Origin of the sequence: Novosphingobium clariflavum (genome assembly GCF_026420865.1) — a bacterium.
GTDB lineage: Bacteria > Pseudomonadota > Alphaproteobacteria > Sphingomonadales > Sphingomonadaceae > Novosphingobium > Novosphingobium clariflavum.
This window is the reverse complement of record NZ_JAPCWC010000023.1, coordinates 1-56,654: the sequence shown is the minus strand read 5'-3', so window position 1 is coordinate 56,654 and position 56,654 is coordinate 1. Positions and strand designations below refer to the sequence as shown.

Sequence of the window (56,654 nt, the reverse complement as noted above, 5' to 3'; positions counted from 1 at the left end):
GCGGGGTGCGCACCGGGGCCGAGATGCCGCCCTTGAACACGATGTCCGAGAACGCCTTGATCCGCTCCGGCGTCGAGCATTCGTACTGCGCGCCGGGCCAGGGGTTGAACGGGATCAGGTTGACCTTCGCGGGCAGGTTGAACTGCTTGAGCAGGCGCACCAGTTCGCGCGCGTCCTCGTCGCTGTCGTTCTTGTCCTTGAGCATCACGTATTCGAAGGTGATGCGGCGCGCGTTCGAGGCGCCCGGGTAGTCGGCGCAGGCCTGCAGCAGGTCCTCGATGCCGTACTTCTTGTTGATCGGCACGATCTCGTCGCGCACGTCCTTGGTCACCGCGTGGAGCGAGACGGCCAGGTTCACGCCGATTTCCTCGCCGCAGCGGGCCATCTGCGGGATCACGCCCGAGGTCGAGAGGGTGATGCGGCGCTTCGACAGGGCGAGGCCGTCACCGTCCATGACCAGCTTCAGCGCATCGCGCACATTGTCGAAATTGTAGAGCGGTTCGCCCATGCCCATCATCACGATGTTGGTGAGCAGGCGGCCGTCGGCGGAGTAGCCGCCGTCCTCGTCATCGCTCTCGGCTTCCGCACCGTCGACGCCGTCCCCGAAAGCGAAGTCCATGCGGCCCTTGGGCCATTCGCCCAGCGCGTCGCGCGCCAGCATGACCTGGCCGACGATCTCGCCGACGGTCAGGTTGCGCACGAGACGCATGGTGCCGGTGTGGCAGAACCGGCAATTGAGCGTGCAGCCAACCTGCGAGGAGACGCAAAGCGTGCCGCGGTCGGCGTCGGGGATGAACACCATCTCGAAATCGTGCGCGTCCGCGGTGCGCAGCAGCCACTTGCGGGTGCCGTCGCTGGAGTGCTGGGCCTCGACGATTTCGGGGCGGCCGATCACGAACCGCTCGGCCAGCCAGGGGCGCATGGTCTTGGCGATGTCGGTCATCGCCTCGAACTCGATCACGCCGCGGTGGTAGATCCAGTGGTAGACCTGCTTGGCGCGCAGCTTGGCGGCCTTGAGGTCCAGCCCGGCGCTTTCGAACAGGTCGGCAATGCGCTTTCTGGGCAGGCCCATGAGGTCGACGCGGCCGTCCTCGCGCGGGGTTACGCCTTCGACGATGCCGGGGCGCGGCACCGGAACGGGGTCGATGTGCCCGGGGATCGGCATGGGGCCGGCCCCGGCGGAGCTGGAAATGGTGTCTGTCATGATTGCGGCGCCATATAGGGCAATTTGCCCGAAAGCGGAAGATACAGCGCAACACGATTGGCGGCAGGGGCGGCGCAGGCTAGGCGCGGGACGGTCGCGCGAACGCGCATGGCGCCCGGCAGGTTCCGCCCGCCGGGCGCGCCGCAGGCTCCGTCTGTCGCACCAGTGTTGCTGAAAAACATCAATGATTTCGTTGTGTTATGTTCAGGAAACCGGTCCTGCCCGACAGGCATTTGACCAGTCCAGGCAGGCGAGACCTGCTCAAGAACAAGGACTGGAGTGACAACATGAAGAAGGCTCTTCTCTGCCTTACCTCGGGCGCAGCGATGATTTCGGTTCCGGCGATGGCGCAGGATGTCGCCCCCGTGCAGCCGTTCGAACAGTTCCACGTCGAGGCGCTGGCCGGTTACGATGTGACCCGGGCCGGCAGCAGCATCGACGACGATTCCAATATCGACAACGACCAGTCGATCGACGGCCTGTCCTACGGCGTCGGCGCGGGCTACGATTTCCGCATGAACAACTTCGTCTTCGGCCCCGAGGCAGAAGTGACCTGGTCGACCGCCAAGACCAAGTTTGACAACGGCGATTTCGAAGGCTTCGGCATCGGCAACGTCAAGGCCAACCGCGACCTCTATGTCGGCGCGCGCCTCGGTTATGTCGTCGCGCCCAAGACCATGGTCTACGTCAAGGGCGGTTATACCAACGCCAAGTTCGACGTGCGCAATGCGGTCGGCACCGTCGATACCAAGCGTGACATCGACGCCGACGGCTGGCGGATCGGCGCCGGTGTCGAGCAGGCGATCAGCCACAACACCTTCGTCAAGCTCGAATACCGCTACTCGAACTACGGCAAGGGCGAGATCGACTATACCGGCGACATTCCCGACAGCCAGCGTTTCAACCTCGACCTTGACCGCCATCAGGTCATGGCCGGCGTCGGCGTACGCTTCTGATCGTCGCCTGATGCAGGGAAGGGCGGTGGCTCCGGCCGCCGCCCTGTCTGCCTATTGCGCCTTCGCGCAGCCGATCAGGGCGGCGTCCATCGCCGAAGCCGCGCCGGCCAGCGGCCAGGCGTTGACGAAGCGGTTGCCCTTCAGGTCGGTGGCGGTGACGGTCATGCGCGGGGCGGAGCGCATGGCCGCAACGATCGCGGCGTTGTCACCCTCGTTGCGGGGCCATGCATCGCCGCCGCCGGCGATGAGCGGCCAGCGCTGCCCGCCGACAGTGAGCGTGACGGTCGAGGGCTGCATGATCCGGCGCGAGAGGCGCACGTGCAACTGCCCGCGCGCGCCCCGGCGCGGCCAGCTGCCGATGGCGGCAAACGGCTGATATTCGCGCGCGGCCTGGCTGGGCTCGGCCATGGCGATGGCATAGCAGCGCGGCACCAGCGGATCGCGGAACGCGCCCCAGGTCGCGTAGAGCCCCAGGCTCTCGCGGGCGAGCGCCGGCACGGCACCGGCTACACCGATAGCGAGCAGGGTGACGAGGCGGAACGTGCGACCGGATAGGCGTTTCATCGAGGCGCGCTCATGGCACGGTTTCGCGCGGATGCGAAGCGGTCAGTGGATCGGACCGGAGATTGCGGCGACGCCTTTCTCAATTCCCGCCTCAAAATTCCCGGCCCAAAATCTCCGGCCCAGAAGCCGGGCAGCATGTCCCGGTCGATGATGGCCTGGCTGCGTTCAGGATCATCCATGCCGAGGCGGTTGATCCTCTTTGCCGCATCGTCCGGCACGGCATCGCCCTCGGCTTCCTCGTGATGGTCCGGCGCGGCCGCCATCCATGGGGCGAAGTGCAGCCCTGTCAGTCAGCCGGGTAGGTGATCTCCATCACTTCCCATTCCTTCTCGCCGGACGGCAGGCGCACCATGCGCAGGTCCCCCACCGCGGCGCCGCGCAGGGCGCGCGACATCGGCGCGCTCCAGCCGATCAGGCCCTTTGCCGCATCCTGCTCGTCGTCGCCGACGATGGTCACGGTCTTGTGGGTGTCGTCCTCGTCCGCGATCGTGACGGTGGCGCCGAAAAACACCTTGCCGCGTTCGCCCTGTTCGCGCGGGTCGACCACGCGCAGGGCCTTCATGCGGCGGGCGAGGAAGGCCAGTTCGCGGTCGATCTCGCGCATGCGCTTGCGGCCGTAGAGGTAGTCGCCGTTTTCGGAGCGGTCGCCGTTGCCCGCCGCCCACGAGACGATCTCGACGATTTCCGGCCGCTCCTTGCCGAGCAGATGATCGTAGCGGGCGCGCAATTTCGCCATTCCGGCGGGCGTGATCGGAGGACCTGCGGGTTTCATCGCCAGAGCCTTATCGGGCCCGCTTCCGGCGGGAAAGGGGGCGAGGCGCTTCTCCACGACCTTGCGCTGTAGGAATTAGTCCGACAAAAGGAGCGCAAGGTCATTTGGGCCATCAGGGATCGAGGAAATCATGGAACTTTCACGCCGCTCCGCGCTCATCGCCGCCGCTGCCGCGCCGCTTGCCGGGATGGCAGCGCGTGCCGTTGCGGCTGAAGCCGCGGGCGCGCTTCCGGCGGCTCCCGGCGCGACGCTGGCGCCGCGTCCGCCGATGGGCTGGAATTCGTGGAACAGCTTTGCCGGCACCATCACCGAGGCGCAGGCGCTCGAAACCGCCGCGATCATGCGCGACAGGCTGCTGCCGCTGGGCTACGACGTCTTCACCGTCGACATCCAATGGTACGAGCCGGAGGCGAGCAGCTACACCTACAACGCCCATCCGGTACCCGCGCTCGACGCCAACGGACGGCTGATCCCGGCGCCGAACCGCTTTCCCTCGTCGAAGGGCGGCAAGGGTTTCGCGCCTTTGGCGGCCAAGGTCCACGCGATGGGCATGAAGTTCGGCATCCACGTCATGCGCGGCATCGCGCGGCTGGCGGTGGAGCAGAACCTGCCGATCCTCGGCACCCCCTACCGCGCGCGGGACATCGCCGACACGCAGAGCATCTGCCCATGGAACCCGGACATGTACGGCGTCGACATGCGCAAGCCCGGTGCCCAGGAATACTACGACAGCCTGTTCCGCCTCTATGCCTCGTGGGGCGTGGACTTCGTGAAGATGGACGACATGAGCCGCCCCTACGACGCCCATGCGCCCGAGATCGAGGCGGCCGCCAGGGCCATTGCGCGCTGCGGCCGGCCGATCGTGCTCAGCCTCTCGCCCGGCGAGACTCCGGTGCCGCGCGGCAGCGACGTGCGCAGGCACGCGCAGATGTGGCGCATTTCCGACGATTTCTGGGACGAATGGCCGCAACTCCTGGCCCAGTTCACCCGGCTGGAGAACTGGTCGCCGTTTGCCGGACCCGGCTCCTGGCCCGATGCCGACATGCTGCCGCTGGGCCGCATCGCGCTGGGCGAGCGCACCAGCCGCTTCACCCCGGACGAGCAGCAGACGCTGATGACGCTGTGGTCGATCGCCCGCTCGCCGCTGATCATGGGCGGGGACCTGCGCGGCATCGACGATGCGACCCTGGCGCTGCTCACCAACCGCGAGGTCCTGGCGGTGAACCAGCACAGCACTGCCAATCGCCCGCATTTCCTGGCCGACAACACCCGCGTCTGGTCGGCCCGCGCAGAGGGCAGCGAGGACCGCTATCTGGCGCTGTTCAACACCGGCGAGGCGCCGCTGGAGGTTGCCGTGCCCTTGCGCGAACTCGGCCTCAGCCGCGCGGCAGTGCGCGATCTGTGGCAGGGCAGGGAGCTTGGCGTCAGCGAGGGCAGGGTGAGTGCAAACCTGCGCCCGCACGCCTGCGCGCTCTACCGGCTGAAAGCGGGTTGAACGGCACCTACGCGTACCAGAACGGCCCTAAACCGACGCCGGGCTGTACTTAGCCCGGCGTATTCTTGCCCATCAGCTGGCTGAGGGGACGGCTGCTCTGCGCGCCCGATTTGTCCGGGTAGATCGAGCGGTAGACCACCGCGTTCTCGAGCACGCGCTGGATGTAGTTCTTGGTCTCATAGATGGGGATCTGTTCGATCCACGTCACCCAGTCGACCGAGCCCATGCGCGGGTCGCCATTGGCGGCGAGCCACTTGTTCACATTGCCCGCGCCCGCATTGTAGGCGCCGATCGCCAGCGGGTAGGAGCCGCCGAAGTAATTGCGCATCCGCGCGAAGTAGGCATCGCCGAGCTGGATGTTGTAGCTGGCGTCGCTGACGAGGCGGTCGCCGTCGTAGGAGAGGCCGAGCTTGCCCGCCTGCTCGCGCGCGGTGGCGGGCATCAGCTGCATCAGCCCGCGCGCGCCGGCATGGCTGAGCGCGTTCTGCGCGAACTGGCTTTCCTGCCGGGTCAGGGCATGGACCATCGTCCAGTCCGCGCCCGGCGGCGTCGGGATCAGCGGATAGGCGATCTTGCCGAAATCGCCGTAGCCATCGGCATGGGCGCTCTGGCCGAGGATCACCGCGAGGTCACGCCGACCGATCTCGCGCGCGAGGTCGGCGACGAGCACGTGATCCGCCTCGCTCTGCGCCTGGTCGGAGATCTCCTTGTAGAACTGCACCCCGGTGCGCCAGTCGGCATCGCGGGCGACATCGCGCACGGCCCGGGTGATCGGCTTTGCCATGAAGGCGCTGCGTTCGGCCGGCGTGGGCATGGCGCGCGGCTTGCTGTCCATGTCGGGCAGCGGACGGCCCAGCCGTTCGAGCGAGAGCTGGCCGTAGAAGTACTGCGGATAGGCGGCTGCCATCTCGAAATAGCGGCTGGCTCCGGCGCTGTCGCCTGCCTGGGCCAGTGCGCGTCCGGCCCAGTAGAAGCCCTTGGAACGCGTGCCGGGGGTCTGCGCGGCAGCGCCGTAGCGATAGAACAGCGGCGCCGCGCGGCGGGCATCGCCCAGCGACCACAGCGCCTTGGTGCCGCCCAGCCAGACCAGCGTCGTGTAATCGTCGCGCAGGCGGTAGGAGAGCTTGGAGATGTCGGTCCCCGGCGCGAAGGCATCGTCGATCGACCCGGCGATGCGCACGGCCGAATCCGCACCCGCTCCGCGCGCGGCGGTGAGCAGTTCGCGCACCCACTTTTCCGGTTCCGGCACCGGCTTCGCCAGCGGCGGGCGGTTCGCCAGCAGGGCGATTTCGGCGGGCAGGTTGCCCGACTTGCGCGCTTGCACCGCGCGGGCATAGACATAGCCCGGGTCCGCATTCATCTGCGGCGTCAGCGTCAGCCCCATCGAGCCCGGGGCCGAGCCTTGCAGGATCGACAGCCGCTCCATGAACAGCGGGCGACTGGCGGGGGAGACGAAGGAAATCTGCCGCTCGGCCTGCGCGGTCTGGCCCTGCCACAGCAGTTCGTCCATGCGGGCGTCGTGATCGGCGGCCGAGAACCGCGCGCCGTAGAGCGAGAGCAGCCGCGCCTCGTCGTCGGCTGCAAGGCTGCCGCCGCGCCATGCCGCCACGGCCTTCTGCGCGGCATCGGGCCGCTGCAGGGTCGACAGCGCCACGGCATAGCGCCCGGCGGCTTCGTTCGAGAGCGGCGGGAACCGGGTGAAGAAGGCGACGGTGGAATTGGCGTCCGCCGGATAGCGCTGCAGCGCCTGTTCGGCATATCCGCGAATGCGCTCTTCCAGCGGATAGCCGGGGTAGGTCATCAGGAAGCCGGAATAAGTGCCGAAATCGAGCTGGCTGCTGGCCGAGAGCTGGCGCCAGCGGTCGATCGACTGGTGCACGCTCATGTCGTGCGACTGCATCTGCTGCGCCTTGGCGACATCCCATTCGCGGCCGTCCTGCGCGAGGGCGGGGCTTGAGAACAGGGCCGTGGAAGCAAGCAGGATGAGGGGGGCGGCACGCTGCATGCTGGACATTTGGGGGAAAGGCTCCTTATCAGGCGCTGAACGTCGGGACCGGTTACCCGATGCCAGTCCGTCCTTGATGACGATCAGCAGAGGTAAAGTCCATGTTCTCGGGGTCCATTCCTGCTCTTGTTACACCGTTTCGCGACGGAGCGTTCGATGAACAGGCTTTTCGGCGGCTGGTGGACTGGCAGATCGATTCGGGTTCCTCCGCGCTCGTGCCCTGCGGCACCACGGGTGAAAACTCGACGCTGTCGAACGCCGAACACCACCGCGTGATCGAGGTCTGCGTCGAGCAGGCGGCGGGGCGCGTGCCGGTGATCGCGGGCTGCGGCAGCAACGACACGATGAACGCGCTGCTGCACATGAACTTCTCCAAGAAGTGCGGCGCCTCGGCCGCGCTGCTGGTCGCGCCGTACTACAACCGTCCCAGCCAGGACGGGTTGCTGGCCCACTTCAGCTATCTTGCCGAGCACAACGACCTGCCGATCGTGCTCTACAACGTGCCCGGCCGCACGGTGACCGACCTGCTGCCCGAAACCGTGATCGAACTGGCGCGCCGCTTCCCCGATCGCATCATCGCCATCAAGGACGCCAGCGGCGACCTCAGCCGCGTGACCGACCACCGCATGGGGCTGGGCAAGGACTTCTGCCAGCTTTCGGGCGACGACGAACTGGCGCTGCCGTTCAACGCGGCGGGCGGCGTCGGCTGCATCTCGGTGACCGCGAACGTCGCGCCCAGGCTCTGCGCCGAATTCCAGGCCGCCTGCGCCGCCAACGACCTCGAGGAAGCGCGCCGCCTCAACGACCTGCTCTACCCGCTGCACTACGCCATGTTCGAGGACAGCTCGCCGGGGCCGTGCAAGTACGCGCTGGCGCAGGTCCACGACTGGATCGAGAACGAACTGCGCCTGCCGCTGGTGCCCTGCGGCGAGAAGGCCCGCGTGGCCGTGGACGAGGCCCTGGTCCACGCCGGCCTGGTCTGATCGCTTCGGCTTTACGGATAAAGGAAGGGCGCCGGTGCGAACCGGCGCCCTTTTTTTGTTTGTAATCCCAGCGAAAGCCGGGATCGCCGTGCACGGGCGCGGAGCGGTTCAGAGGGGGGGGGAAGTCCCGGGGCCCTTCGATAAACTCAGGAGATCCCCCGGATCCTCGGAGCGTTTACCTTGTGTGCGGCCTGCGCGTTGCGCGCCCATGGCGGGGTATGGGGGAAGGACCTTCGGTCGTTAAAAAACGCGACCGGCCTGGGGCTGCCTGTTTGTATGACGGAGTGGCCGCAGGTTGGGGATTGCGGCCATTGCTCCACCCACTCCGCTCATGCTGAGCTTGTCGAAGCATGGAAGCCACAGCGCCCAGCCTCGGGGCCTTCGACAGGCTCAGGCTGAGCGGGATGGAGATGTCTGATTTGGGTGGAAAGCAGTCATTGAGTGATGGGCAGCATCCGACTACCCTTAGTCGTTATGACGACCGCAGAACTATCATCGACCGTCCATGACGCGATCCAGCATTTTTGCGCCGATGGTGATGCACTCGCCTCTGCTGGAAGATATGAAGAAGCCATCGCCGAATATAATCGAGCATGGGAGATCGTGCCCGAACCAAAGAGCCAATGGAATGCGTCCACTTGGATTTTGGCGGCAATCGGTGACTCGGCGTTTCTCGCAAACTATAATACCTCAGCGAAAGAGGCGCTGGAATACGCGATGGTTTGTCCCGACGCGGTAGGCAATCCATTCCTTCATCTTAGGCTGGGTCAGGTGCTATTCGATATGGGTGAGCATGATCGCGCTGCCGACGAGTTGATGCGGGCTTATATGGGTGCTGGAGTGGAATTGTTTGCCACCGAAGATCAACGATACCTTGCCTTTCTTCGCACTAGAGCGGCGCTAGACTGAACGACCGACTTCGGGCGTGCCCGGAAAGTCCGCCTTTCAGTCGGCCATCGCCGAAAGCGGACTTCCCGCAAGACACCTTCAATCCGCCGGGTTGTACTTCTGCACGAAACGCATCGTTTCCGAGAGCATGCGCTTGCGCGTCTCCTCGCGCGATAGCCAGTGGTCCTCGCTGGCCAGCGTCACCATCTCATAGGGCTTGCCCGCGTCCTTCAGCGCGTCGGCCATGATCGTGCTCTGGCGATAGGCGACGACGGTATCGTCCTTGCCGTGGATCAGCAGGACCGGCGCGTCGGCCTTGGCGGCGAAGCGGCGGGGCGAGATCGCGTCGTAGCCGGCGGGATCGCCAAGCTGCTGGCGCAGGGCCTCGCGGGTCATCTGCGAATCGCCGTTTTCGCGGACGTCGGTATCGTACATCAGCCGGACGTCGGCGACGCCCGCCACCGCCACCGCGCACTTGTAGAGCCCCTGTTGCAGCGTCACCCCCGCCAGCGCCGCATAGCCGCCGTAGCTGGCGCCGACGATGCAGGCGCGCCTTGGGTCGGCGATGCCGCGCTTCACCAGTTCGGCAAGGCCGTCCGAGATGTCGGTCTGCATCTTGCGGCCCCACTGGCCGTCTCCGGCGTGGCGGAAGGCATCGGTGCGGCCGGTCGAGCCGCGGAAATTGGGCTGGAACACCGCGTAGCCGCGCGAGGCGAAGGCCTGTGCCCACCAGTCGAAGCCCGGCTTGTCCTCGGCCGCCGGGCCGCCGTGGGGCAGGACGACGACCGGCAGGTTCTTCGCCTCGCGCCCCGGTGGCAGGGTCAGCACGCCGTCCATCTTGAGGCCGTCGGCGGCGGTATAGGCGACCATCGATATCCGCCCGACCTGTTCAGGGGTGATCTGCGGGCGTTCGTAGCCGAACGGACCGGCGCGGCTAGTCCGTACGTCGACGAAATACCAGGTGCCGCTGTCCTTGTTGCCGCTGGTTCTGAGCAGTACTTGCGAGAAGTCCGGCGTCCAGTCCACAAGGCGGGGGTTGCGTCCGGCGAAGGCCCTGAAGATCTTGTCGAGCGCGGTCTGCTTGTGGAGATCGTACATCACCGTCTTCGGCACTTCGGCATCGATCTGGTAGCCGAGCAGGCGCCCGTTTGCGCTGTCGACAAAGATGCGTGCGATCTTGGTGTCAGCAAAGATCTCGTGCGCCTCGCCGCCTGCCAGCGGCACTTCGTACCAGTGCGAGGCGCCTTTGCTGTCGTCGATGGCGTAGATCGCGGTGGTGCCGTCCTTGCCGAAGCAGAACAGGCTGACGTGGCCGGAGGGATCGACCCCGCGCGCCAGTTCCGCGCCCTGGGGGGCGGTGACTTTCCAGGTGCCGTCTTTCTGGTCGATGTCGAGCGCGACGGCGACCTGGCCGCTGGCGTCCACCAGCCAGTCGCGCCGGTGATCTTCGCTAGGCGGGGCGGCAACCGTGCGCGGCCGGTTGGTCTTGAGGTCGACCGCGTAGAGCGTGGTGCGGCCATGTCTGGCGAAAGTGTCACCTTCCATCGACTTGGAAAGCGCAATGCCGCCGAAGAAGCCCACCGTCCTGCCACCGATCGTGCGGATGCCGTAGCGCCCGCGCGTGGTGTCGGCGATTTCGGGATTCTTGGCGAACACCATCCCCGGCTGACCGCCTTTGAGCGGTACCACAAATGTGCCGGTCAGTTCGTACTTGTAGGCTGCGAACCCGGACATTGCCACGGTGGAACTGGTCGTGAGCAGCATCGTCTCGTTGTCCGCCCACTCGATGGCGCGTACCTTGCCGGAGCCGGTCGAGGCATTGACGAGCAACTTGCCCGCCTCGTCGACCACGAGCAGCCGGCTCTGTCCGTCGACCTGGTTGATGCTGGCGATGTTGGTCCCGTCGGGCGACAGCGCGGCATCCTCGACCCGCGGCAGCTCCCCGTAGGCGTCGAGCGGCGGCGGCCCGGAAACGGCGGGCGCGGCGGCAGGCTGGCCCGCAGGCGGGATCGCCGCGCTGCCGTCCGCGGCGAGCGCGGGCTGCGCGGCCAGAATCGGCGGGATGATCGTGGTGAGCGCCGCCAGCGCCCATCTGCCCGGTGTCGTCATGTAGAAAGAAGTCCCCCTGGCCGGACCGTGCGTCCGGATTGCCGTATTGTTTCCCCATGGCGCGGCGCACGGCAAGGCCCCGCGCTCACGGCTCTGCGATTAAATGCCTGTTACGGGGCGACTTTTAGCGTTTCGGCGAGACCTAACAGTGATTTTCATCACGCCCCGGGCGGGATTTGCGGCGTCATCCATGCGCTTTACCTCCCGCACGGTCGCAAATCGCGCAAACGGGCGTTTCCTTTTGCCGCGTGAATCCCTAAATGCCGCTTCGATATGGCACGTCCGCAGCACCCCACATTCGACAAGAAGAAGTCCGTCGCCGAGAACCGCCGCGCGCGCTTCGAATACCACATCGACGAGGTCTTCGAGGCCGGCATCGTCCTGACCGGTACCGAGGTGAAGTCGCTGCGCTTCGGCGAGGGCTCGATTGCCGAGGCCTATGCCGAGATCAGGGGCGGCGAGTGCTGGCTGGTCAATTCCAACGTGCCCGAATTCAGCCACGGCAACCGCTTCAACCACACGCCCAAGCGGCCCCGCAAGCTGCTGCTCAAGGAGCGCGAGATCGCCCGCCTGCAAGGCTCGGTGGAGCGCAAGGGCATGACCCTGGTGCCGCTCTCGGTCTATTTCAACGGACGCGGGCGCGCCAAGGTCGAACTGGCGCTCGCCAAGGGCAAGAACGCGGCCGACAAGCGCAATACGATCAAGGAGCGCGACTGGAAGCGGGAACAGGGCCGCATCCTGCGCGAGCACGGGTGAGCGCGCTGCTCCACCGCCTCGGCGCCTGGCTGCACCGCCAGATGCCGACGCACGCGCAGCTTGAGGCGAACCGCTTCACCGCGCCGTTCACGCGGCGCCCGGAGCTGTTCCGCTTCACCCGCCGCTCGGTGCCGCGCGGCATGGCGGTGGGCATGTTCATCGGCATCTTTGCGCTGATTCCGGGCGTCCAGATCGTCGGCGCAGCGCTGCTCTGCGTGCCGTTTCGCGGGAATATCCCGCTCGCCGCCGCTGTCACTTTCGTCTCCAATCCGGTGACGACCCTGCTGATCATCCTGCCGCTGGCCGTGGCGATCGGCAACAGCTTCGGGTACCATGCCGACATCGCGACAGTGGAGGCCATGGTGCGGGAAGGGGCAAGTCTGGCGCAGTGGCGCAGCTGGATGCTGTCGGACACCGCGCCGGCCGTGGTGATCGGCCTGTTCATCCAGTCGGTGGTCGCCGCGCTGGTCAGCTATTTCCTCACCGTGTGGTTCTGGCGCTACTGGATCGGCCACAAGCACCGTGCCCGCCGCCACCGCTCGCTGTTCCGCCATGCCTCGCCGGAGGATGCGGCGGGCGCGGGTGACCGGGAAGGCATCGTATGACCGCAGGCCGGCAGCGCATCGGCGCAGGTTCCGGCATGCCGCGCAGCCCGCTCGGCGACGTGGGCGTGGTCGGCGCGGCGCTTGCGATCAGCGTCCTGCTGGTCTGGCTGGTGAGCGGGGACGGGCTGCTGGCGGCGGTGCTGGGCGGTGCGCTGCTGGTCTTTGCCGGGCTCGCCTGGTCGCTGGCGCGGCGCCGGGTGACCGAGGCCGAGGTCGAGTTCGCGCTGCCCGACTGGTCGGTGACGGTCGCCGCGATCGACCGCGAGGACATGGCCATCGCCCTCACTGACCGGGCCGGGCGGCTCACTTGTGCCAATTCCACTTATGAAAGCTGGTTCGGCGTTGGCCACGATCCCTCGCGCCTGCCGATCGGCGAGGCGGCGAAGGAGCCGATCGCCGAACTCGTCCGCACCGTCTGGCGCGACGGACAGGCCAGCACCCTGGTGCGCGGCGCGATGCCGGGCGCGGGCTCGGGGCCGGGCTCGGGAGCGGGCGGGGCCGAAGCGGACTGGCGCATCGAGGTGCGCCGTGCGGGGCGCGGCGAGGATTTCCTGGTCTGGCGCATCCAGTCGGTGAACGCGGTCGATCTGGTCGGCGACGTGGCCCGCCAGATCGGCGGCAAGCTGGGCGAGGGGCTGGCCCGCTCGGGCATCTGCGCGGTGCTGGTCGATCCCGATGGCACGATCCGCGCCGCCAGCACCGGCTTCGCGCAGCGCGCGGCGGGCGACCCGCAGGCCGACGTGACCGGACAGGACTTCGTGGCGATGCTCAGCCAGGAAGAGGGCGAGCGGATCGGCTGGGCCCGCGATGGCGGTCGCGGCGGGCCGCTGGTGCTCTACCACGTGCCGGTCGCCGATCCCGATCTTCCCGGCGAACCCGATCCCGATACGACGCCCTCGCTGATGCTGGTGGTCGACGCTGCGCAGGGCATCGGCACCGGCAGCAGCAGCGCGGCGGCCTCGCCCCATCTCGAAGCGCTGATGAGCCAGTTGCCGCTCGGCCTCGCCATGGCCGACCGTGACGGCCGGCTGCTGTTCGCCAACCCCGCCTTCATGCGGGCGGCGGGGCGTGAGGGGCAGCATCCGCCGACTTATCCGATCGACCTCGTCACCCGCGAGGACAAGCGCGCGCTGTCCGAGGCGATCCGTCGTTATGCGCAGGGGCCTGCCGCTGCGGGCGACATCGCCGTGCGACTGGCCGCGCTGCCCGAGGATCCGGTCTCGCTCAGCCTTGCCGGGGTGCGGGGGCTTGGCGAGGCGGCGGTGCTGCTGGGCCTGACCGACACCTCGGAGGAGACCCGCCTCAAGCGGCAGGTGGCGCAGGCCACCAAGATGCAGGCGGTGGGCCAGCTCGCCGGCGGCGTCGCGCATGACTTCAACAATGTGCTGACCGCGATCCTGGGCACCTGCGATCTCATGCTGATGCGCCATACGCCGGGCGATTCCGACTATGACGACATCCAGCAGATCCGCGCCAACTCCAACCGCGCCGCCTCGCTGACCCGCCAGCTTCTGGCCTTCTCGCGCCAGCAGACGCTGCGCCCCGAAGTGCTCCAGCTGCCCGACGTGGTGGCCGACGTCTCGCAGATGCTGCGCCGCCTGATCGGCGAGAAGATCCAGCTGGTGGTCACCCATGACCGCGATCTCGGGCCGGTGCGGGCCGACCCGACGCAGCTGGAACAGGTGATCGTCAACCTTGCCGTCAACGCGCGCGACGCCATGCAGATGAAGAAGGGCAGCGACGGCTCGGGCACCCTGACGCTGGCCACCCACCGGGTGACCACCACCGACGTCCGGGCGATGCGCAGCGAGATCATCCCGGCGGGCGACTATACCGCGCTGATCGTCGAGGATACCGGCGGCGGCATCCCGCCCGAGCATCTCGGCAAGATCTTCGAGCCGTTCTTCACCACCAAGGAGCAGGGCAAGGGCACTGGCCTCGGCCTCTCGACCGTCTACGGCATCGTCAAGCAGTCGGGCGGCTTCATCTTCGCGGAAAGCGAAGTGGGGCAGGGCACGCGTTTCGTGGTCTACCTGCCGGTCCACCACATGGCCCCGGGGGAGACCGCCTTGCCCGCCGCCAAGGACGAACCGCCGCCCAGCAAGTGGGCAGGCGGCGGCTCGATCCTGCTGGTCGAGGACGAGGACCCGGTGCGGGTGGTCGCCGAACGCGCGCTGACCCGGCAGGGCTATCAGGTGACCTCGGCGCGCGACGGCGAGGAGGGTCTCGAACGCGTGCAGCAGGGCGGGCGCTTCGACCTGGTGGTCTCCGACGTGGTCATGCCGACGATGGACGGCCCGGCGATGGCGCGCGAAATCCGCAGAATCGCGCCCGGGCTGCCGGTGCTGTTCATGTCGGGCTATGCCGAGGAGCAATTGCGCAAGGAAATCGGCATCGCCAACGCCTGGTTCATGCCCAAGCCCTTCTCGGTGCAGCAGCTCTCCGAAAAAGTCGGGGATGTTCTGGCGCGAACGGCCTCTCATTAAAAAACGGAAAACTGCCAAAGTTCCCCTCTTGTTCTACGTGAACAAAAGCGATACATCCCCTCGCGTGACGTTGACCTTTCCGGTGATGCCGGTAGCAAAGGGGAAGTGAAATGGCTGCTCAGCTCAAGCTGATCCAGGAAGGCAAGGAAAAGGAAGCGATGGACCGTCAGAAGGCGCTCGAAGCCGCCCTCGCGCAGATCGACAAGGCATTCGGCAAGGGTTCGGCGATGAAGCTGGGCTCCAAGGAAGCGATGCAGGTCGAGGCGATCTCCACCGGTTCGCTCGGCCTCGACATCGCGCTTGGCGTCGGCGGCCTGCCGCGTGGCCGCGTGATCGAGATCTATGGCCCGGAAAGCTCGGGCAAGACCACGCTGGCGCTGCACTGCATCGCCGAAGCGCAGAAGATGGGCGGCACCGCTGCCTTCATCGACGCCGAACACGCGCTCGATCCGGTCTATGCCAAGAAGCTGGGCGTCAATATCGACGAACTGATCGTCTCGCAGCCCGATACCGGCGAACAGGCGCTGGAAATCACCGATACGCTGGTGCGTTCGAACGCGATCGACGTGCTGGTGGTGGACTCGGTCGCCGCGCTGGTTCCCCGCGCCGAAATCGAAGGCGAGATGGGTGACAGCCACGTTGGCCTCCAGGCCCGTTTGATGAGCCAGTCGCTGCGCAAGCTGACCGGTTCGATCAGCCGCTCGCGCTGCCTGGTGATCTTCATCAACCAGCTGCGCATGAAGATCGGCGTGATGTACGGCAACCCGGAAACCACCACGGGCGGCAACGCGCTGAAGTTCTACGCCTCGGTCCGTCTCGACATCCGCCGCACCGGCGCGATCAAGGACCGCGACGAAGTCGTCGGCAACGCCACCCGCGTGAAGATCGTCAAGAACAAGGTCGCCCCGCCGTTCAAGCAGGTCGAATTCGACATCATGTACGGCGAAGGCGTCTCGAAGATCGGCGAGATCCTCGACCTTGGCGTCAAGGCCGGCATCGTCGAGAAGTCGGGTGCGTGGTTCAGCTACGATTCGATCCGCATCGGTCAGGGCCGCGAGAACGCCAAGACCTACCTCAAGGAAAACAAGGAAGTGTGCGAACGCCTCGAAAAGGCGATCCGTGCCCGCACCGAAGGCCTTGCCGAGGAAATGATGGTCGGCCCCTCGGCGGAAGACGACGCCGAATAAGCCCGGCGATCTGCCGCGATCGTGACCGATCCCGGCCTGAAAAAACCCCGGTCCCGCAAGGGCCGGGGTTTTTTTGTGGTCTGGCCGGGCGCGCGGATCGCGCCGCCCCCCGCCGGCCCCCCACCGGCCTCCGGGCGAGGGCGGTGAGGGCGGTGCGGGCCGCGCGTCAGGCGTAGCGCGAACGCACCAGTTTCTCGAGCACGGCGAGCGGCAGGGCGCCCTTCAGCAGGACCGAATGGAATGCCCTGGGGTCCCACTTGTCGCCCGCCCTGGCGCGGGCCTCGTCGCGCAGCTTCACCCACATGGTATGGCCGATCTTGTAGCTGCAGGCCTGGCCCGGCCAGACCGTGTAGCGATCGATCTCGCCCTGGCTGCGGCCACGGGCAATGCCGGTGGTGGCGATCAGGAAGTCGGTCGCCTTCTCGCGGCTCCAGCGCTTGGCGTGCATGCCTGAATCGACGACGAGGCGGGTCGCGCGGAACAGCAGCGATTGCAGGTAGCCGACCTGGCCCAGCGGATCGCCGTCGAACATGCCCATCTCGTCGGCGAGCTGCTCCGAATAGAGCGCCCAGCCTTCGCTGTAGCCGCTGAAGCCGCCGCGGCGGCGGATCATCGGGATGTCCTGCGATTCGAGCGCGAGCATGACCTGCAGGTGGTGCCCCGGCACCGCTTCGTGGTGCGTCAGCGTGGCGAGGCCGAACTTCGGCCGGTCGAAGGTATCGCGCAAGTTGATGTAGTAGATCGCCGGGCACGAGCCGTCGAGCGAGGCGTTCTGGTAATAGCCGCCCGGTGCCCCCGCCTGGATCGCGGGCGGCACGCGGCGCACTTCCACCGGCGCCTTGGGCAGTGTCGCGAACTGTTCCGGCAGCCGGGGCTGCATCTTGAGGATCTGCGCGTTGAGTTCGGCCAGCAGGGCGGCCCGGCCCTCGTCGGTATTGGGGAAGAGCTGGTCCGGCCGCTGGTTGAGCGCGACCAGCCGCTCGCCCACGGTGCCCTGGGTCATGCCCTGCGCCTTGAGGATGCCGTCGATCCGTCCGCTGATCTCGGCCACCTGATCGAGGCCCATGCGGTGGATCTCGTCGCCGCTGAGCCGCACCGTCGTCGCCGCTTCGGCGGCCGAGGCATAATAGGCATCGCCATCGGGCAGGCGCCACACACCGGCTTCATGGGTAGCCTTCCCGCGCAATTCGGTAACCAGTGCGCGCTGGCGGTCGAGCGCCGGGAACACCTTCCCGGCGACGATCTTGGCGGCCTCGGCGGCGCGGTCCGCAGGCAGGCCCGCCTTGGCCAGCTTGGCGGCAAAGCCGGTGACAAGGCCGGTTTCCGCCGCCGGCTTGTCGCGCAGCGCGGCGAACTGCTTGAGCGTCGTGTCGAGGATATAGTCCGGCGCGAAGACGCCGCGCGCGGCATCGGCGCTCTGGCGTTCGGTTTCCTGATCCAGAACTTCGGCAAAAGCGCCAAGGCGCGTCACATAGGCATCGGCGTCGGCAGCGTCGTTCACCCGGTGCTGGGTGTCGAGGAAGTCCGGCACGTCCTGATAGGCGCCGCTCAGCTGGCTGATCAGGTACGGCGCAAAGCGGCCACCGCTGGAGCCGTAGGTGAACGTCTGCTGCCCGGCGATCGAGCGTTCGAGCTGGTAGGTGACGACATCGTAGTCGAGCGCAGCATCCTCACCCAGGCCCGTGCGGCCGATCTCTTTGATCGAGGCCAGTTCCTGCCGCGAACGGGCAAGGTCCTTCGCCGCATCGGCGGCGCTGCGACCGGAAAGCTGCGATTTCAGCGCCGCGTTCTTGCCGGTGTCGAGGCCGAGGCGGGTGGCGCCTTCGGGGCTTTGCGTCAGGCGGTCGTTGAAGATGGTGTCGAGCAGCGTGCGCAGTTTCTGATCTGCGGGTTTGCCGGAAGCGGCGGCGAAGGCGGCGGTCGGAAGCCCGGCGGCCAGTGCGGCCACGCTGGCCTGCCCCAGGAATGAGCGGCGATCCATGAAATTTCCCCTTGTTGAGGCGTGTCTTGACGGTGATGCGACCCTTGTCGCGCGCACCCTAGGCGCGGCCCCAAGGCAAAGGCAATCCCGGGCGTATACGATTGCCGCCGTCGTCAGGGGGGGCGTTTCCGGCGTCGTCAGGGCGGCGTTCCCGGCGCCGCCGGGGTGGCGCTCCCGGCGTCGTCGGGGTGGCGCTCCCGGCGTCGTCGGGGTGGCGTTCCCGCCACGGGACGCGAGATAACGCAATTCCCGAACAGTCTGACTGCGGTATCCCGCTTGCCGAGCCTGCGCGCCTGCATTATCGGCGCCTCATGCACACGACCAACGAGATCCGCCGGTCCTTCCTCGACTACTTCGCCCAGAACGGCCACGACGCCGTTCCGTCAGCGCCGCTCGTGCCGTACAACGACCCGACGCTGATGTTCGTGAACGCGGGCATGGTGCCCTTCAAGAACGTGTTCACGGGCCTTGAAACCCGCGCCACGCCGCGCGCCACCTCCTCGCAGAAGTGCGTCCGCGCCGGCGGCAAGCACAACGATCTCGACAACGTCGGCTACACCGCGCGCCACCACACCTTCTTCGAGATGCTGGGCAACTTCTCGTTCGGCGACTATTTCAAGGAACAGGCGATCACCCACGCCTGGACCCTGCTGACCAAGGAATGGGGCCTCCCGGTCGAGAAGCTGCTGGTCACCGTCTATCACACCGACGATGAAGCCTTCGACCTGTGGAAGAAGATCGCCGGCCTGCCGGAATCCAAGATCATCCGCATCCCCACCAAGGACAACTTCTGGGCGATGGGCGACGAGGGCCCCTGCGGTCCGTGCTCGGAAATCTTCTTCGACCACGGCGACCACATCTGGGGCGGCCCTCCGGGATCGCCGGAAGAGGACGGCGACCGCTTCATCGAGATCTGGAACCTCGTGTTCATGCAGTTCGAGCAGTCGGCCGGCGAGATCGTCGGCAACCTGCCCAAGCCCTCGATCGATACCGGCATGGGGCTCGAACGTATCTCGGCGGTCATGCAGGGCGTGCATGACAACTACGACATCGACACCTTCAAGGCGCTGATCGCGGCGTCCGAAAGCCTGACCGGCGTTGCCGCCGAGGGCGACAGCCGCGCCAGCCACCGGGTGATCGCCGATCACTTGCGCTCGACCTCGTTCCTGCTGGCCGACGGCGTGCTGCCCTCGAACGAGGGCCGTGGCTACGTGCTGCGCCGCATCATGCGCCGCGCCATGCGCCACGCGCATCTCCTCGGCGCCAGGGAGCCGCTGATGCACCGTCTGGTGCCCGCGCTGGTGGCCGAGATGGGCCAGGCCTATCCGGAACTTGGCCGCGCGCAGCCGCTGATCCAGGAAACCCTCGAGCGCGAGGAAGTGCAGTTCCGCCGCACGCTGGCCAACGGCCTGGGACTTCTCGAACAAGAAATATCGCGCATTGAACGTGGTTTTACGACACGTATCGACGTGATGAATACGGAGCCTGGGCAACCAGACGGAATCCGGAACATCGAAGGCTTGCCGACTGAACGCGAGCTTAGCGGCGAGGTCGCGTTTAAACTCTACGACACCTACGGATTCCCTTATGATCTGACCGAAGACGCGCTGCGTTCGCGTGGCTTCACGGTTGACCGTGCCGGCTTCGACGCGGCGATGGCGCAGCAGAAGGCTGCCGCGCGCGCCGCATGGAAGGGCTCGGGCCAGGCGGCCGACAGCGAAGTCTGGTTCGACATCGCCGAGCGCGAAGGCGCGAGCGAGTTCACCGGCTACACCTCCACCCTGGGCGAAGGCCAGGTGGTGGCGCTGGTGAAGGACGGCAAGGAAGTCACTTCCGCGGCTGCCGGTGACACAGTGACCGTGCTGACCAACCAGACGCCGTTCTACGGCGAATCGGGCGGTCAGGTCGGCGATGCCGGTACGATCACGACGAACGCCGGGCTGAAGATCGCGGTGTCCGACACCGCCAAGCCGCTGGGCCGCCTCCACGCCATGAGCGGCACGGTCGAGGCGGGCACGATCAAGGTCGGCGATGCCGTCAACCTTACCGTCGACGTGGCGCGCCGCGACGCCGTGCGCGCCAATCACTCGGCCACGCACCTCCTGCATGCGGCGCTGCGCGGCCGTCTGGGCGGCCACGTCACCCAGAAGGGCTCGCTGGTCGCGGCCGAACGCCTGCGTTTCGACTTCTCGCACCCGACCGCGCTCTCGGCCGAGGACATTGCCGCGATCGAGGCGGAAGTGAACGCCGAGATCCGCGCCAACGACCCCGTTCTCACCCGCCTGATGACGCCGGAAGACGCCATCGAGGCCGGCGCCATGGCGCTGTTCGGCGAGAAGTACGGCGATGAAGTACGCGTGCTGTCGATGGGCACCACCTCGAAGGACGCCTCGGGCGAGCATACCTACTCGGTCGAGCTTTGCGGCGGCACCCACGTGCGCGCCACCGGCGACATCGGCATTTTCCGCATCGTTTCGGAAAGCGCGGTGTCCTCGGGCGTTCGCCGCATCGAGGCGCTGACCGGCGAGGGCGCACGCCAGTGGCTGGTCGCCCGCGAGGACGCGCTCAAGAGCACCGCCAGCGTGCTGCGCACGACGCCGGAAGAGGTCGAGGCCCGCGTCACCGCGCTGATGGACGAGCGCAAGAAGCTGGAGCGTGAACTCGCCGAGGCGAAGAAGACGCTTGCCCTTTCTGGCGCGCTGGGCGGCGGTTCGGGCAAGGCCGAGAACGCCGACGAGACGATCAACGGCGTGACCTTCTCCGGGCAGGTGCTCGAAGGGCTCGACCCCAAGGACCTGCGCGGGCTGCTCGACCAGGCCAAGCAGCGCATCGGCTCGGGCGTCGCCGCGATCGTCGCGGTCAACGAGGGCAAGGCGGCGATTGCCGCTGCTGTCACCGATGACCTCACCGGCACGATCAGCGCGGTCGATCTCGTGCGCAAGGGCGTCGAAGCGCTCGGCGGCAAGGGCGGCGGCGGCCGCGCCGACATGGCGCAGGGCGGCGGCCCCGACGGCGACAAGGCGGCCGACGCGATCGCCGCGGTCAAGGCGGCGCTGGCGGGGTGAAGAGGATAGCGCCGGGGTATCGGCAGCGCATCGCGCTCGGCCTCGGCGTCACTCTTGCCTGCACTGTGGCGGCGCCTGCCCAAGCTGCCGCCCCGCCTTCGGACATTCCCGATGGGCTTTACGGGTCGGTGCGCGAATCTCGCGAGACGGGTGACCTTGGCGGACTGGAGCTGAGGCTGTTCCGGGAGCGGGGCGTGCTCCTGGCCGAAGTCGTGCTGTGCGAAGGCTGGTGCAATGTCTCGCACGTGGTTCCCGTTCAGGCGACCGCCTCGGGCTATTCGCTGCGCTTCACCGAGCGATACGAAGGGGCCGATGGCCCCGGCGAGATCGTTACCGAGGTGTCGCTTCAACGCGACGGAAAGGGGCTTCGCGCGAGGGTGTCCGCGCCCGGCGATGGCGCCGCTGCCGAACCGGGCGAGGATCTGCGGCTGCGCGCGTTGAAGGAGCCCTTCGGCCTCGCGGTTGCGCAGCGCGAGGGTTCCGTTGCCGCCCATGACTGACATCTCCGCCCTGATTGCCGGGATCGCCGAGGAACTGCGCTTCGCCGACAACCGCGGCAAGGTGGCGAACTATATCCCGCCGCTGGCCTTGGTGCCCGATACCAGGTTCGGGATGGCGGTGGTCATGGCCGACGGCACCGTGCACACGGCAGGCGATGCCGAGGAGCCGTTCTCGATCCAGTCGATCTCGAAGGTCTTCGCGCTGACGCTGGCTTTGGGCGCGGTGGGCGACCAGCTCTGGCATCGGGTCGGGCGAGAGCCTTCGGGCTCTGCCTTCCATTCCATCGTCCAGCTCGAGACCGAGCACGGCATCCCGCGCAATCCCTTCATCAACGCGGGCGCCATCGTCGTGTGCGACGTGCTGCTGGGGCGGCTCCAGCCGCGCGAGGCGATCGGGCAGATGCTGCGCTTCGTGCGCGAACTGGCGGGCGACGATACCATCGCCATCGACGAGACCGTGGCCCGCGCCGAGCAGGACGGCGGCTTTCGCAACAAGGCGCTGGCCAACTACATGCGCGCCTTCGGCAATATCGAGGGCGAGGTCGACCTGGTGCTGGGCACCTATTTCCACTTCTGCGCGCTGGCGATGTCGTGCCGCCAGTTGGCGATGGCGGGGCGCTTCCTGATGGGCGGCGGGGTGTCCGACGGTCACCGGGTCGTCACCGAGAAGCGCGCGCGGCGCATCAACGCGCTGATGATGTCCTGCGGCCACTATGACAACTCGGGCGACTTTGCCTACCGCATCGGCCTGCCGGGCAAGTCGGGGGTGGGCGGCGGCATCCTCGCGGTGGCGCCGGGGATCGCCAGCATAGCGGTGTGGTCGCCCGGGCTCAACGCCAGCGGCAATTCGCAGCTTGGCCAGCTCGCGCTGGAGCGGCTGGTGCAGCGCACTGGCTGGTCGGTGTTCGAGCCGCGCCTCTCCCAAGGGCTGTAGACAGCGGGCGCGATGCTCTTGCCAAGCCTTTGGCAAGCTTGCAGGTTCGCGGCCATCTTTTGAGACCCCGGGGGACTACCATGACCGAACGCTTTTCCCTTGCGCGCCGTTCGCGCGGCGCGCTGGCGCTTGCTCTCCTGCTTTGCACGAGCGGAACCGCAGGCACGGCGCTCGCGCAGACGCAGACGCAGGCGGCAGCAGCGCCTTCGGCGGCCGAGGCGCAGCTTCAGTCGGTGCTGGACGCACACTGGAAGTGGATGCTGACGATCAATCCCTTCCTCGCCTCGACGCTGGGCGACCACGCCGCCGACGGCAAGATGCCCGACATGAGCCTTGCCGCCGCCGACCGCAACGCGGCGCAGGAGCAGCGCTTCTACGACCAGCTCGCCGCCATTCCCGACGCCCAGCTGTCCGAGGCGGGGCGCACCAACAAGGGCGTGCTTATGCGCATGCTCAAGGACGATGTCGACGGCAACCGCTTCGGCGAGCGGATGATGCTGTTCACCACGTATTCGAACTGGGCGCAGGGTTTTGCCGACCTCGCCAATTCGCTGCCGCTCAATGACAAGGCGGACTATCAGTCCTATCTCGACCGTCTCGCCCAGTTCCCCAAGTACAACGCGCAGGCGCTGGAGATCAGCAACCGCGCCATTGCCGAAGGCTATGTGCTGCCCTGCTCGGTGCTGGGCAACACGGCGCAGACGCTGTCCGGCCCGGTGGACGGCAAGGTGGAGGACACCCGCTTCTACGCGCCCTTCACCCGCACCCGTCCAGCCTCGATCGGCGAGGCGGAGTGGAGCGCGATGCAGGCCCGCGCCGTCAGCATCATCCGCGACACGCTGACGCCGGAATATCGCGGCCTGCGCAAGTGGTTCGAGGCGAAGTACCAGCCCGCCTGCCGCAAGAACGACAGCGCCTCCACGCTGCCGCAGGGCAAGGAATGGTACGCGCTGCAGGCCCGCATCCACACCACCACGGACCTGACGCCCGACCAGATCCACCAGATCGGCCTCGACGAAGTGAAGCGCATCGTCGCGCGGATGGACGCGGTGGCCCTCAAGGCGGGCTATCCCAACCGCGCCGATTACATCCGCAAGATCCAGAGCGACCCGCAGTACTTCGCCAGGAGCCCCGAGGAACTGCTGGCGATCGCCGCGCTTCAGGCCAAGCGCATCGACGGCATGATGCCGCGCTATTTCGGCAAGCTGCCGCGCCTGCCCTACGGCATCAAGCCGATCCCCGCCGAAACCGCCGAGGGCACGACGACGGCCTATTATTTCCCCGGCTCGCCCGAGGCGGGGATCGCGGGCAATTACTACGTCAACACCTCGAAGCTGGACCAGCGTCCGCTCTGGGAACTGCCCGCGCTCACCGCGCATGAGGCGGTGCCGGGCCACCACAACCAGATCGCCCTGCAGCAGGAGCAGGACCTGGCGCCGTTCCGCAAGTATGCGGCGGGCTTCACCGCCTTCATCGAGGGCTGGGGGCTCTATTCCGAGTATCTCGGCGAGGAAATGGGCCTTTACGACACCAACGAGAAGATGATGGGCCGCCTGTCCTACGAGTTGTGGCGGGCCTGCCGTCTGGTCGTCGACACCGGCATCCACGCCAAGGGCTGGGACAAGGCCCGCGCGGTCGCCTTCATGAAGGCCAATACCGCGCTGACCGATGCCAACATCGACGCCGAGGTGAACCGCTACATCTCCTGGCCGGGCCAGGCGCTGGGCTACAAGATCGGCGAGATCCGCATCCGCGAACTGCGCGGCAAGGCCGAGACGGCGCTGGGCGACAAGTTCGACCTGCGCGCTTTCCACGATCTGGTGCTGTCGCAGGGGCCGGTGCCGCTCGACGTGCTCTCGGCCTCGGTCGACCGCTGGATCGCGGCGAAGAAGGCGGCGTGAGGGAAAGGAGAGGGCGGGGTCACACCCGCCCTTTTCGCTGAAGGGCGATGGCCGATACCCCGCTCAAGACCGCCTTCGCGCCGGTGACGGATGCGGATACGCGCGTGCTGCTGCTGGGCAGCCTGCCCGGCGAGAAATCGCTGGCGGCGGGCGAGTATTACGCCAATCGCGGCAATGCCTTCTGGTGGCTGCTGGGCGAAGTGCTGGCCGAGCAGGACCTCGCCGCCGCGCCATATGCCGAGCGGCTCGCACGGCTGCGGCGTCACCATGTCGGCCTGTGGGACGTGATCGAGAGCGCGCGGCGACAGGGCAGTCTCGACACCGCCATTCGCGAGGCGAGGCACCGCGATCTGGCCGCCTTTGCCGCAACGCTGCCGTCCCTGCGCCTGATCGCCTTCAACGGCGGCAAGGCGGCGAGGGATGGACGCCGGCAGCTGGCCGGGAACGAAAGCCGCTGGGCGCTGCTCGACCTGCCCTCGTCGAGCGGAGCCCACGCCAGCCTGCCGAGAGCGGCGAAACTGGCGGCATGGCGGCAGATCGAGGGGTATTTGCGGTGAGGGAGTGATGCGATGGCCCTGATTATCGTCGTGGGAGGCAGCGGTCAGCATGCCTCGGTAGTCTACGAGGCGGCCGTGCTCTCGGGGATGGCGGTCGCGGGACTGGCCGCGATGGACGCGGCGGCGGTGGCGCCTGCGTTCGATTGCCCCTGGCTCGGCAGTCTCGGCGCCATTGCCGATGGCGGAATCGCACGGGGCGACCGCTTCATCGCGGCTTGCGGTTCCAACGCCCTGCGCCGGGAGATCAGCGAGACCTTGCTGGCCTGGGGCGCGGAACTGGCGAGCGTCGTGCACCCCGCTGCCATCGTGTCGCCCAGCGCCTGCATCGGGGCGGGGACGGCAGTGTTGGCGGGGGCGATCATCGGTCCGCGTGCGGTGCTGGGCTGCGGCGTCATCGTCAACCACGCGGCGAGCGTGGACCATGACGGTGCCGTGGGCGATTATGGCAACTTGTGTCCCGGTGCGCGGTTGGCAGGCGGTGTGCGGATGGCGCCGGGGGGCTTCGTCGGGATCAATGCCGCGGTTTTGCCAGGGCTGTATCTGGCCGAGAATGCAGTGGTGGGGGCCGGTGCCGTCGTTACCCGCGACGTGGCGGCCGACGATACGGTTGTCGGGATCCCCGCCGTGTCGGTGCGGAGGGGGAGGCCCTGAGACAGGGGTGTTTGGCAGAAAGGTGTCAGTCCCCCGCCTTGCGGTCGGCAAAGGGCTTCATGACCGCATAGGCCGCATCCATCGCCTCCTGCGGCAGCGTTTCGAGGTAGCGCAGCGCTTCCTTGTAGGTGAGGAACGGCTGGTCATCGACCACGACCGGCGTGGTGCGTCCGTTGAAGATGCGCCGCAGCAGCCGCTTCTGGGTGCGGCCCAGCGTGCCGGCTTCGACAGGTGCTTCGACCGGATTTTCGGCGGGGGCTTCTGCGGGGCTTTCGTCTTCGCTCATCGTATGTTCCGAAAAAGGAGCGCCTCTGGCCTAATTGGCGCCGCTTGTTAACGGGTTTCTTGCGGCGGGCAGGGGACGGGCATCAGCAACTCACGCCTTCTCCGCCTCGCGCAGCTGACCCGACTTCAGCGCCGGTTTCTGCGACAGGCCGCCCTGTTCCATGATCTGCTCGCGGAATTCGTCGCGCATTTCGTGGATCGAGGCGATCACCGGGCCCATTGCCACGCCGATCTCGACCAAGGCGGCCTCGGACAGTTGCAGCGAGCTTTCCAGCGTCTCGGGCACCGCATGGGTGGCGCCGGCGCGGTAGAGCACGCCGGCATGGTCGGTATCGCGCGCGCGGGCGATGATCGGCAGGTGCGGGAAATCGGCGCGCAGCTTGCGGACGATGCGCTGGGCGGAGACCGGCTCGTCCATCGTCACGATCACCGCCGCCGCGCCGGCGACGCCGAGGCGGAGCATGGCATCGCCGCGCGCGGCATCGGCAAAGGCGACGGTATAGCCCCGGCGGCGGCCCTCGGTGATGATGTCGGTATTGCTGTCGACCGCGAGATAGGGGCGGCCATGGCGGGTCAGCATGTCGGCGACGAGATGGCCGACGCGGCCGAAGCCGACGATCAGCGTCGGCGGCGTGTCGGGCGCCTCGACCGGCTGGTGCGGGGCTTCCACGCCTTCCACGCGCCGCGCCATGATCTTGCCGATCTTGGCGAGCGCCGGGGTGATGGTGAGGCCGAGCGCGGTGACGATCTGCCAGAACATCGCGGTGCCGGGCTGGATCAGCTGCGCCGCGCCTGCCGCGCTGAGCACGATCAGCGTGGTTTCCGAAGGGCTCGACATCAGGATGCCGGTTTCCGCCGCCGTGCCGCGCCGCGCGCCCATCAGGCGCAGCAGCAGGCTGGTGACGATCGCTTTGAGCACGATCACGCCCGCCGTGGCGATCAGGATCGAGCCGAGGTTCTCCCACACCACCCACAAGTCGATCCGCATGCCCACGGTGATGAGGAACACGCCGAGGGCGAGGCCCTTGAACGGCTCGGTCATCTCCTCGACCTCGGTGTGGTACTCGGTCTCGGCGATCAGCAGCCCGGCGACCAGCGCGCCGACGATCGGCGAGAGGCCGGTCGCCGCCGTCGCCAGCGAGGCGAGGATGACCACCAGCAGGCTGGCGCTGAGGAACAGTTCCGGGCTCTTGGTGCGCGCCGCCTGCGCGAACAGCGGCGGCAGCAGGAAGCGCCCGGCCACCAGCAGCAGCACGACGACCCCGGTGCCCCAGACGAGGGTGTGGATGAGGCCGTCCATGCCCGCGCCCTGGGCATGGGGCGCCAGCGCGCCGAGCAGGAAGACGATGGGGACGAGGGCGATGTCCTCGAACAGCAGCATCGACAGCGCCGCGCGGCCGACCGGGGTGCCGGTATTGGTGATCTTGAGCACCAGCGCGGTGGAGGACAGCGCCAGCGCGAGGCCCAATGCCATCGCCCCGGTCAGGCTCTGGCCCAGCGTGGCGAACACGAAGGTCAGCGAACCGCAGATCAGCAGCAGTTCCAGCGAGCCCAGCCCGAACACGAATCGCCGCATCGCCCAGAGCCTTGCGAACGAAAGTTCGAGGCCGATCGAGAACAGCAGCAGGATGATGCCGAACTCGGCGAAGATCTCCAGCCCGTCGGGGTCGGTGATCGTCACCCAGGACAGCCAGGGATGGTCGAACACCAGCCGGCCGAGGCCGAAGGGCCCGACCAGCAGGCCGACGAGGATGAACCCGATCACCGGAGTGATGCGGTAGCGGTTGAACACGGGGATGACGATGCCCGCCGCGCCCAGGATGACGAGCGCGTCGGACATGACGGGGGAGGAAAGTGCGTTGGTACCGGCCATTGTCCATTCACTATGGCAGGGCCGCAGGCGCAGACAATGCGGTTGGCCGGATATATTTCCCCTCCTCGATCCGCTCCACCATCCGCTCTCCCGCCGGTTCCCCCATCCGCTCCTTCCGCGCGATCCGCTTGCCGCGAATTTCCAGACGGTCTCGCACGCCAAAGTGTAAAGGCGCGTAACTTCACTTGGCGTTCAGCAAAGCGCTGTCTATAGACCGGCCCCATGTTCGAACGCTCGCGCTTCAAGATCGCTCTCCTTGCCGCCGCTACCGGGGCTCTCGTTCTCACTGCCGGCTGTGCCGGTCGGGGGGGCAAGAACAAGGACACTGCCTATGTCGCGCGCGACGTCGACACGCTCTACGCCGCCGCGCAGGACCGCCTGAACAAGGGCCAGACCCGTGCCGCCGCCGCGCTGTTCGACGAAGTCGAGCGCCAGCATCCCTATTCGCCCTGGGCCCGCCGCGCCCAGCTGATGAGCGCCTTCAGCTATTACGCCTCGCGCGATTACAACAAGGCGATCCAGTCGGCGCAGCGCTTCCTCTCGATCCACCCGGGCAACAAGGACGCGCCTTACGCCTATTACCTCGTGGCGATCTCGTACTACGAGCAGATCAGCGACGTGACGCGCGACCAGAAGACCACCGAGCAGGCCAAGCAGGCGCTGACCGACGTCATGCGCCGCTATCCGAACTCGCCTTATGCCTCGGACGCCAAGCTCAAGATCGACCTGGTGAACGATCACCTCGCCGGCAAGGAAATGACCATCGGCCGCTCCTACGAGGACAGCGGCAAGTGGCTGGCGGCAACGCTGCGCTTCCGCAACGTGGTCGACAATTTCCAGACCACCAGCCACACCCCCGAGGCGCTGTTCCGCCTGGTCGAGGGTTATCTGGCCCTCGGCATCCCGGACGAGGCGCAGAAGGCCGCCGCCGTGCTGGAAAACAACTATCCGCAGTCGAAGTGGTACCAGCGCGCCTATCGCCTGATGCGCCGCCACGCGCCGGGCAACCTCGCCGCCTGAGGCGCGATTGCCGCGAACCTGCTTAACACCGGTCGCTCCTGAGAGCGGCCGGTGTTTTCGTTTGCGGATGTGCGATAGGGGCGTGACGGGCGAAAATCTTTTCGCTAGAACGCAACGCGAACATGCTGACCCGGCTCGCCATTCGCAACATCGTGCTGATCGAAGCGCTCGACCTTGATTTCGGGCGCGGTCTCGGCGTTCTCACCGGTGAAACGGGGGCGGGCAAGTCGATCCTGCTCGACGCGCTGGGGCTTGTCATCGGCAACCGCGCCGACAGCGGCCTCGTCCGCGCCGGGGAGGACCGCGCCAGCGTCACCGCCAGTTTCGAGTTCGCGGCGCTGCCCGCCGCGGTGCGCGGCCTGCTCGACGAGGCGGACCTCGAGATCGAGCCGGGCGAACCGCTGATCCTCAAGCGCCAGCTCAAGGCCGACGGCGGCAGCCGCGCCTTCCTCAACGACCAGCCGGTCAGCGTGGCGCTGCTGCGCGAGATCGCCCCCGCGCTGGTCGAGATCCACGGCCAGCACGACGATCGCGGCCTGGTGAACCCGAGGGGCCACCGCGCGCTGCTCGACCGGTTTGCCGGCGGCGACGCGGCGGTCGTGGAAGCGGCGTGGAAGACCTGGCGCAGCGCCCAGGGCGCGCTCGATGCCGCCCGTGCGCAAGTCGCCAAGGCGGCCGAGGACCAGGACCTGCTGCTGGCCCACCTTGCCGAACTCACCGCGCTGGCCCCGCAGGAGGGCGAGGAAGAGGAACTCGCCCATGCCCGCGCGGACATGCAGAAGGGCGAGAAGCTCACCGACGATCTCACTGCGCTCCAGCACTTGTGGAGCGGCTCCGATTCGCCGCTGGCGAAGCTGCGCACCGGGGCCCGGCGGCTCGACCGGATCGCCGGCGAGCATCCGCTGCTGGGCGACGCGCTCGCCGCGCTCGACCGCGCGGTGATCGAGGCGAGCGAGGCGGAGGAAAAGCTCGAACGGGCGGCAGAGGCGCTGGCTTTCGATCCCAACGAGCTCGACCGGATCGAGACGCGGCTGTTCGATCTGCGGGCCGCGGCGCGCAAGCAGCTCTGCGCGGTGGACGAACTGCCCGCCAGGATGCGCGAGATGCGCGAGGCGCTCGACGCCATCGAGGGCGGCGAGGAGCATGTGGCAGGGCTCGAGGCGGCGGCGCAGAAGGCGGCGCTGGCCTATCGCAAGCACGCCGAGGCGCTGCACGACGTGCGCCGCGCGGCGGCGAAGCGGCTCGACAAGGCGGTCGCCGCCGAACTCGCCCCGCTCAAGCTCGATGCCGCGCGGTTCCAGACTTCGGTGGTCAAGCTGGGCGAGGACCGCTGGGGCGCGCATGGCATGGACGCGGTGGAATTCCTCATCAGCACCAACCCGGGCGCGGATTTCGCCCCGCTTGCCAAGATCGCCTCGGGCGGCGAGCTTTCGCGCTTCATCCTCGCGCTCAAGGTAGCGCTGGCCGAAGAAGGCGGCGCCGCCACGGTAATCTTCGACGAGATCGACCGCGGGGTCGGCGGCGCGGTGGCCGATGCCATCGGCGAGCGCCTGGCGCGCCTGGCGAACGGCGGCGGGAATGAAAGTAAGGGCGATGCAGGCCGGGGCAATGCAGGACGGGGCGGGCAGCTGCTCGCCGTCACCCACAGCCCCCAGGTCGCGGCGCGCGGGGACCGGCACTTCATGATCGCCAAGTCCTCGCAAGGCACGGTGACGCGCACGTCGGTGACCCCGCTCAGCGATGCCGAGCGGCAGGAAGAGATCGCACGGATGCTGTCCGGCGCGGAAGTGACCGAGGAAGCCCGCGCACAGGCGAGCCGCCTGCTGGAACGCGCCTAGAGCGTTTTTCGAACGGAGTGGAACACGTAGTGACTCGGAAAAACGCGGAAAACAAAGAATCTGGTCAGAGCGTTTTTCGAACGGAGTGGAACACGCAGTGACTCGGGAAGCGCTCTAGAGCGCGCACCGGCGCGGCGGCCTCTCTCGCCCCGCACATGAAGAAACGGGCAGGTTCTGGCCTGCCCGTTTGCGCGTTCCTACTTGCTGCCGGCGGTCAGGCCGCGGGCCTCGAGCATCGGCTCGACGCTCGGGTCGTGGCCGGTGAAGTCGCGGTACATCACCGCGAAGTCCTTCGAATGGCCCTGGCCCAGGAAGCTGGCGCGGATGTGGTCGCCGTTGGCGCGGGTCATGCCGCCGTTCTTCACCACCCAGGCCCAGCCGTCGTGCGCCAGCACTTCGGTCCAGATGTAGGCGTAGTAGCCCGCCGCATAGCCGTTGTCCCAGATATGGCGGAAGTACGGCGTCTTGTAGCGCGGCGGGATGAGGTCGGTGCGCAGGCCGGTTTCGGCCAGCGCCTTGGCCTCGAAGGCCATCGGCGGCTGCGCGGCCTCATCGGGCGTCAGCGTGTGCCACGACATGTCGAGCATCGCCGAAGTCAGCGTCTCGCCCAGCGCCACGCTCTGGTTGAACTTGCCCGCCGCCTCGATCTTGGCGAGCAAGCCGTCCGGCAGCGGCGCGCCGGTCTGGTAGTGCTTGGCATAGTGCTGCAGCACTTGCGGCACGGTGGCGAAGTTCTCGTTGAACTGGCTGGGGAACTCCACGAAGTCGCGCGCGGTGCTGGTGCCCGAGAGCGAGGGGTACTTCTGGCTGGCGAAGAAGCCGTGGAGCGCGTGGCCGAATTCGTGGAACATCGTCGTCACGTTGTCCCAGCTGGCGAGCGGCGGCTGGCCGCCTGCAGGCGGGTCGATGTTCAGCGTGTTGACGATGACCGGCTTGTTGCCGGTGAGGTAGGACTGGTCGACGAAGTTGTTCATCCAGGCGCCGCCCTTCTTGTTGGGGCGCGAGAACGGGTCATAGTAGAACAGCGCCAGCGACGAGCCGTCCTTGTCGAACACTTCGTAGACGCGCATCGAGGGGTGGTAGCCCGAAAGGTCGGCGCGGCGCTTGAAGGTGATGCCATAGGTCTGGGTGGCGGCATAGAAAACGCCGTTTTCCAGCACGTTCCACACGTCGAAGTAAGGCTTGATGGCGCTTTCGTCGAGGTCGTACTTCGCCTTGCGGACCTTCTCGGCGTAGTAGCTCCAGTCCCAGGGCTGGAGATCGCCGGTCACGCCGTCGGCCCGGGCGGCCTCGGTGAGCAGCGCTGCCTCGCTGTCCTGGCGGGCGCGCAGGGCGGGAACGAAGCCCTTCATGAAGTCCATCGCCTGCTTGGGCGAGGTGACCATGCTGCTGTACATCTGCAGGGTGGCGAAATCGGGCTTGCCGAGCAGCTGCGCCTTCTTGGCGCGGGCCACCGCCAGCTGGCTGACGATGCCGGTGGTGTCGAACTGGTCGCCCGAGCTGGTGCGGGTGATGCTGGCCTCGAACAGCTTCTTGCGGGCATCGCGGTTCTGCAGTTCGGTCAGCGCCGGCTGCTGGGTGAAGTTGAGCAGCGGGATCACGTACTTGCCGGGCTTGCCCTGATCGGCGGCGCGCTTGGCGGCGGCGGCGATGGCGTCATCGCTCATGCCCTTGAGTTCGGCGGCGCTGTCGAACACCGCCGCGTGGGCGGCAGTGCCGTTGGTCAGCGTCTGCGAGAACTTGGTCTCCAGCGTCGCGATCTCGAGGTTGAGCTGCTTGAGCTCGGCCTTCTGCGCGGGCGCCAGCAGCGCGCCGCGATTGACGAAGCGCGCGTAAGTGGTGGACAGCAGCATCGCGTCCTCGCCCTTCAGCGCTTTGCCGGCGGCGCTGTCATGCACGGCCTTGACGCGGGCGAACAGCGCGTCGTTCAGGTAGATGTCGTCGTTGAGCGCGGAGATCTGCGGGCTCAGCGCGGTTTCGGCGGCGTCCAGCGTGTCGTTGGTATTGGCCGAGGTGAGCTGGCCGAACACATTGTTGACGCGGTCGTACATGCCGCCGGCGCGTTCCATGGCGACGACGGTGTTGGCGAAAGTCGGCTTGGCCTTGCTGGCAGCGATCGCGGCGATCTCGGCACGCTTCTGGGCGATGGCGGCCTCGATGGCGGGCTGCCAGTCGCTGTCCTTGTACTGGGCGAAGTCCGGGGCGTGGAAGGGCAGGGTGCTCGGCTGCGCGAAGGGGCCGCTATAGGCGGGGGTGGCAGCGGCGGCCGCATCCTTGGCCGGAGCGGTCTTGGCAAGGGCAGTCATGGGCATGCCTCCAAGCAGGCCGGCGCCGAGGACGAGCGGGGCGGCGGCGGCCATAAGCCGGGTCTTCATCGATCAGTTCTCCTGACGGCGGCACCGGGCGGGGCGCGCGGGATCGCGCCGGGGGTGCGGGGTGCCGCGGTTGGTCGGTGAAGGGGTTGAAGCGCAGAAAACCGGGGCTTGCAAGCGCTTGCCGGGGTGGGCGCGCGCGATTGCGCAACATGCCTTTCGGGCTTTCGCATGTGCCAAGCATGGCAACGCCGGAGCGCAAGCTTGTTGCGCTCCGGCGCGTCGACGGTCACCCGTTCCTGTCATCAAGGCCCTGAAGCCAGGCACCTTCATCCAGGACTTGCGCCGCCGCCGGGGGATCTCGGCAAGGTCGGTGCCTTGTGCGGGTGCGCCGTCAGTTCGACCGGAAGCGACCGTTCGACCAGATCCGCATCGGGGCTTGTTCACCCTCGGTGCTCTGGCGCAGGCGGTCTTCGTGCTGGCGGTCGAAAATGAGCGAGCCCGTACGCCGCGCAAAACGACTGCGGCGAAACGGAATCTCGGCACCGATGTTCATGGCATGCTCTCCTCTTTATCGTGAAACGCACGGGGATGCCGAAGGTTCCCGGTGAGGATTAATTCACGCGCGCGGCGATAGCATGAACGGCAGGCGGGTTCCCGCGGCGGCATCGGCCAGCGTGTGCCGGTCCAGTTCGGCGAGAAAGGCGCCGACCGCCTGGCGCAGCAGCCCGGTCAGCCCGCAGGCCGCCTGCAGCAGGCAGTTGCCGCAATCGGCCGGCTGCAGATGGGGCTCGGTCAGCCGGACCACTTCGCCGAGGGTGATGTCCTGCGCCGAACGGCCCAGCCGGAAACCGCCGCCGCGCCCGCGCACCGTCTCGAGGAGGCCCGCATTGCCCAGCACATTCACCACTTTCATCGCATGGTTGCGCGAGATCGCATGGGCCTGCGCCACCTGGGCGATCGACAGCAACTGCTCGGGATCCATCGCGGCGTGGAGCAGGATGCGCAGGGCGTAATCGGTATGCGCGGTGAGGCGCACGGGCTTCTCCTTAAATGATGCTCCCTATTTACATCTTTCTGTCGCCGCGTATAGATGCATCCAGTTTGCATCTTTTGGCAGCACAAGGACGAGTCGAACAATGGCAGCTCCTCTCAGCGAAACCACGATCGCCACGATCAAGGCCACCGCCCCCGCGCTCCAGGAGCACGGCGTGACGATCACCACCCGCATGTACGAGCGGTTGTTCCAGAACGAGGGCGTGCGCGCGATGTTCGACCAGGCCGCGCAGGAATCGGGGGAGCAGCCGCGCCGTCTCGCCGCCGCGATCCTCGGCTATGCGCAGAACGTCGACAAGCTGCAGAACCTGACCGGCGCGGTTGCCCGCATGGTGCAGCGCCATGTCGATACCGGCGTCAAGGCCGAGCACTATCCGCTGGTGGCCGAGGCGCTGCTGCCCGCGATCCGCGACGTGCTGGGCGAGGCGGCGAGCGATGAAGTACTGGCCGCCTGGGGCGAGGCCTACTGGTTCCTTGCAGACATCCTGATCGGCAAGGAAGCCGAACTCTACGCGGAGCAGGCGGCCTGATCCCGTGTGACGGCATGTAACGGTGACAATTGCTGTCGGAGCCATGCTTTGCGCTGCAATTCGCATCCGCAACATATGGACAAATACTTGGTTTTTATCGTAACCCGCTGACAAACAGGGGTGCGATATTTCTATTCATCATTGACTGGTTGCGGCGGTCTTGGCGGGCCTCGCAACCGGCGCGGGTGCGCAGGATGCAGGTGAGGGGGCGGCGACGCCTGCCGATCCGGCTTCTGCGCCGTCCGCAGGGCCGGCTTCTGGCCCGCCAACCGTCACCGGCAACCTTTCCGCCGCGCAAGTCTTTGCGCTGGCCGACGAGGCGCGTGCGCGCGGCGACTTCGCCACGGCGGAAGCTGCCTACCGCGCCCTGACGCAGGACCGCGACCTCGAAATCCGCACCGAGGCGCGCTTCCGCCTGGCGATGATGCTGGGCGACCAGCAGCACCGCTACGGCGACGCCGCGCTGGAACTGCGGCGCATTCTCGATGACAAGCCGGGGGCGGCGCGGGTGCGTCTCGAACTGGCGCGGATGCAGGCGCAGATGGGCAACCTGGCCGCCGCCCGCCGCGAACTGCGCGCCGCCTCGGCCTCCGGCCTGCCGCCCGAAGTCGAGCAACTGGTGCGCTTCTACAGCCGCGCGCTGACTGCGAACAAGCCGTTCGGCGGCTCGATCGAGTTTGCGCTGGCGCCCGACAGCAACATCAACCGCGCGACCCGCGGCGACAAGCTGGGCACCGTGATCGGCGACTTCACGCTCGACGAGGATGCCCAGGCCAAGTCCGGGCTCGGCGTCAACGTGCGCGGGCAGGGCTATGTCCGGCTGGGGCTGACCCAGGGCGCCGAACTGATGACGCGGCTGTCGACCAGCGCGACGCTCTACCGGCAAAGCCGCTTCGACGACATCTCGCTGGCGCTGCAGAGCGGGCCGCAGTTCACCTCGGGCCGCGATCTGGTGACGCTGTCGGCGGGCCCGACCTGGCGCTGGTACGGGCTCGATCCCTATTCGCTGGGCCTTGGCGGCACGGCCGCGATCCAGCACCCGATGGGCAAGCGCGGACAGCTGCGGGTCGAGGGCGGGGCCAGCCACGTCGACAACCGCCGCAATGCCTTGCAGACCGGCTGGGACTACACGCTCTCCACCAGCCTCGACCGCGCCTTTACGGCGCGGCTCGGCGGCGGCCTGCAGGTCTACGGCTTCCGCGAGGCGGTGCGCGATCCGGGCTACTCGCTGACGAGCGGCGGGGTTTCGGCCTACCTGTTCCGCGAACTCGGGCGCACGACGCTGGTCGGCACTGTCGGCTACAGCCGGCTGGAGGCGGACGAGCGGCTGTTCCTCTATCCGAAACGGCGGATGGAGGATCGCTACTCGGCCAGTATCGCGGCGACCTTGCGCGCGCTCCACGTCGGTACGTTCGCGCCGCTGGTGCGCCTGCGCTGGGAGCGCAACCGCTCGACCATCGAAATCTACGACTACCGCCGCGTGGCTGCCGAATTCGGCATCACCTCGGCATTCTGATCGCAACAGGGGAAGAGTTCATGATGAGGGTGCGACCTCTTAAGCTTGCCACGATGACGTCGCTGACGACGCTGAGCCTGATGCTGGCCGCCTGCGGTGGCGGCGGCGGCGACGTCAACAGCACGCCGGCGCCCACGCCGGCGCCGACACCGACGACCGCGAACGAAGATCTCGTCGCTCCGCTTGTCAGCGAGAGTTTTACAAACAACGCGGCCACCGGCACTGGCAGCTATCCGTTGAACGGCGATGCAGCGAAAGTGACGGCTGCTAAAGCCAGCCTCGCTTTCGGGTATGACGCGAAGACCGGCGCGTATACGGTATCGACGGCGGGGCGATCACAGACTTTCGCGAATGCGGATATCGCTAGCCAGAACGCCGATCAGGTTACCTACGCGCGCAAGAAGGGGGACACGGAAGACAGCCTTCTGCTGACGAAGGCCGGTACATCGGGTGCCCTGAATTACCAATATGTCGGCTCCGGCTTCTGGCAGCGGACGCGGCAGGGCAGCAGCAAGGTCGACGGTACGATCGACGCCTTCACGTATGGCGTCGAAACCCCGGATGCGAACGTTCCGCGTAGTGGGGCCGGAACTTACGATGTCGTTCTATTGGGATCGGGAGGACTTACGTCCTACGCCGGGGCAGGCAATCTCTCGGTCGACTTCGGTTCCGGGCAGATGCTGGTCGATGTCGGGGTTAGCGAGAGCTGGTCTGATGGCACCTCCTGGTTCTTTCCTTCAGCCTTCCGGGGATCCGGGGCGATGGCATCGGGCAATGCGTTTAGCGGCAAGTTTTCGCTTGCCACGACGACGGGCTTTAACGGTACCTTCGATGGGCGCTTCTACGGACCCGCGAGCGAAGAAGTCGGCGCTGCCTTTTATGGTGATGGCACGTTCGGAAATGGTGGGATTGTCGGGACCTTGATGGGGCGCAAGGGCACCACCGGGGTCAACACCACTCTCGTCAACCTGAACGTCAGTCAGGATTTTGTCCTGTATGCCTCGCAAATGGGGGTCCACGAGTCCACCGCCGATGGTACGTTGATGGGATATTCGTGGCCGGCTCGCGATGGTGCCGACCTGCGCTACGAGGCGGATGGGCGTAGCTGGAGCTACTCCGATTCCTACGACCGTACGGTGCGCTTTTTGGCGAGCCAGGCGGCTGCAAGCGCGGACGGACGCTTCACGACGTATGACAATGGCGCCGGTGCGTCTCTCAATCTCTATCGTGTCGGCTCGGCCAACCCCGAAATCAAGCTGACTTATGCGTCTTTCGGCTACTACCAACAAGCCAACCCCAATGGTGCGGTAGACGGATGGGGAACCTATCGAGAGTATTTCCACTTTGGGGTGCCCACCGTGTCGTTCCCGTCATCCGGCACGGCGACGTATACGGCCAAGCTTATCGGCATTGGCGCCAACACCACCGATGGGTTCGATCTGAGTGGCACTGCTCACATGTCCGTCAACTTTGGCAATGCCGCTTCCCTGGCCGGAACGCTGGACATCAGCGGCGCCAACCGCGCCAATGGTGGCATCGTCGATTTCGGACGTTTCGGCTTCTCGGCAAGCCAGACCGGGGCGAGGTTTACGGGCAACATCGACTTCGATCGCTTCCGTGGCTCGGCCTGGCTCGACGGCTCATTTTACGGACCCAATGCTGCCGAGATGGCGGCGATGTTCGGCGGCGTGCAGGGGGTCGACCCCAATCATCCGCTCGACCCGGTCTACATGGTGGGGGCGTTCGGCGGCAAGCGCGACTGACGGATCTCGCTTGTCCCGCTTCAGCGCGTGCCCGCGCCGGGCCCGACACCCTTGGCGAACTGCGATTGCAGGTTCGCCAGCGTCTGCGGGCTGATCGGGGGCAGTTCCTGCGCCGCCTTGCCTTTGCGCAGGGCGGCGCGGTCCTTTTCGGGGGGCTCGACCAGGCGCACGCGCACGGCCGCCTTGCCCTTGCCGCGCACGCCGAGGGCCTCGGCCGCCCCGCGCGAGAGGTCGATCACGCGCGCGCTCTCGCCGTAAGGGCCGCGGTCGTTGATGCGCACGAGGATGCGGCGGCCGGTGTCGAGCGCGGTGACTTCGACATAGCTGGGCAGCGGCAGGGTTTTGTGGGCGCCGGTGATCCAGCCGGGGCGGAAGCGTTCGCCATTGGCGGCGCGGTTGCCGGACTCGCTGCCGTACCAGGTCGCATAACCCAGCACGTCGTAGCCGGGCTGGCTGGCGGGCGTGTAGGTGACGCCGCGCACCTTGTAGGGCGGGCCGACGCGCACCGGCGTGTCGCTGACCGGGCGGTAGCGGGCGCCGCCGCAGGCCGCCAGTGCGCATGTGAGGCTGATCGCGAGGAGGGCTTTCAGCGCCCCGGTTAAACTGCCGCTCATGCCCGGTCCCTAGGCCGTAAACTCATAAACGGCACCATCGAGGCGTCCAAATGGCGAACATATCGGGCCGAAGCGGCCGCCGGGCGGGCTGGTTGCCCGTCCAAGGGCGGTTCGGTTCGAGATGGATGCCATTTGGACGCCCCTGCGGGGTTTGAAGCAAAATGGTCCATCGCTGCGTCAGGAAGTCTGGAAATATCGACATATTCCGTCGCCTTCCTTCCTCACGCTGAACCATTTTGCCTCAAACCTCGATGGTGCCGTTTATGAGTTTACGGCCTAGCTTTGTGCGTGATCCGCTGTCCAATCGGCTCGGCGCCGGGGGAGGGCGGGTCAGCGGAACCTGAAGGCGCTGCCGAAGGTTGTCCACCGCTGAAGGAGTGACGCATGTTCAAGTCGATAGCCGTGGCCGCGCGCGACCGGGGGCGGATGGCCGAAGTCTCGGCGGTGATCGCCCGGTTCGGCCTTGAAGCGCTGGCAGTGCGCCTGGGGCTGGGGGACGGGGCAGCCGAGGACAGCGCGCAGCCCCGCGACTTGCCGGCCCGCACGCGCAAGGCGCTGGAGGCGCTCGGCCCGACTTATGTGAAGCTCGGCCAGATCCTCGCCACCCGGCGCGACTTGCTGCCCGATCCGTGGATCGCCGCCTTCGAGCAACTCCAGAGCGATGCCCCGCGCATTCCCTTCGAGGACTTGCGGGGCGAGGTGGAAGCCGTGCTCGGCGGGCCGCCGGAAACCGTCTTCGCGCATTTCGATGCCGAGCCGCTGGCGGCTGCCTCGATCGCGCAAGTCCACCGGGCGCGCTTGCAGGACGGCACCGAGGTTGCGGTAAAGATACGCCGCCCCGGCATTCGCGCGCGGATGGAGGCGGACCTCAGGCTGATGCGCCACCTCGCCGCGATCGCCGAGGCGCGCAGCGCTGCGGTGCGCCGGATGAAGCCTGCCGCGATGATCGAAGAGCTTGGCCGCGAAATCCTCGCCGAACTCGATTTCACCAACGAGGGGCGCAATGCCGACCTGCTGCGCGCCGATCTTGCCGCGCTGGAGCGGGTCACGGTGCCGCGCATTCACTGGCAATGGACCGGCGAGCCGGTGCTGGTCATGGACTATGTGGAAGGCATCCCCCCGCGCGATCCCGAGGTACTGAAGGAGGCGGGCATCGATCCCTCGCGCATCGCCGCGCTCGGTGCGCAGCTGGTGCTGGAGATGGTGCTGGTGAGCGGCCGCTTCCATGCCGACCCGCATCCGGGGAATCTGCTGTGCCAGCCCGGAGACGGACTGGCGCTGCTCGATCTCGGCTCGGTGGGGTTTGTCAGTCCGCGCCGCCAGCACGAGTTCCTGACCTTCATCCTCGCCTTGCGCAGCGGCGATCCCGGCGGCGTGGCGGACATGCTGGCGGCCTGGTCGCAGAGCGGCGAGGTGGCCCGTGACACGCTGCTCGCCGCCTCCGAGCGGCTGGTCGCGCGGCACGGCACGGGGTCGCTGGTGCTCGGCGCGATGATGGCGGACTTCTTCCCGCTGCTGCGGCAGCAGGGACTGGTGCTGCCGCCCGACCTCGTGCTGATCTTCAAGGCGATGGTGACGATGGACGGGGTCTTGACGGGCATCGCGCCGGATTTCGACTTGTCCGAGGCGCTGGAGCGGATGCGCGGCAAGCTGGTCGCCTCGCGCCTGCAGCGCCTTGCCGCGCCGGACAGGCTGGAGACGGCGCTGCTCGAACTGACGCGCCTTGCCGATGAGGCGCCGCGCTTCCTGCGCGCCGCCTCGGCGCGGCTGGAAGCCTCGCCGCCGCCCGCCCGGGATGCCCGGGACGAGGGCACGGCCCGCGCGGTACGGCTGGCGGGATGGCTGATCGGCGGCGCCGTGGTGCTCCACGCCGCCGCCGACCTGCTCATTCACTGGACCTGAGTTATCGGCGCGCCGCCTCCGAGGTGTCGCGCGCGGCCTTGAACTCGGACCCCGGCTTCCACTGCGGCCACTTGGCCGAACGGGCCAGTTCCTCGCCGATGGTGCGGATCAGTTCGACGTCCTGCACCGCGCCTTCCATCTTCCATGCGGGCGACCAGGCGTCGCAGGCCTGGTGGTAGCACTGGCCGGTATAGGCATCGATCCAGGCCTGGCCGGCCTTGACCCCGCCGTCCTTGAGATCGGCGGCGCCTGCAAGGCCCATCATCAGCATCACCGGCACGCCGCGCTTGGCGAAGGAGAAGTGGTCGGCGCGGTAGAACAGGCCGCGCTCGGGCAGGCTTTCGGTGGTCACGCGGCGGCCCTGGGTTGCCGCGACGCGCGCCATGTCGTCCTCCAGCGTGTCCTGGCCCTTGCCGATCACGGTGACGTCGTTGGCGGCGCCTGCGGTCTGGAGCACGTCGATGGTGAGGTTGGCGACGGTCTTCTCCATCGGGAAGACCGGGTTGGCGGCATAGAATTCGGAGCCGAGCAGCCCGCGCTCTTCCGCCGTCCAGGCCGCGAAGACGACGGTGCGCTGCGGCGCCGGTTCGCTCTTCATGACGCGGGCGATGTCGAGGATGCCGGCGATGCCGATGCCGTCGTCGTTGGCACCCGCGCGGTAGATGCGGCCCTGGGCGTCGGGAGCGCCCTTGCCATAGGCATCCCAGTGGGCGCCGAACATCACCGTCTCGTCCTTGCGGGTGGTGCCGGGGATCTGCGCCAGCACGTTGTGGCTCATGACTTCCTCGTGGGCGACCGGGACATCGGCATCGAAGGTCACGCCCTTGAGGGGCACCGGCTTGAAGTCCGGACGGCGCGCGGCGACCGAGAGCCGGGCAAGGTCCAGCCCGGCCGAGGCGAACAGGCGCGTCGCCGCGTCGGCGGAGAGCCAGCCCTGCAGCGCCAGGCTGGTGAGCTTGTCCTTGCTGCGCACGATGTCGTAGTTCTCGCCGCCCGGGCTGGTGACGACGTTCCAGCCATAGCCCGCGCCCGCCGTGTCATGCACGATCAGTGCGCCGATCGCGCCCTGCCGCGCGGCTTCCTCGAACTTGTAGGTCCAGCGGCCGTAGTAGGTCATCGTCCGGTCGCCGAACTTGCCGGCGGCGGGCTCGCCCTTCTTCGCGTAGAAGTCGGGATCGTTGATGAGGAAGACAACGAGCTTGCCCTTGAGGTCCATGCCCTTGAAGTCGTCCCAGCCGCGCTCGGGTGCATGCACGCCGTAGCCGACGAAGACCACCGGCGCGCCGGCGATCCGCGCGCTGTCCTCGGGGCGCAGGGTGGAGATGTAGATGTCCTTGGCGACCGTCACCGGCATCGCCCCCTTGGGGCCTGCGAAGGCGAGCGTCCGGGGCGCGCCGAGTTTGGTGTGCAGCAGCGGCACTTTCTGCACCCACTGGCCGTCCGGCCCGGCAGGCTGGAGGCCGATGTCTTGGAACCGCGCGATCAGGTAGCCGATGGTGCGCTCCTCACCCACGGTGCCCGGCGCGCGGCCCTCGAAAGTATCGGACGAGAGCGTCTTCACGTCGGCGACCATGCGGTCGGCATCGATGGCCTCACGCGCGATGGCAGGGTGGCAGACGGAGGCGAGCAGCGCGGCGACGGGCGCGAGGAGGGACTTTTTCATAGCCCCCGCTTTTAGAGCGTTTTTCGAACGGAGTGGAACACGCAGTGACTCGGAAAAACGCGGAAAACAAAGAATCTGGAGAGCCCGATCTGATTCAATCAGATCGGAAACTGCTCTAGGCAGCGGGGCAGGGGAGGCAAGCGTGCTCTGGACAGGCGCGGCGCCGGTGGACGCAGGGGCCGCGGCCGCAAAGCAGAATGTCTTGGACAAGCGGCGGGTTTTGTCCGAAACGCTGTGAACTACCTTGGATCGCTAGGGAGAACAGAGATCCCCATTTCATGACCGCCGCCCCTCTTGCGGGACTGCCTTGCGCCTCGGCGGGTGGGCTGCATGCCGTCCCTGGCATGTGCGAGCAGATTGCCGCCTTCGACTGGAGCACGACCCCGCTGGGCTCGCGCGAAGACTGGCCGGTCGAACTGCGTCTCGTGGTCGAGCAGATGCTCGATTCCCGCTTCCCCAAGGCGATCATCTGGGGCGCCGGGCTGACGACGCTCTACAACGATGCCTTCGTGCCGATCCTGGGTGACAAGCCGGCCCCGCTTGGGCGCTCGTTTGCCGATATATGGTCCGAGGCATGGGAGATCATCGGCCCGATCGCCGATCGCGCCTTTGCCGGCGAGCCCACCTACATCGAGGATTTCCCGCTGGAGGTCGAGCGTTTCGGCTACCGCGAGCAGGCCTGGTTCACGTTCTGCTACAGTCCGCTCAGGATGGCCGACGGCTCCGTCGGCGGCATGCTCGACACCGTGGTCGAGACGACCGGCAAGATGCGCGCGCAGGCCGCGCTGGCGCTCGCCAACCAGGAACTGGGGCACCGCCTCAAGAACACGCTCGCCCTCGTCCAGGCGATCGCGCGCCAGAGCCTGCGCGGTTCGGCGGAGCCGGGGGCGCTGGACGCCTTTTCGGCGCGGCTGGCGGCGATGGGCAAGGCCCATAACGTCCTGATCCATCAGGACTGGTCGGCGGCCTCGCTGGAACAGGTGGTGCATTCCTCGATCGCGATGCATGTCGCCCGCGAGCGCATATCGATCGCCGGGCCGCAATTGCAGATCGGCTCGCGTGCGGTGGTGGCACTCTCGCTCATGCTGCACGAACTGACGACCAATGCGATCAAGTATGGCGCCCTGTCGAATGAGACGGGCAGCGTCGGCTTCTGGTGGGAACTGGATGGCGAGAGCCTGACCCTGCACTGGCAGGAGCGAGGCGGCCCGCCGGTCTGCGCGCCGCAGCGCAAGGGCTTCGGTTCGCGGTTGATTGACATGGGTTTCGGTTCCCGCAGCACGGTCGAGCAGCGCTACGAGGCCGATGGGTTCAGTCTGGAGATCAGGGCGCCGCTGATCGAACTGGTGACGTGAGATCAGCGTTGGCGTGTCTTGGCGGCCCCATTTTTGCGGCCTTATCTTTGCGGCTTGAGCCGCGGTAGGCCGCGGGAAGGGGCGGCGGCAAATGCAACTGCCCCGCCGCCGGACAGTATCGCGGCTGCAGGGCAGCAAAAAGGCGGGCCGGACGCTGTGTCCGACCCGCCTTTCGCGAATTTCCAAACGGGTTCTCAGCGGCAGCGCGAATAGTTGCCGGCGCGGCAGGCGGCGACGTCGCGGCGCCACTGCGCGAGATCGGCCTCGTAGTCGCGGCGGGCCTGGGCATAGTCGCGCGACTGGCGGGCGTAATCGGCTCGGCCTGACGGGTAGTCGCCTTCCTCGAAATCGCCGTCATCATCGCCCGACTGGCGATAGGCCTTCCAGCCCTTGGCATACTGCGCATCGCGCTGGCGCACGTAGGCGAGCTGGTCCTGGTTGAGCTTGCGGATGATCGCCCGGTCGCGGGCGATGGCCTCGGGCGTCATCGTCGGATCGCGCGGATCGTCGGCGAGCGCCGGGCTGGCGAATGCAGTGGCCAGCGTTGCCGCGGACACCATTGCGAATGCCGGCGCGCCCAGTGCGCGCAGGAAATGCGACCCCCTCATCATTGTACTCCGTCCCTGAAGGTGTTTGCACGCATCTCTGGCGGTCTTCGCGGCGGCGCGCAAAGCCAATGCGACGAATTGCGCGGCGCGGAGACGGAGTGTGGCCTGTCTGCGGCGGGCTGCGCGGTGCGGCGGGAACCCGGCGCGAAGGGCGCTGGTGGCGGCGTAATTGCCGGATCTTCCGCCGCTTTTGCCAAAGTGGGGCGGCTTTATGTCGCGTTATAAAAATACTGTTATTCGTTAAAATGAGTTTGTGATGGGATATGGAATGAACTTAATGTCTTTATAAAAGTATGTCCTGTGAAATGATCGATTGTCATCTGCGGGGTGATCGCAAATTGCGCGTGCGGGCATCTATCGAAGGTGCGCCGGCCCCGCATGGGCGGCGGGACCGGCGTGCCTTCGGGCCTTGACCTAGCGCTGCGCGAGGACGGCGAGGGTGCCGCCGCCGTTCCCGGCAAGTGCCAGGCTCTCGCCGCGTTCACGGGCGGCCATCTGCCGGGCGAAGAGTTCGTCGCGCGCCGCATAGGCACGCTCGGTGGATTCGTCGCGGCAGGTCATCATCCCACCGAACGCGGGAAGGTCTCGGAAATCCGCCGATCCGCAGACCTTGCGGACGGCGGAATCGAGGCGGTTGGTCAGGCGGTCGCGGCCTGCCTCGCTATCGAGATTGAGGTCGCCGTAGCGGACCTCGACACGCGGAACATCCTTTTCGATCTGGTGCTTGACGACCACTTCCTCGGCGGCGGCCGGTGCGGCCAGCGCGATCATGGTGGCTGCGGTCACGGCCATGGCGAAAGTGCAATGAAACCTGTGCATCTTGGGTACTCCTCCTGAGAGTGCAGCATCCATCATCCCCGCAGCCTCCCTGCTGCGCGAACCTGAAAGCTGCCTGCGGCCCGGACGAATTCCGAAAAAGGCAAAGTTGTGCAGATGCTTGTTCCGCCGGCTCGATGGCTCGCCGGAAGGTACTGCATGGACTGCTGTTCGCCCGTGTTGCGACGATCCTGGCCAAGCGATTGTTATGCTGCCTTTACTTATTTCAACGAGGCAGAAAACACGGCAAAGGGTGAGTCGATACTCTATTCGGGCAGGGACTCTATTACTCCTGACGATGACGCTTTCAAGTCCGCAAACCCCCTGATCGGCAAACGGCATCGGCGCTTCGATGGAGTGCATTGAATCGCCGACGAATGGCGTGGCGATAAATCTGCAGGCGCTGTGAGGCGGGGTGGGGCATGCGTTGATTTCCTCAGGCGCGTTCCCAAATGACGCCGGACCGGTCCATGCTGCGGCATGGCTTGCGTGTCGCGAACAAATCTGGAACATACCGCCCCCATGAGTCTCTCCCACATCACCGTCCGCGGCGCCCGTGAGCACAACCTCAAGGGTTTCGACATCGAACTCCCGCGCGAGAAGCTGATCGTCATCACCGGCCTGTCGGGTTCGGGCAAGTCCAGCCTCGCGTTCGACACGATCTATGCCGAGGGCCAGCGTCGCTATGTCGAGAGCCTCTCGGCCTATGCGCGCCAGTTCCTGGAGATGATGCAGAAGCCCGACGTCGAGCATATCGACGGCCTCAGCCCGGCGATCTCGATCGAGCAGAAGACCACCAGCCGCAACCCGCGCTCCACGGTGGCGACGGTGACCGAGATCTGGGACTACATGCGCCTGCTCTGGGCGCGCGTGGGCATTCCCTATTCGCCCGCCACCGGCCTGCCGATCGAGGCGCAGACCGTCTCCAACATGGTCGACCGGGTGATGGAGCTGCCCGAAGGCACCCGCGCCTACCTGCTCGCGCCGGTCGTGCGCGGACGCAAGGGTGAATACCGCAAGGAACTCGCCGAGTGGCAGAAGGCGGGCTACACCCGCGTGCGGATCGACGGCGAACTCTACGCCATCGAGGACGCCCCCGCGCTCGACAAGAAGTACAAGCACGACATCGAGGTCGTGGTCGACCGCATCGCGGTCAAGGACGGCATCCAGACCCGCCTGGCCGACAGCTTCGAACAGGCGCTGAAGCTGGCCGAGGGGCTTGCCTATATCGACCTTGCCGACGGCGTCGTGCCGGGGCGCGAGGAGGCGGGTAAAGGCAAGAAGAACCTCAAGGGCACCGGCCTGCCGCCCAACCGCATCGTCTTCTCGGAAAAGTTCGCCTGCCCGGTCTCGGGCTTCACGATCGAGGAGATCGAGCCGCGGCTGTTCTCGTTCAACGCCCCGCAGGGGGCGTGCCCGGCCTGCGATGGCCTCGGCGAGAAGCTGCTGTTCGACCCGCAACTGGTGGTGCCCAACGAGCATCTCAGCCTCAAGCAGGGCGCCATCGTGCCCTGGGCCAAGTCGAACCCGCCTTCGCCTTATTACATGCAGGTGCTCTCCAGCCTGGCCGAGCACTTCGGGTTCGACCTGACCACGCCGTGGGACGCACTGCAGACCGAGCTCAAGATCGTCATCCTCTACGGCACCGGCGGCAAGGCCGTGCCGCTGACGTTCAAGGACGGCAAGAAGGAATACACGGTCAACAAGCCGTTCGAAGGCGTGATCGGCAACCTCAACCGCCGCATGATCCAGACCGACTCTGCCTGGATGCGCGAGGAGCTGTCCAAGTTCCAGACCGCGCAGCCCTGCGAGACCTGCGAGGGCAAGCGCCTCAAGCCCGAGGCGCTCTCGGTCAAGATCGCCGGCAGCGACATCGCCGACGCCGCGCGGCTTTCGGTGGCGGACGGCTTTGCGTGGTTCGGAGAGCTTGAGGGCAAGCTGACCAGCCAGCAGCAACAGATCGCCAGGGCCATCCTCAAGGAAATCAACGAGCGGCTGGGCTTCCTCAACAACGTCGGGCTCGATTACCTCAACCTCGACCGTACCAGCGGCACGCTGTCAGGCGGCGAGAGCCAGCGCATCCGCCTCGCCAGCCAGATCGGCTCGGGCCTCTCGGGCGTGCTCTACGTGCTCGACGAACCCTCGATCGGCCTCCACCAGCGCGACAACGACATGCTGCTGGAAACGCTCAAGCGCCTGCGCGACCTCGGCAATACGGTGATCGTCGTCGAGCATGACGAGGACGCGATCCGCACCGCCGACCACATCGTCGACCTTGGCCCCGGCGCCGGCGTCCATGGCGGCGAAGTCGTGGCCGAAGGCACGCTGAAGCAGGTACTGAAAGCCAAGAACAGCCTCACCGCCGCCTACCTCAACGGCACCCGCAAGATCGAGGTGCCGGCCGAGCGTCGCAAGGGCAGCGGCAAGAAGATCGTGGTCGAGAACGCCCGCGCCAACAACCTGCAGGGCGTCACCGCCGCGTTCCCGCTCGGCACGTTCTGCTGCGTCACCGGCGTGTCCGGATCGGGCAAAAGCTCGCTCACCATCGATACGCTGCAGGCGGGCGCGTCGCGCCAGCTCAACGGCGCGCGCGTGGTGGCCGGGGCGCATGACCGGATCACCGGGCTCGAACACTGCGACAAGGTAATCGAGATCGACCAGTCCCCGATCGGCCGCACCCCGCGCTCCAACCCCGCCACCTACACCGGCGCCTTCACCCAGATTCGTGACTGGTTCGCCGGGCTGCCGGAATCCGAGGCACGCGGCTACAAGGCCGGGCGCTTCAGCTTCAACGTCAAGGGCGGCCGGTGCGAGGCGTGCCAGGGCGACGGTCTGATCAAGATCGAGATGCACTTCCTGCCCGACGTCTACGTCACCTGCGAGGAATGCCACGGCAAGCGCTACAACCGCGAAACGCTGGAGGTGAAGTTCAAGGGCCACTCCATCGCCGACGTGCTGGACATGACGATCGAGGACGCGGAAGAGTTCTTCAAGGCCGTGCCGCCGATCCGCGACAAGATGCACATGCTGAACGAAGTCGGCCTCGGCTACGTCAAGGTGGGCCAGCAGGCCACCACGCTGTCCGGCGGTGAGGCGCAGCGCGTGAAGCTCGCCAAGGAACTCGCCCGCCGCTCCACCGGGCAGACGCTCTACATCCTCGACGAGCCGACCACCGGCCTCCACTTCGAGGACGTGCGCAAGCTGCTGGAAGTGCTCCACCGCCTTGTCGAGCAGGGCAATTCGGTGGTGGTGATCGAGCACAACCTCGACGTCATCAAGACCGCCGACTGGATCATCGACATGGGCCCCGAAGGCGGCGTGCGCGGCGGTCAGGTGATTGCGGAAGGCACGCCGGAAGATATCGTGAAGGTTAAGAAGTCCTTCACCGGGCACTATTTGAAGCCGTTGCTTTCAAGCTGGGCGAAATGAGCGTGGCCAAGTGAGCGAGAAGGGCGACGCCAACTCCGGCTACCGACCCGAGTTCGTCGCCGCCCTCCAGCTTTTCGCGCGCGTCAGCGAGGCCATGTACGGGCGCGGCCTGCAGCGCCCCATTCTCGTGGGCGGAGCGGCTGCTGAGTTCTGGTCACTCAGCGCTGTCACTACCGGCGACTTTGATATCTGCACCACCCGTCAGTCCGAACTTGAAGAGGAGATGAAGCGGGCTGGCCTCGTTCGTCCGAGTGGCGCCGGTGCCATGCTCAAAGGCTGGATTCACCCGGAATTGCGCCTCGGTTTCGAGGTCGTTGCTGAAGTGCCAATGGATGGCAACATCGAGCCCGCCCGTTTGCGCTTGATCCGTCCTATCGGTGAAGCCGCACTGTTTCGTGTGATTTGCGTTGAAGACCTTCGCAGACCGCATGGGCCAGTTCGCCTCGCGCAGCGCGCCGGACCGCATCGATCAGGCGCGGATACTGCTATCCCTTCACCCCGATGCGGATCTGGATTATCTTGAACGCCGCATCCGCGAGGAAAGCATGGGCGATTATGGCGTTGAAGACATCATCGACTGAACTGGACGAGACGGTCATGGATATGGCCGAACTTGGCGCGCGCCTTGCCGCGCGCCGCAAAGCGGCGAAAATTTCTCACTTGCCGCGCAATGCCGCGGTGGATCGCACGCCTTCCAAACAGGCCCTGTTGGATCAAATCGCGAAGACCGGCGCGAACTGGTAGCGGCTCGTTCCTGCAACGCGGGGATTACGCGAAGCACGTCAGAGGACAGGTTGATCAAGAACAAGTTTGGCGAGGTTCGCGGGCCTTAGGGGGTTTCCGGCGTGTGCGGGAGTCTCGCGTGTTGCTGGTGCCGATCAGGATGCCGGTGCGAATTCCGGCTCGTCGAACTTGCCGTTCGATCGGATGGCGTCGATTGTCATCTGGAGGTGGACGGCCGGGACATGCTGGCCGCAGGCGTCAAGGCGCGCGAGGAGCGTTGTGAGTTCCGCTACGATCTGCTGCAGTTCCGTCGCAGTTTCTTGATCGACCATCGACGCCTCCTGCGTAATTCTACGTAGAATTAGCATTTGATCCTCGTCATGACAAGAAATGCAATCTTTGCGACCCGATTGCGGCAAGTAGTTTTCTGTCAAAGAGTTTCAGCGTAGATGCGCAGGCAATTGGCTATCGCGTTGTAACCATTGTCAGTGAGCCGGATGAACGAGCGGCGTTTGTCCGAAGGATCATCGAAGCGTTCGATCCATTTCCGGCCTTCGAGAAGCGATATCCAGCGCAGTCCGGTGGTCGGGGAGACTGCAGATGCGATGGTCGCGGATGTGATGCTGATGTTTTTGCCTGAATGATGGTGTGAAAAGAGGTCCAGCATCAAGTCCCATGCAGGTTCGCCAAGCAGATCAATGGGGAGGAATTCGGCGCGCTTTCTTCTCGCCCGATAAAGCAGGGTGGCAATTTGCGTCAGTCTTTTGTCGTCGATTCTGGCGCTGGCATCCGCATTATGTCCGGTCAGTACCGTTTCTATATGGGCCGTTATCTTTTCCAGGAGCGGCCCAAGGCGATCAACTTCCCTCAATAGATCCATGGTCTTTGAGTTGGTCAAATCCATTTGTTCTCATCCCGTCATTTGTCATTGGACGAAAATGGATGATTCGTTCCTCCGCGCCAAACGCCATCGTTCAAAGCTACAAAGAGTTAACCGCTGACGCCGTAAGTGTTCAATAGTCGCCGGATATCCTCCATTGCAGTTAGTTAATTCACGCGTGATTTTGTGGTGGGATAGAAGCGCAGCCAAGGCAATGTATGTGCAAGGGGGGCGCGCATGTCGCTTTATGACGCTGGTGCAGCCAATGTTCTGATGTTTGATCGCGGACGATCGGGTGGCGATGGCTTGGGGGAGCGTTGTCGCGGTGGAGGGCGCAGCGACAAGGGCGATGTTGTGGCGTTCCTGGCCTGTGTGGCGGGCAGTCTGCTGCTGTGGAGCGTGATCGCTGCGGCTATCTGGATATTTTTCGCAGGAGCGCCGCACATCTTGCTGCCGCTGGAATGACGGAGTGGGCCGATTGGCAAGAGCCCGGAGCGGGTGGTTCGGTGCAGTCTGATCGGCAGTTCTAGAGCGTTTTTCGAACGGCGTGGAGCACGCAGTCTCTCGGAAAAACGCGGAAAACAAAGAATCTGGAGAGCCCGATCTGATTCAACCAGATCGGAAAACGCTCTAAATCTGGCCGTGGCAACCATGCGTCCGGCCCCTTTCCTACACCTCCCCACATGCAATAAATGATCCGGTTCACCCCGGCGCGGCGGCGTCGGGGCTTTGGCTCCAGTCCTGGGGGTGAACCCATGTCCGACCCTTCACACTCTTCCTATTCCACCGCTGCCGGGCGGGGGTGGATTCCGGCGTCTCGCGATATCGGGTTGCCGGGGGAGTCCTTTGCGCGAGCCCGGCGCCTCGTCGAGAGCGATTGCGGCTTTGATGCGGCGCATTGCCCTTCGGGTCGGTGGGGCGACGGGGATGGGCTGGGTGAGGGGCTTGCTCGCGGGCAGGGCGCTTCGGGGCCATCGGGCGCGGCGGGAAGGGTTGGGGAGCGCGAGGGCGATGGCCCTCGCATTTTCTCTGGTTCTTCCTGTTCTGCCGATCTGGCGTTCGGCGAGGTCGCGAGTCCCCTCCACCATCGAGCGGATGCTCCCCCTCCCCGTGCCGGGGAGGGCTCTCACAATTCCTGGACGGCGGAGCGGAAGGTTCGGTTTCTGCACCGGCTGGCTGAGCGGGGCGACGTGCGCTCGGCGGCGGCGGCGGTCGGGATGAGCCGGCAGTCGGCTTATGTGCTGCGGCGGCGGGATGGGCTTTTCGCGCAGGGGTGGGATGCGGCGCTGGTGCTGGCGCGGCGGCATGTCGAGGAAGTGTTGGCGACGCGGGCGCTCGATGGGGTGGAGGAGGCCGTGTTCTATCACGGCGAGCAGGTGGCGGTGCGGCGGCGGTTCGATGCGCGGCTGCTCTTGGCGCATCTGGCGCGGCTCGACCGGGCGGCGGAGGAGACCGAGGCGGGCGCTCACGCCCAGCGGTTCGACGAGGTGCTGGCGCGGGTGGCGGGCGCGGTGCCGGAGGAGCTGGCTCTGCTGGACGGCGAGGATGAAGGCGCGGCGCTACCGGCGGAGCGATCGCGCTATGTGGCGGAATTGGGCGCGGCGATGGCGATGGCCGAGCGTGAGGCCTGGCTCGATGCGGTGGATGCCGGGGAGTCGGTCGGCGGCGAGATCGGCGAGGGCCCGGCGCTCGATCTGGCGGCGTGCCGCTCGGCGGCGGCGGGCGAGTGGGATGCGTGGCAGGGCCGGGCGGTGGCGTGCGTGGACGGGGTGCTGGCCGGGGACTGGGCGCCGATGGAGTTCAAGTCGGCGCGTGGGGCGCAAAACGGGGGCCGAAACGGAGCCCAAGGCGGGGCTGGACGGTTTTGCGCTGGACCGTGTCAACTGTGTCAACCGCACGGCGCGGCGGGCGCGCGAAAAAATTTCGGCGGCCGGGAACTCCATGGTGCTGGCGGTGTTTCTATGGGTGAAGGCCGGCGCGGTGCTTCCCCCACCCCCCTCCGTTACCGCGTCGGCCTAACCTCTTTTCAGATCAGGCAGAGCAGCGGATCAGTCGTCGTCGCGGACGGCGATTTCGACCTTGCCGGAGCCGGCGCGCGAGATGCCGATCTTGTCGGCAGCGGCCTTGCTGAGGTCGATCAGGCGGTTCGAGTGGAACGGACCGCGGTCGTTCACGGTGACGATCACCGATTGGCCGTTGGCGGGATTGGTGACGCGGACCTGCGAGCCGAGCGGCAGGGTGCGGTGCGCGGCGGTGAGGCGGGTCGGGTCGAAGCGTTCGCCGCTGGCGGTGCGGTTGCCCGCAAGCTCGCGGCCGTAGAAGCTGGCCATGCCCGAACCGATGGTCTCGAACGCCTGTTCGTCGGGCTCGGCAGCATCGGCGAGCGGATTGAGCGGGGCGGCTGCGGGCAGGGCGGTCTGGACCGGTGCCAGCGCGGCGGGAGCGACCATGGCGGTCGGCGCCTTGATGGCCGCAACCGGCTCGGCGCCGGGCAGCGAGACCAGCCGGCCCTCGGCGATGGCCGAAGAGGCTGGAGCTGCGATGAGCGCCGCGGTCGCCAGAGCGAAGCCGATGCGCTTTGCGAGAGCCTTAGGCGGTTGGTTTTGCTTCCCCGTCATAGGCAGGGACTCCTACAGGCAGTTCGCCGTGATGGGCACCCATGCAAAAGCGGCCCGTCGCACTTTGGCAACGGGCCGCCGGATGTCGTTAAGACGTTGAAAGGATTCGGAAGGCCGAATCCGGGGGTATTTACCTGGAGTCGCGCTGGGCGAGCAGGCGCAGGCGCAGGGCGTTCAGCTTGATGAAACCGGCCGCGTCCTTCTGGTCGTAGGCGCCGGCATCGTCCTCGAACGTGACGTGGCGTTCGGAGTAGAGCGAGTCCGCCGACTTGCGGCCGACGACCGAGGCATTGCCCTTGTAGAGCTTGAGGCGGACGGTGCCGTTCACCCGCAGCTGCGAGTGATCGATGGCGGCCTGCAGCATCTCGCGCTCCGGTGCGAACCAGAAGCCGTTGTAGATGAGCTCGGCGTACTTCGGCATCAGCTCGTCCTTGAGGTGCGCGGCGCCGCGGTCGAGCGTGATCTGCTCGATGCCGCGGTGGGCACGGGCGTAGATCTCGCCGCCGGGCGTCTCGTACATGCCGCGCGACTTCATGCCGACGAAGCGGTTCTCGACGAGGTCGAGGCGGCCGATGCCGTGCTTGCGGCCAAGCTCGTTGAGCGCGGTGAGCAGCGAGGCGGGGCTCATCGCAACGCCGTTGAGCGCGACGCCGTCACCCTTCTCGAAGTCGATGGTGATGTATTCCGGTGCGTCCGGCGCGTCTTCCGGGTTGACGGTGCGCGAGTAGACGTAGTCGGGGGTCTCTTCCCACGGATCTTCCAGGACCTTGCCTTCGGACGAAGTGTGGAGGAGGTTGGCGTCGGTCGAGAACGGGCTTTCGCCGCGCTTGTCCTTGGGGACGGGGATCTGGTGCTGCTCGGCCCAGGCGATGAGCGAGGTGCGGCTGGTGAGGTCCCACTCGCGCCAGGGGGCGATGACCTTGATGCTGGGATCGAGCGCGTAGGCCGAGAGTTCGAAGCGGACCTGGTCGTTGCCCTTGCCGGTGGCGCCGTGGGCGACCGCGTCGGCGCCGGTCTCGTGGGCGATCTCGATCAGGCGCTTGGAGATGAGCGGACGGGCGATCGAGGTGCCGAGGAGATAGTCGCCTTCGTAGCGGGCGTTGGCGCGCATCATCGGGAAGACGAAGTCGCGCACGAATTCTTCGCGCAGGTCGTCGATGTAGATGTTCTCGTCCGGCAGGCCCATCAGCTTGGCCTTGGCACGGGCCGGTTCGAGTTCCTCACCCTGACCGAGGTCGGCGGTGAAGGTCACCACTTCGCAGTTGTAGGTGACCTGAAGCCACTTGAGAATGACGCTGGTGTCGAGGCCGCCGGAGTAGGCGAGGACGACCTTCTTGATGCTGTCGGACATGGGCGCGGGCTCCGCAGGAATGGGCATTGGATTCGGGACGCGCGCCTAACAGCACGCGCCCCCTTGCGCAATGAAGGAAAGGTATGGGTCTATGCGCCGAGCAGCGCGCCTTCGGCTGCCGCCATGTAGTCGCGCGTGAACGGCAGTGTCTTGCGGGTCCGGGCATACTGGATCTGGTAGTTGCACATGCTGCCGCTTTCGAAGGCAGCGGTGGCGCCGGCGAGGTAGAAGATCCACATGCGGTAGAACCGCTCGTCCATCATCGCGATGATGGCCGCCTTGTTGGCGACGCAGCGCTTGTACCATTCGCGCAAGGTGAAGGCGTAGTGGAGGCGCAGGTTCTCGACGTCGGTGGCGATCAGGCGGAACTTCTCGCTGGCCGCAACTGTCTCGCTGAGCGCAGGGATATAGCCGCCGGGGAAGATGTACTTGCGGGTGAAGGCGTCGGTCGAGCCGGGCCCGCCCATGCGGCCGATGGTGTGAAGCAGCATCACGCCGTCATCGGGCAGAAGCTGACCGCAGGCCTTGAAGAACTGCGCGAACTGCGCCTGGCCCACGTGCTCGAACATGCCGACCGAGACGATACGGTCGAACTTCTCTCCGCGCGCCGCAAGGTCGCGGTAATCGACGAGCTGGAACGTGCACTTGTCCGCCACGCCCGCCTGCTCGGCGCGTTCGCGGGCAAGTTCGAGCTGCTCCTCGCTGAGCGTGATGCCGAGCACCGAGACATCCGCGTGCCTGGCGAGGTAGATCGCCATGCCGCCCCAGCCGCAGCCGATGTCGAGCACGCGTTGGCCAGGTTCGAGCGCCAGCTTGGCAGCGATATGCGCGAGCTTGGCGGTCTGCGCCTGCTCCAGCGTCATGCCTTCGGGATCGGGCCAGTAGGCGCAGGAGTATTGCATGTGCTCGATATCGAGGAAAAGCTTATAAAGCTCGTTGCCGATGTCGTAGTGGTGGGCGATGTTCTTCTTGGCGCTTGCCGCCTTGTTGATGCCGTCGACCAGCGTGACGAGCTTGCCGGTGACTTTCTTCAGTGCCGACTGTTCGTGCAGTTCGCCGCCCTTGTCCCACTTGGCATTGGCGCGCAGCAGTTCGACAAGCCCCATGATGTCGTCGCCTTCGACGACAAGCTTGCCATCCATGTAGGCTTCCGCCGCGCCGAGGCGGGGGTCGGTGAGAATCTGGCGCTCGGCCTTGCTGTCGGTGAAGCGGATGCGCACATCCGGGAAGCCGGGGGTCGCCGTGCCGACACGCTTTACGCTGCCGTCCGGGCGGGTGAGTTCCAGCGTGCCCTGGCGGACGCCGCGTTCGAGGAAGCGATCGAGAATTCCCATTGCCATCAGCCGTTTGTGAAGGGCGCGAAGGCCCGGAACAAGAGGGTTTCACGTGCGAAGGTCGCAAGCGAAGGCGAGAAATCCGGCAGCTTCTCTCCCTACTGCCGGGCGAGAAACAGGACGTCGCGCGGCTGCGCGAGCAGGTGCTGGCCTGAATCTACAAATAGCGTCTCCCCGCTCGCCAGCCAGCCGCTGCCCAGGAACAGCGCGGCTTCGGCGACATCGTCCGGAGTGGTCTTGCGGTGGAGCAGGTTCATGCGGTGCGAAATTTCCGTTTCGGCCTCGCTCTGGTCGTGGCTGGCGAGGATGGCGCCCGGCGCAAGGGCGTAGATCCGGTCTTCCTCGCGCTCCCGCGCCATCGAGAGCATCGGTACCGTCGCGGCAAGGGCGTGCTTGCTCATCGTGTAGGAGAAGAAGTCCGGATTGGGATTGAGCAGCTTCTGGTCGGTGACGTGGATCACCCGGCGGCCATGCGGGCTGCGTGACTGGGCGAGGAAGGCCTGCGCCAGCCGCGCCGGGGTGGCGGCATTCACCCGCATCGCCTTTTCGTATGTCGCGGGATCGAGTTTTTGCGCGGTATCGAGGTCGAACATCCCGGCGCAGTTCACCAGCACGCGCCAGTCCGCCAGTCGCTCAGCCAGTTGCGTGACCATGGCCAGGGGAGCGTCCCAGCTATCCAGCTCGCAGCTGACGATCTCGGCGCTGGACAGTTCGAGGGCCAGTTCTTCCGCCTGTGCGCGCGAGCGGCCATAGTGGATCACCACGTGCCAGCCCGCAGCGCCATAGGCACGGGCGATGGCCGCGCCGATCCGCTTGGCCCCGCCGGTGACGAGCATGGTTGGCCGTTCGCTCATGCCTGCGCTCACCTGTCACCTTGCGGTTGACACAATTGACACGGTTCAGGGGAAATTCCCGCCCCCCGATCGGCCCGGGCGGGACGGCGCTGGAGGGGCGATTGCCGGAGCATGAGGGGGAGGGGGCTTCGCGCGACCATTGCCGGCATAGGAGCATAGTCGGGCGGCTTATGAAAGGCCCCTATGCACAGACGGATAGATTGGCCGGTGGCGCGGGAGGCCCGCACGGTTGCGCGCGCGGGGCGCCGCTGTTCGCCATGGCCGCGCCCGGCACGAAAAAAGGCGCGCCGCATGCAGCGGCGCGCCTTTTTCTGTCCGGCGGTGCCGGCCGCGATCAGCGGCAGCGCGGGCGGCTGTTGTTACGGTCGACCTCGCGGCCGAGCAGGGCGCCGGCGCCGGCGCCCAGGATCGTGCCGGTGGCGCGGTCGCCGCGGGTGTCGATGGCGCGGCCAACCAATGCGCCGGCCACGCCGCCGACGAGCAGGCCGGTGGTGCCGTTCGACTTGCGGCAGCGGTAACGGCCGTCATTGCCGCGCCAGTAGCGGATACCGTTGTCGGTGTGGTGATATTCCGGGCCACGACCACGACCGCGCCCATGGGCTTCGGCGGCTTCGGTCAGCAGGCCGGTGGAAACCGTGAGGGTGGCGAGAGTGGCTGCGATCAGTGCTTTACGCATTTGTGTCCTCCATGTGGCTTGTCTGTTGCGACCTGGAGG

The 56,654-nt window shown here is 66.7% G+C and carries 49 protein-coding genes (1 of these 49 running past the window's edge); 25 read left to right on the top strand and 24 right to left on the bottom strand.

Features of this window, described 5'->3' with window-relative positions:
* Window positions 1-1,204, bottom strand: the 5' portion of a protein-coding gene (gene rlmN / locus OKA11_RS19755; RefSeq protein ID WP_267223518.1) for a 23S rRNA (adenine(2503)-C(2))-methyltransferase RlmN. It extends 110 nt beyond the left edge of the window; only the first 1,204 of its 1,314 coding nucleotides appear in the window; its start codon is at window positions 1,202-1,204; its stop codon lies off the left edge, out of view.
* 287 nt (window positions 1,205-1,491) lie between these two features.
* Here rlmN and OKA11_RS19750 point away from each other — a divergent pair, with 287 nt between their 5' ends.
* On the top strand, window positions 1,492-2,160 hold the full coding sequence (locus tag OKA11_RS19750) for an outer membrane protein (RefSeq protein WP_267223515.1): 669 nt from the start codon (window positions 1,492-1,494) through the stop codon (window positions 2,158-2,160).
* Window positions 2,161-2,211: 51 nt separating this feature from the next.
* On the opposite strand, the gene OKA11_RS19745 is transcribed toward OKA11_RS19750, so the two are convergent.
* The 3 genes from OKA11_RS19745 to greB are packed head-to-tail and all read right to left on the bottom strand — an operon-like array spanning window position 2,212 to window position 3,496.
* The gene (locus OKA11_RS19745) at window positions 2,212-2,724 is read right to left on the bottom strand and encodes a hypothetical protein (protein ID WP_267223513.1); all 513 of its coding nucleotides are present in this window, start codon (window positions 2,722-2,724) and stop codon (window positions 2,212-2,214) included.
* On the bottom strand, window positions 2,721-2,987 hold the full coding sequence (locus tag OKA11_RS19740; RefSeq protein ID WP_267223511.1) for a hypothetical protein: 267 nt from the start codon (window positions 2,985-2,987) through the stop codon (window positions 2,721-2,723). Before OKA11_RS19740 ends, OKA11_RS19745 begins: the two co-directional genes overlap by 4 nt.
* Window positions 2,988-3,010: 23 nt before the next feature.
* On the bottom strand, window positions 3,011-3,496 hold the full coding sequence (greB, locus tag OKA11_RS19735) for a transcription elongation factor GreB (RefSeq protein ID WP_267223510.1): 486 nt from the start codon (window positions 3,494-3,496) through the stop codon (window positions 3,011-3,013).
* Between the two features lie 130 nt (window positions 3,497-3,626).
* On the opposite strand from greB, the gene OKA11_RS19730 reads away from it, so the two are divergent.
* Window positions 3,627-4,991, top strand: coding sequence for a glycoside hydrolase family 27 protein (locus OKA11_RS19730; RefSeq protein ID WP_267223507.1), 1,365 nt, complete (start codon window positions 3,627-3,629; stop codon window positions 4,989-4,991).
* 49 nt (window positions 4,992-5,040) lie between these two features.
* Here the strand turns inward: OKA11_RS19730 and OKA11_RS19725 are convergent, their stop codons facing one another.
* A complete protein-coding gene (locus OKA11_RS19725; protein ID WP_267223504.1) occupies window positions 5,041-7,005 on the bottom strand; it encodes a lytic transglycosylase domain-containing protein in 1,965 nt (654 codons plus the stop codon).
* A 92-nt stretch (window positions 7,006-7,097) separates the two neighbouring features.
* Here OKA11_RS19725 and dapA point away from each other — a divergent pair, with 92 nt between their 5' ends.
* Window positions 7,098-7,979, top strand: a complete 882-nt coding sequence (gene dapA / locus OKA11_RS19720) for a 4-hydroxy-tetrahydrodipicolinate synthase (RefSeq protein ID WP_267223502.1) — start codon at window positions 7,098-7,100, stop codon at window positions 7,977-7,979.
* A gap of 441 nt (window positions 7,980-8,420) precedes the next feature.
* Entirely contained in the window at window positions 8,421-8,888 is a 468-nt protein-coding gene (locus tag OKA11_RS19715) for a hypothetical protein (protein ID WP_267223500.1), read from the top strand.
* 78 nt (window positions 8,889-8,966) lie between these two features.
* Here OKA11_RS19715 and OKA11_RS19710 read toward each other — a convergent pair whose 3' ends face one another.
* Window positions 8,967-10,976, bottom strand: a complete 2,010-nt coding sequence (locus OKA11_RS19710) for a S9 family peptidase (protein ID WP_267223498.1) — start codon at window positions 10,974-10,976, stop codon at window positions 8,967-8,969.
* A 273-nt stretch (window positions 10,977-11,249) separates the two neighbouring features.
* Here OKA11_RS19710 and smpB point away from each other — a divergent pair, with 273 nt between their 5' ends.
* The 4 genes from smpB to recA all read left to right on the top strand — a co-directional run bounded on the left by smpB (window position 11,250) and on the right by recA (window position 16,010).
* On the top strand, window positions 11,250-11,732 hold the full coding sequence (gene smpB, locus OKA11_RS19705) for an SsrA-binding protein SmpB (protein ID WP_142632673.1): 483 nt from the start codon (window positions 11,250-11,252) through the stop codon (window positions 11,730-11,732).
* Window positions 11,729-12,337 (top strand): DUF2062 domain-containing protein, encoded by a 609-nt coding sequence (locus OKA11_RS19700; protein WP_267223495.1) that lies wholly within the window; start codon window positions 11,729-11,731, stop codon window positions 12,335-12,337. The genes smpB and OKA11_RS19700 overlap by 4 nt, the downstream gene beginning before the upstream one ends.
* Window positions 12,334-14,823, top strand: coding sequence for an ATP-binding protein (locus OKA11_RS19695; protein WP_267223493.1), 2,490 nt, complete (start codon window positions 12,334-12,336; stop codon window positions 14,821-14,823). Before OKA11_RS19700 ends, OKA11_RS19695 begins: the two co-directional genes overlap by 4 nt.
* Window positions 14,824-14,933: 110 nt before the next feature.
* On the top strand, window positions 14,934-16,010 hold the full coding sequence (gene recA, locus OKA11_RS19690; protein ID WP_267223492.1) for a recombinase RecA: 1,077 nt from the start codon (window positions 14,934-14,936) through the stop codon (window positions 16,008-16,010).
* Between the two features lie 166 nt (window positions 16,011-16,176).
* Here recA and OKA11_RS19685 read toward each other — a convergent pair whose 3' ends face one another.
* Window positions 16,177-17,991 (bottom strand): DUF885 domain-containing protein, encoded by a 1,815-nt coding sequence (locus OKA11_RS19685; protein WP_267223490.1) that lies wholly within the window; start codon window positions 17,989-17,991, stop codon window positions 16,177-16,179.
* 311 nt (window positions 17,992-18,302) lie between these two features.
* Here OKA11_RS19685 and alaS point away from each other — a divergent pair, with 311 nt between their 5' ends.
* The 6 genes from alaS (at window position 18,303) to OKA11_RS19655 (ending at window position 25,599) form a co-directional block, all read left to right on the top strand.
* Entirely contained in the window at window positions 18,303-21,056 is a 2,754-nt protein-coding gene (alaS, locus tag OKA11_RS19680) for an alanine--tRNA ligase (protein WP_267223488.1), read from the top strand.
* A complete protein-coding gene (locus OKA11_RS19675; RefSeq protein WP_267223486.1) occupies window positions 21,053-21,556 on the top strand; it encodes a hypothetical protein in 504 nt (167 codons plus the stop codon). The genes alaS and OKA11_RS19675 overlap by 4 nt, the downstream gene beginning before the upstream one ends.
* Window positions 21,549-22,490: a glutaminase gene (locus tag OKA11_RS19670; RefSeq protein WP_267223484.1), complete on the top strand. Its 942-nt coding sequence runs from the start codon at window positions 21,549-21,551 to the stop codon at window positions 22,488-22,490. The genes OKA11_RS19675 and OKA11_RS19670 overlap by 8 nt, the downstream gene beginning before the upstream one ends.
* Before the next feature lie 80 nt (window positions 22,491-22,570).
* Window positions 22,571-24,391, top strand: coding sequence for a DUF885 domain-containing protein (locus OKA11_RS19665; protein ID WP_267223482.1), 1,821 nt, complete (start codon window positions 22,571-22,573; stop codon window positions 24,389-24,391).
* 47 nt (window positions 24,392-24,438) lie between these two features.
* Window positions 24,439-24,948, top strand: a complete 510-nt coding sequence (locus tag OKA11_RS19660) for a DNA-deoxyinosine glycosylase (protein WP_267223479.1) — start codon at window positions 24,439-24,441, stop codon at window positions 24,946-24,948.
* 12 nt (window positions 24,949-24,960) lie between these two features.
* Window positions 24,961-25,599, top strand: coding sequence for an acetyltransferase (locus OKA11_RS19655; RefSeq protein ID WP_267223477.1), 639 nt, complete (start codon window positions 24,961-24,963; stop codon window positions 25,597-25,599).
* 25 nt (window positions 25,600-25,624) lie between these two features.
* Here OKA11_RS19655 and OKA11_RS19650 read toward each other — a convergent pair whose 3' ends face one another.
* Entirely contained in the window at window positions 25,625-25,885 is a 261-nt protein-coding gene (locus OKA11_RS19650; protein WP_267223476.1) for a hypothetical protein, read from the bottom strand.
* A gap of 90 nt (window positions 25,886-25,975) precedes the next feature.
* Window positions 25,976-27,757, bottom strand: a complete 1,782-nt coding sequence (locus OKA11_RS19645; RefSeq protein ID WP_267223474.1) for a cation:proton antiporter domain-containing protein — start codon at window positions 27,755-27,757, stop codon at window positions 25,976-25,978.
* A gap of 222 nt (window positions 27,758-27,979) precedes the next feature.
* Between OKA11_RS19645 and OKA11_RS19640 the strand changes: the two genes are divergently transcribed.
* Together OKA11_RS19640 and recN are read left to right on the top strand one after the other, a co-directional pair.
* On the top strand, window positions 27,980-28,777 hold the full coding sequence (locus OKA11_RS19640; RefSeq protein ID WP_142632683.1) for an outer membrane protein assembly factor BamD: 798 nt from the start codon (window positions 27,980-27,982) through the stop codon (window positions 28,775-28,777).
* A 122-nt stretch (window positions 28,778-28,899) separates the two neighbouring features.
* Window positions 28,900-30,615 (top strand): DNA repair protein RecN, encoded by a 1,716-nt coding sequence (gene recN, locus OKA11_RS19635; protein ID WP_267223471.1) that lies wholly within the window; start codon window positions 28,900-28,902, stop codon window positions 30,613-30,615.
* 197 nt (window positions 30,616-30,812) lie between these two features.
* Here recN and OKA11_RS19630 read toward each other — a convergent pair whose 3' ends face one another.
* From OKA11_RS19630 to OKA11_RS19620, 3 genes are all read right to left on the bottom strand, one after another.
* A complete protein-coding gene (locus tag OKA11_RS19630; protein WP_267223469.1) occupies window positions 30,813-32,990 on the bottom strand; it encodes a M3 family metallopeptidase in 2,178 nt (725 codons plus the stop codon).
* A 331-nt stretch (window positions 32,991-33,321) separates the two neighbouring features.
* Complete coding sequence (locus OKA11_RS19625; RefSeq protein ID WP_267223467.1) at window positions 33,322-33,483, bottom strand: hypothetical protein; 162 nt, start codon at window positions 33,481-33,483, stop codon at window positions 33,322-33,324.
* A gap of 63 nt (window positions 33,484-33,546) precedes the next feature.
* The gene (locus OKA11_RS19620) at window positions 33,547-33,966 is read right to left on the bottom strand and encodes an Rrf2 family transcriptional regulator (RefSeq protein ID WP_267223464.1); all 420 of its coding nucleotides are present in this window, start codon (window positions 33,964-33,966) and stop codon (window positions 33,547-33,549) included.
* Between the two features lie 100 nt (window positions 33,967-34,066).
* On the opposite strand from OKA11_RS19620, the gene OKA11_RS19615 reads away from it, so the two are divergent.
* The 3 genes from OKA11_RS19615 to OKA11_RS19605 all read left to right on the top strand — a co-directional run bounded on the left by OKA11_RS19615 (window position 34,067) and on the right by OKA11_RS19605 (window position 37,792).
* Window positions 34,067-34,513 carry a globin domain-containing protein gene (locus OKA11_RS19615; protein ID WP_267223462.1) on the top strand — a complete coding sequence of 149 codons (447 nt, stop codon included), beginning with the start codon at window positions 34,067-34,069 and terminating at the stop codon, window positions 34,511-34,513.
* A 160-nt stretch (window positions 34,514-34,673) separates the two neighbouring features.
* The gene (locus tag OKA11_RS19610; protein ID WP_267223460.1) at window positions 34,674-36,029 is read left to right on the top strand and encodes a surface lipoprotein assembly modifier; all 1,356 of its coding nucleotides are present in this window, start codon (window positions 34,674-34,676) and stop codon (window positions 36,027-36,029) included.
* Between the two features lie 53 nt (window positions 36,030-36,082).
* Entirely contained in the window at window positions 36,083-37,792 is a 1,710-nt protein-coding gene (locus OKA11_RS19605; protein ID WP_267223458.1) for a transferrin-binding protein-like solute binding protein, read from the top strand.
* Window positions 37,793-37,812: 20 nt separating this feature from the next.
* Here OKA11_RS19605 and OKA11_RS19600 read toward each other — a convergent pair whose 3' ends face one another.
* Entirely contained in the window at window positions 37,813-38,406 is a 594-nt protein-coding gene (locus OKA11_RS19600; RefSeq protein WP_267223457.1) for a septal ring lytic transglycosylase RlpA family protein, read from the bottom strand.
* A 384-nt stretch (window positions 38,407-38,790) separates the two neighbouring features.
* On the opposite strand from OKA11_RS19600, the gene OKA11_RS19595 reads away from it, so the two are divergent.
* Window positions 38,791-40,308 carry an ABC1 kinase family protein gene (locus tag OKA11_RS19595; protein ID WP_267223455.1) on the top strand — a complete coding sequence of 506 codons (1,518 nt, stop codon included), beginning with the start codon at window positions 38,791-38,793 and terminating at the stop codon, window positions 40,306-40,308.
* A gap of 1 nt (window position 40,309) precedes the next feature.
* Here the strand turns inward: OKA11_RS19595 and OKA11_RS19590 are convergent, their stop codons facing one another.
* Window positions 40,310-41,971, bottom strand: a complete 1,662-nt coding sequence (locus OKA11_RS19590; RefSeq protein ID WP_267223453.1) for a M28 family metallopeptidase — start codon at window positions 41,969-41,971, stop codon at window positions 40,310-40,312.
* A 278-nt stretch (window positions 41,972-42,249) separates the two neighbouring features.
* Here OKA11_RS19590 and OKA11_RS19585 point away from each other — a divergent pair, with 278 nt between their 5' ends.
* Entirely contained in the window at window positions 42,250-43,326 is a 1,077-nt protein-coding gene (locus tag OKA11_RS19585) for a sensor histidine kinase (RefSeq protein WP_267223451.1), read from the top strand.
* Window positions 43,327-43,520: 194 nt separating this feature from the next.
* Here the strand turns inward: OKA11_RS19585 and OKA11_RS19580 are convergent, their stop codons facing one another.
* Window positions 43,521-43,937 carry a hypothetical protein gene (locus OKA11_RS19580; RefSeq protein WP_267223449.1) on the bottom strand — a complete coding sequence of 139 codons (417 nt, stop codon included), beginning with the start codon at window positions 43,935-43,937 and terminating at the stop codon, window positions 43,521-43,523.
* A 411-nt stretch (window positions 43,938-44,348) separates the two neighbouring features.
* Window positions 44,349-44,753, bottom strand: a complete 405-nt coding sequence (locus OKA11_RS19575) for a UrcA family protein (RefSeq protein ID WP_267223448.1) — start codon at window positions 44,751-44,753, stop codon at window positions 44,349-44,351.
* 519 nt (window positions 44,754-45,272) lie between these two features.
* On the opposite strand from OKA11_RS19575, the gene uvrA reads away from it, so the two are divergent.
* The 3 genes from uvrA to OKA11_RS19560 are packed head-to-tail and all read left to right on the top strand — an operon-like array spanning window position 45,273 to window position 48,923.
* Window positions 45,273-48,179, top strand: coding sequence for an excinuclease ABC subunit UvrA (gene uvrA / locus OKA11_RS19570; RefSeq protein ID WP_267223446.1), 2,907 nt, complete (start codon window positions 45,273-45,275; stop codon window positions 48,177-48,179).
* A 10-nt stretch (window positions 48,180-48,189) separates the two neighbouring features.
* A complete protein-coding gene (locus tag OKA11_RS19565) occupies window positions 48,190-48,702 on the top strand; it encodes a hypothetical protein (RefSeq protein ID WP_267223444.1) in 513 nt (170 codons plus the stop codon).
* Window positions 48,699-48,923 carry a hypothetical protein gene (locus OKA11_RS19560; RefSeq protein ID WP_267223442.1) on the top strand — a complete coding sequence of 75 codons (225 nt, stop codon included), beginning with the start codon at window positions 48,699-48,701 and terminating at the stop codon, window positions 48,921-48,923. The genes OKA11_RS19565 and OKA11_RS19560 overlap by 4 nt, the downstream gene beginning before the upstream one ends.
* Window positions 48,924-49,057: 134 nt before the next feature.
* On the opposite strand, the gene OKA11_RS19555 is transcribed toward OKA11_RS19560, so the two are convergent.
* Together OKA11_RS19555 and OKA11_RS19550 are read right to left on the bottom strand one after the other, a co-directional pair.
* Window positions 49,058-49,234, bottom strand: coding sequence for a hypothetical protein (locus OKA11_RS19555; RefSeq protein WP_267223439.1), 177 nt, complete (start codon window positions 49,232-49,234; stop codon window positions 49,058-49,060).
* 98 nt (window positions 49,235-49,332) lie between these two features.
* Entirely contained in the window at window positions 49,333-49,806 is a 474-nt protein-coding gene (locus OKA11_RS19550) for a helix-turn-helix domain-containing protein (RefSeq protein WP_267223437.1), read from the bottom strand.
* Between the two features lie 213 nt (window positions 49,807-50,019).
* Here OKA11_RS19550 and OKA11_RS19545 point away from each other — a divergent pair, with 213 nt between their 5' ends.
* A complete protein-coding gene (locus OKA11_RS19545; RefSeq protein WP_267223435.1) occupies window positions 50,020-50,247 on the top strand; it encodes a hypothetical protein in 228 nt (75 codons plus the stop codon).
* Window positions 50,248-51,361: 1,114 nt separating this feature from the next.
* Here the strand turns inward: OKA11_RS19545 and OKA11_RS19540 are convergent.
* The 6 genes from OKA11_RS19540 to OKA11_RS19515 all read right to left on the bottom strand — a co-directional run bounded on the left by OKA11_RS19540 (window position 51,362) and on the right by OKA11_RS19515 (window position 56,615).
* On the bottom strand, window positions 51,362-51,586 hold the full coding sequence (locus OKA11_RS19540; RefSeq protein ID WP_267223433.1) for a hypothetical protein: 225 nt from the start codon (window positions 51,584-51,586) through the stop codon (window positions 51,362-51,364).
* A 244-nt stretch (window positions 51,587-51,830) separates the two neighbouring features.
* On the bottom strand, window positions 51,831-52,400 hold the full coding sequence (locus OKA11_RS19535; protein WP_267223431.1) for a septal ring lytic transglycosylase RlpA family protein: 570 nt from the start codon (window positions 52,398-52,400) through the stop codon (window positions 51,831-51,833).
* A 130-nt stretch (window positions 52,401-52,530) separates the two neighbouring features.
* Window positions 52,531-53,751: an argininosuccinate synthase gene (locus tag OKA11_RS19530; protein ID WP_267223430.1), complete on the bottom strand. Its 1,221-nt coding sequence runs from the start codon at window positions 53,749-53,751 to the stop codon at window positions 52,531-52,533.
* A gap of 89 nt (window positions 53,752-53,840) precedes the next feature.
* Entirely contained in the window at window positions 53,841-55,085 is a 1,245-nt protein-coding gene (locus tag OKA11_RS19525) for a class I SAM-dependent methyltransferase (RefSeq protein ID WP_370584585.1), read from the bottom strand.
* A gap of 98 nt (window positions 55,086-55,183) precedes the next feature.
* Window positions 55,184-55,939 carry an SDR family oxidoreductase gene (locus tag OKA11_RS19520; protein WP_267223427.1) on the bottom strand — a complete coding sequence of 252 codons (756 nt, stop codon included), beginning with the start codon at window positions 55,937-55,939 and terminating at the stop codon, window positions 55,184-55,186.
* 334 nt (window positions 55,940-56,273) lie between these two features.
* On the bottom strand, window positions 56,274-56,615 hold the full coding sequence (locus OKA11_RS19515) for a glycine zipper 2TM domain-containing protein (RefSeq protein WP_207078949.1): 342 nt from the start codon (window positions 56,613-56,615) through the stop codon (window positions 56,274-56,276).
* Window positions 56,616-56,654 lie beyond the last annotated feature (39 nt).

Coding starts and splice junctions, on each gene's coding strand:
- OKA11_RS19685 (WP_267223490.1), bottom strand. CDS start 17,991: ATGGATCGCCGCTCATTCCTGGGGCAGGCCAGCGTGGCCGCACTGGCC.
- smpB (WP_142632673.1), top strand. CDS start 11,250: ATGGCACGTCCGCAGCACCCCACATTCGACAAGAAGAAGTCCGTCGCC.
- OKA11_RS19645 (WP_267223474.1), bottom strand. CDS start 27,757: ATGGCCGGTACCAACGCACTTTCCTCCCCCGTCATGTCCGACGCGCTC.
- OKA11_RS19750 (WP_267223515.1), top strand. CDS start 1,492: ATGAAGAAGGCTCTTCTCTGCCTTACCTCGGGCGCAGCGATGATTTCG.
- OKA11_RS19650 (WP_267223476.1), bottom strand. CDS start 25,885: ATGAGCGAAGACGAAAGCCCCGCAGAAGCCCCCGCCGAAAATCCGGTC.
- OKA11_RS19575 (WP_267223448.1), bottom strand. CDS start 44,753: ATGCACAGGTTTCATTGCACTTTCGCCATGGCCGTGACCGCAGCCACC.
- OKA11_RS19640 (WP_142632683.1), top strand. CDS start 27,980: ATGTTCGAACGCTCGCGCTTCAAGATCGCTCTCCTTGCCGCCGCTACC.
- OKA11_RS19600 (WP_267223457.1), bottom strand. CDS start 38,406: ATGAGCGGCAGTTTAACCGGGGCGCTGAAAGCCCTCCTCGCGATCAGC.
- OKA11_RS19535 (WP_267223431.1), bottom strand. CDS start 52,400: ATGACGGGGAAGCAAAACCAACCGCCTAAGGCTCTCGCAAAGCGCATC.
- OKA11_RS19585 (WP_267223451.1), top strand. CDS start 42,250: ATGACCGCCGCCCCTCTTGCGGGACTGCCTTGCGCCTCGGCGGGTGGG.
- recN (WP_267223471.1), top strand. CDS start 28,900: ATGCTGACCCGGCTCGCCATTCGCAACATCGTGCTGATCGAAGCGCTC.
- OKA11_RS19710 (WP_267223498.1), bottom strand. CDS start 10,976: ATGACGACACCGGGCAGATGGGCGCTGGCGGCGCTCACCACGATCATC.
- OKA11_RS19545 (WP_267223435.1), top strand. CDS start 50,020: ATGTCGCTTTATGACGCTGGTGCAGCCAATGTTCTGATGTTTGATCGC.
- OKA11_RS19525 (WP_370584585.1), bottom strand. CDS start 55,085: ATGGGAATTCTCGATCGCTTCCTCGAACGCGGCGTCCGCCAGGGCACG.
- OKA11_RS19595 (WP_267223455.1), top strand. CDS start 38,791: ATGTTCAAGTCGATAGCCGTGGCCGCGCGCGACCGGGGGCGGATGGCC.
- OKA11_RS19590 (WP_267223453.1), bottom strand. CDS start 41,971: ATGAAAAAGTCCCTCCTCGCGCCCGTCGCCGCGCTGCTCGCCTCCGTC.
- OKA11_RS19630 (WP_267223469.1), bottom strand. CDS start 32,990: ATGAAGACCCGGCTTATGGCCGCCGCCGCCCCGCTCGTCCTCGGCGCC.
- OKA11_RS19605 (WP_267223458.1), top strand. CDS start 36,083: ATGACGTCGCTGACGACGCTGAGCCTGATGCTGGCCGCCTGCGGTGGC.
- OKA11_RS19695 (WP_267223493.1), top strand. CDS start 12,334: ATGACCGCAGGCCGGCAGCGCATCGGCGCAGGTTCCGGCATGCCGCGC.
- OKA11_RS19555 (WP_267223439.1), bottom strand. CDS start 49,234: ATGGTCGATCAAGAAACTGCGACGGAACTGCAGCAGATCGTAGCGGAA.
- OKA11_RS19655 (WP_267223477.1), top strand. CDS start 24,961: ATGGCCCTGATTATCGTCGTGGGAGGCAGCGGTCAGCATGCCTCGGTA.
- OKA11_RS19725 (WP_267223504.1), bottom strand. CDS start 7,005: ATGTCCAGCATGCAGCGTGCCGCCCCCCTCATCCTGCTTGCTTCCACG.
- OKA11_RS19520 (WP_267223427.1), bottom strand. CDS start 55,939: ATGAGCGAACGGCCAACCATGCTCGTCACCGGCGGGGCCAAGCGGATC.
- OKA11_RS19670 (WP_267223484.1), top strand. CDS start 21,549: ATGACTGACATCTCCGCCCTGATTGCCGGGATCGCCGAGGAACTGCGC.
- greB (WP_267223510.1), bottom strand. CDS start 3,496: ATGAAACCCGCAGGTCCTCCGATCACGCCCGCCGGAATGGCGAAATTG.
- OKA11_RS19515 (WP_207078949.1), bottom strand. CDS start 56,615: ATGCGTAAAGCACTGATCGCAGCCACTCTCGCCACCCTCACGGTTTCC.
- recA (WP_267223492.1), top strand. CDS start 14,934: ATGGCTGCTCAGCTCAAGCTGATCCAGGAAGGCAAGGAAAAGGAAGCG.
- alaS (WP_267223488.1), top strand. CDS start 18,303: ATGCACACGACCAACGAGATCCGCCGGTCCTTCCTCGACTACTTCGCC.
- uvrA (WP_267223446.1), top strand. CDS start 45,273: ATGAGTCTCTCCCACATCACCGTCCGCGGCGCCCGTGAGCACAACCTC.
- OKA11_RS19665 (WP_267223482.1), top strand. CDS start 22,571: ATGACCGAACGCTTTTCCCTTGCGCGCCGTTCGCGCGGCGCGCTGGCG.
- OKA11_RS19580 (WP_267223449.1), bottom strand. CDS start 43,937: ATGATGAGGGGGTCGCATTTCCTGCGCGCACTGGGCGCGCCGGCATTC.
- OKA11_RS19740 (WP_267223511.1), bottom strand. CDS start 2,987: ATGGCGGCCGCGCCGGACCATCACGAGGAAGCCGAGGGCGATGCCGTG.
- OKA11_RS19625 (WP_267223467.1), bottom strand. CDS start 33,483: ATGAACATCGGTGCCGAGATTCCGTTTCGCCGCAGTCGTTTTGCGCGG.
- OKA11_RS19615 (WP_267223462.1), top strand. CDS start 34,067: ATGGCAGCTCCTCTCAGCGAAACCACGATCGCCACGATCAAGGCCACC.
- OKA11_RS19730 (WP_267223507.1), top strand. CDS start 3,627: ATGGAACTTTCACGCCGCTCCGCGCTCATCGCCGCCGCTGCCGCGCCG.
- OKA11_RS19550 (WP_267223437.1), bottom strand. CDS start 49,806: ATGGATTTGACCAACTCAAAGACCATGGATCTATTGAGGGAAGTTGAT.
- OKA11_RS19660 (WP_267223479.1), top strand. CDS start 24,439: ATGGCCGATACCCCGCTCAAGACCGCCTTCGCGCCGGTGACGGATGCG.
- OKA11_RS19530 (WP_267223430.1), bottom strand. CDS start 53,751: ATGTCCGACAGCATCAAGAAGGTCGTCCTCGCCTACTCCGGCGGCCTC.
- OKA11_RS19745 (WP_267223513.1), bottom strand. CDS start 2,724: ATGAAACGCCTATCCGGTCGCACGTTCCGCCTCGTCACCCTGCTCGCT.
- dapA (WP_267223502.1), top strand. CDS start 7,098: ATGTTCTCGGGGTCCATTCCTGCTCTTGTTACACCGTTTCGCGACGGA.